This is a genomic window from Arthrobacter sp. HMSC08H08, assembly GCF_001807575.1.
GTDB lineage: Bacteria > Actinomycetota > Actinomycetes > Actinomycetales > Micrococcaceae > Pseudoglutamicibacter > Pseudoglutamicibacter albus.
In genome coordinates this window covers 1-57671 of record NZ_KV789408.1, presented here as the reverse complement: position 1 = coordinate 57671, position 57671 = coordinate 1, and the positions used below count along the sequence as shown (strand labels likewise).

The 57671-nt window shown below is 60.0% G+C and carries 50 protein-coding genes, 1 tRNA gene and 1 pseudogene; 24 read left to right on the top strand and 28 right to left on the bottom strand.

Annotated features, from left to right (window positions below):
* The first annotated feature begins 61 nt into the window (after positions 1-61).
* Entirely contained in the window at positions 62-2068 is a 2007-nt protein-coding gene (gene acs / locus HMPREF3175_RS08660) for an acetate--CoA ligase (RefSeq protein WP_035757826.1), read from the top strand.
* Between the two features lie 185 nt (positions 2069-2253).
* Here the strand turns inward: acs and HMPREF3175_RS08655 are convergent, their stop codons facing one another.
* On the bottom strand, positions 2254-3474 hold the full coding sequence (locus HMPREF3175_RS08655; protein ID WP_052048739.1) for a MarP family serine protease: 1221 nt from the start codon (positions 3472-3474) through the stop codon (positions 2254-2256).
* Between the two features lie 270 nt (positions 3475-3744).
* On the opposite strand from HMPREF3175_RS08655, the gene HMPREF3175_RS08650 reads away from it, so the two are divergent.
* Positions 3745-4422, top strand: coding sequence for a Crp/Fnr family transcriptional regulator (locus HMPREF3175_RS08650; protein ID WP_070491989.1), 678 nt, complete (start codon positions 3745-3747; stop codon positions 4420-4422).
* Positions 4423-4435: 13 nt separating this feature from the next.
* Here the strand turns inward: HMPREF3175_RS08650 and HMPREF3175_RS08645 are convergent, their stop codons facing one another.
* From HMPREF3175_RS08645 to HMPREF3175_RS08635, 3 genes are read right to left on the bottom strand one after another with little or no spacing between them, the layout of a single operon-like run.
* On the bottom strand, positions 4436-5446 hold the full coding sequence (locus tag HMPREF3175_RS08645) for an NUDIX hydrolase (protein ID WP_141742512.1): 1011 nt from the start codon (positions 5444-5446) through the stop codon (positions 4436-4438).
* The gene (locus HMPREF3175_RS08640; protein ID WP_052048736.1) at positions 5443-5937 is read right to left on the bottom strand and encodes a RidA family protein; all 495 of its coding nucleotides are present in this window, start codon (positions 5935-5937) and stop codon (positions 5443-5445) included. The genes HMPREF3175_RS08645 and HMPREF3175_RS08640 overlap by 4 nt, the downstream gene beginning before the upstream one ends.
* Positions 5938-5994: 57 nt before the next feature.
* The gene (locus tag HMPREF3175_RS08635; protein ID WP_070491983.1) at positions 5995-6204 is read right to left on the bottom strand and encodes a DUF4177 domain-containing protein; all 210 of its coding nucleotides are present in this window, start codon (positions 6202-6204) and stop codon (positions 5995-5997) included.
* Positions 6205-6356: 152 nt separating this feature from the next.
* Between HMPREF3175_RS08635 and HMPREF3175_RS08630 the strand changes: the two genes are divergently transcribed.
* Together HMPREF3175_RS08630 and HMPREF3175_RS08625 are read left to right on the top strand one after the other, a co-directional pair.
* A complete protein-coding gene (locus HMPREF3175_RS08630; protein ID WP_176745152.1) occupies positions 6357-8762 on the top strand; it encodes a transglycosylase domain-containing protein in 2406 nt (801 codons plus the stop codon).
* Between the two features lie 4 nt (positions 8763-8766).
* Positions 8767-9786 (top strand): metallophosphoesterase, encoded by a 1020-nt coding sequence (locus tag HMPREF3175_RS08625; protein ID WP_141739830.1) that lies wholly within the window; start codon positions 8767-8769, stop codon positions 9784-9786.
* 9 nt (positions 9787-9795) lie between these two features.
* Here the strand turns inward: HMPREF3175_RS08625 and HMPREF3175_RS08620 are convergent, their stop codons facing one another.
* Together HMPREF3175_RS08620 and purD are read right to left on the bottom strand one after the other, a co-directional pair.
* Positions 9796-10743 carry a phosphoribosylaminoimidazolesuccinocarboxamide synthase gene (locus HMPREF3175_RS08620; RefSeq protein ID WP_070491977.1) on the bottom strand — a complete coding sequence of 316 codons (948 nt, stop codon included), beginning with the start codon at positions 10741-10743 and terminating at the stop codon, positions 9796-9798.
* Complete coding sequence (gene purD / locus HMPREF3175_RS08615; RefSeq protein WP_070491974.1) at positions 10740-12059, bottom strand: phosphoribosylamine--glycine ligase; 1320 nt, start codon at positions 12057-12059, stop codon at positions 10740-10742. The genes HMPREF3175_RS08620 and purD overlap by 4 nt, the downstream gene beginning before the upstream one ends.
* A gap of 131 nt (positions 12060-12190) precedes the next feature.
* Between purD and HMPREF3175_RS08610 the strand changes: the two genes are divergently transcribed.
* From HMPREF3175_RS08610 to purM, 5 genes are all read left to right on the top strand, one after another.
* The gene (locus HMPREF3175_RS08610; RefSeq protein ID WP_070491971.1) at positions 12191-13258 is read left to right on the top strand and encodes an asparaginase; all 1068 of its coding nucleotides are present in this window, start codon (positions 12191-12193) and stop codon (positions 13256-13258) included.
* 128 nt (positions 13259-13386) lie between these two features.
* Complete coding sequence (locus tag HMPREF3175_RS08605) at positions 13387-13767, top strand: sterol carrier family protein (protein WP_070491968.1); 381 nt, start codon at positions 13387-13389, stop codon at positions 13765-13767.
* 76 nt (positions 13768-13843) lie between these two features.
* Positions 13844-14257, top strand: a complete 414-nt coding sequence (locus HMPREF3175_RS08600) for a DUF2207 domain-containing protein (RefSeq protein ID WP_083289525.1) — start codon at positions 13844-13846, stop codon at positions 14255-14257.
* Positions 14258-14262: 5 nt separating this feature from the next.
* Positions 14263-15780 (top strand): amidophosphoribosyltransferase, encoded by a 1518-nt coding sequence (gene purF, locus HMPREF3175_RS08595; RefSeq protein ID WP_070491965.1) that lies wholly within the window; start codon positions 14263-14265, stop codon positions 15778-15780.
* Between the two features lie 63 nt (positions 15781-15843).
* Complete coding sequence (gene purM, locus HMPREF3175_RS08590) at positions 15844-16986, top strand: phosphoribosylformylglycinamidine cyclo-ligase (protein ID WP_070491963.1); 1143 nt, start codon at positions 15844-15846, stop codon at positions 16984-16986.
* 1 nt (position 16987) lies between these two features.
* On the opposite strand, the gene HMPREF3175_RS08585 is transcribed toward purM, so the two are convergent.
* From HMPREF3175_RS08585 to clpB, 3 genes are all read right to left on the bottom strand, one after another.
* Positions 16988-18001, bottom strand: coding sequence for a Sir2 family NAD-dependent protein deacetylase (locus HMPREF3175_RS08585; protein WP_256276348.1), 1014 nt, complete (start codon positions 17999-18001; stop codon positions 16988-16990).
* A gap of 112 nt (positions 18002-18113) precedes the next feature.
* Entirely contained in the window at positions 18114-18344 is a 231-nt protein-coding gene (locus HMPREF3175_RS08580) for a DUF3073 domain-containing protein (protein ID WP_035757799.1), read from the bottom strand.
* A 176-nt stretch (positions 18345-18520) separates the two neighbouring features.
* Complete coding sequence (clpB, locus tag HMPREF3175_RS08575; RefSeq protein ID WP_070491960.1) at positions 18521-21109, bottom strand: ATP-dependent chaperone ClpB; 2589 nt, start codon at positions 21107-21109, stop codon at positions 18521-18523.
* Between the two features lie 212 nt (positions 21110-21321).
* Between clpB and trmB the strand changes: the two genes are divergently transcribed.
* Both trmB and HMPREF3175_RS08565 read left to right on the top strand, forming a co-directional pair.
* The gene (trmB, locus tag HMPREF3175_RS08570; RefSeq protein ID WP_035757793.1) at positions 21322-22170 is read left to right on the top strand and encodes a tRNA (guanosine(46)-N7)-methyltransferase TrmB; all 849 of its coding nucleotides are present in this window, start codon (positions 21322-21324) and stop codon (positions 22168-22170) included.
* An 89-nt stretch (positions 22171-22259) separates the two neighbouring features.
* Entirely contained in the window at positions 22260-24329 is a 2070-nt protein-coding gene (locus HMPREF3175_RS08565) for a BCCT family transporter (RefSeq protein ID WP_070491957.1), read from the top strand.
* Positions 24330-24443: 114 nt separating this feature from the next.
* Here HMPREF3175_RS08565 and HMPREF3175_RS08560 read toward each other — a convergent pair whose 3' ends face one another.
* The 4 genes from HMPREF3175_RS08560 to dnaK form a co-directional block, all read right to left on the bottom strand.
* A complete protein-coding gene (locus HMPREF3175_RS08560; RefSeq protein WP_070491954.1) occupies positions 24444-24941 on the bottom strand; it encodes a heat shock protein transcriptional repressor HspR in 498 nt (165 codons plus the stop codon).
* Between the two features lie 80 nt (positions 24942-25021).
* The gene (locus HMPREF3175_RS08555; RefSeq protein ID WP_070491951.1) at positions 25022-25993 is read right to left on the bottom strand and encodes a DnaJ C-terminal domain-containing protein; all 972 of its coding nucleotides are present in this window, start codon (positions 25991-25993) and stop codon (positions 25022-25024) included.
* A gap of 164 nt (positions 25994-26157) precedes the next feature.
* Positions 26158-26766 (bottom strand): nucleotide exchange factor GrpE, encoded by a 609-nt coding sequence (locus tag HMPREF3175_RS08550; RefSeq protein ID WP_052048725.1) that lies wholly within the window; start codon positions 26764-26766, stop codon positions 26158-26160.
* Positions 26767-26777: 11 nt separating this feature from the next.
* Positions 26778-28631, bottom strand: a complete 1854-nt coding sequence (gene dnaK, locus HMPREF3175_RS08545) for a molecular chaperone DnaK (RefSeq protein ID WP_035757785.1) — start codon at positions 28629-28631, stop codon at positions 26778-26780.
* A gap of 213 nt (positions 28632-28844) precedes the next feature.
* On the opposite strand from dnaK, the gene HMPREF3175_RS08540 reads away from it, so the two are divergent.
* Positions 28845-29405, top strand: coding sequence for a low molecular weight protein-tyrosine-phosphatase (locus HMPREF3175_RS08540; protein WP_083289524.1), 561 nt, complete (start codon positions 28845-28847; stop codon positions 29403-29405).
* Entirely contained in the window at positions 29381-30004 is a 624-nt protein-coding gene (locus HMPREF3175_RS08535; protein WP_070491948.1) for a nucleoside/nucleotide kinase family protein, read from the top strand. Before HMPREF3175_RS08540 ends, HMPREF3175_RS08535 begins: the two co-directional genes overlap by 25 nt.
* Positions 30005-30009: 5 nt before the next feature.
* Here HMPREF3175_RS08535 and cls read toward each other — a convergent pair whose 3' ends face one another.
* Complete coding sequence (gene cls / locus HMPREF3175_RS08530; RefSeq protein ID WP_083289523.1) at positions 30010-31488, bottom strand: cardiolipin synthase; 1479 nt, start codon at positions 31486-31488, stop codon at positions 30010-30012.
* Positions 31489-31650: 162 nt separating this feature from the next.
* Here cls and HMPREF3175_RS08525 point away from each other — a divergent pair, with 162 nt between their 5' ends.
* On the top strand, positions 31651-32658 hold the full coding sequence (locus tag HMPREF3175_RS08525) for an aminotransferase class IV (RefSeq protein WP_070491945.1): 1008 nt from the start codon (positions 31651-31653) through the stop codon (positions 32656-32658).
* 10 nt (positions 32659-32668) lie between these two features.
* Positions 32669-32938 (top strand): DUF4235 domain-containing protein, encoded by a 270-nt coding sequence (locus HMPREF3175_RS08520; protein WP_070491942.1) that lies wholly within the window; start codon positions 32669-32671, stop codon positions 32936-32938.
* A gap of 233 nt (positions 32939-33171) precedes the next feature.
* Here the strand turns inward: HMPREF3175_RS08520 and mnhG are convergent, their stop codons facing one another.
* The 6 genes from mnhG to HMPREF3175_RS08490 are packed head-to-tail and all read right to left on the bottom strand — an operon-like array spanning position 33172 to position 40066.
* Positions 33172-33594, bottom strand: a complete 423-nt coding sequence (gene mnhG, locus HMPREF3175_RS08515) for a monovalent cation/H(+) antiporter subunit G (RefSeq protein ID WP_070492035.1) — start codon at positions 33592-33594, stop codon at positions 33172-33174.
* Between the two features lie 5 nt (positions 33595-33599).
* The gene (locus HMPREF3175_RS10655) at positions 33600-33995 is read right to left on the bottom strand and encodes an MrpF/PhaF family protein (RefSeq protein ID WP_070491939.1); all 396 of its coding nucleotides are present in this window, start codon (positions 33993-33995) and stop codon (positions 33600-33602) included.
* Entirely contained in the window at positions 33992-34645 is a 654-nt protein-coding gene (locus tag HMPREF3175_RS08505) for a Na+/H+ antiporter subunit E (RefSeq protein ID WP_070491936.1), read from the bottom strand. The genes HMPREF3175_RS10655 and HMPREF3175_RS08505 overlap by 4 nt, the downstream gene beginning before the upstream one ends.
* Positions 34642-36390 (bottom strand): Na+/H+ antiporter subunit D, encoded by a 1749-nt coding sequence (locus HMPREF3175_RS08500; protein WP_070491933.1) that lies wholly within the window; start codon positions 36388-36390, stop codon positions 34642-34644. Before HMPREF3175_RS08500 ends, HMPREF3175_RS08505 begins: the two co-directional genes overlap by 4 nt.
* Positions 36390-36977, bottom strand: a complete 588-nt coding sequence (locus HMPREF3175_RS08495) for a Na(+)/H(+) antiporter subunit C (RefSeq protein ID WP_070491930.1) — start codon at positions 36975-36977, stop codon at positions 36390-36392. Before HMPREF3175_RS08495 ends, HMPREF3175_RS08500 begins: the two co-directional genes overlap by 1 nt.
* Positions 36974-40066, bottom strand: coding sequence for a Na+/H+ antiporter subunit A (locus HMPREF3175_RS08490; protein WP_070491927.1), 3093 nt, complete (start codon positions 40064-40066; stop codon positions 36974-36976). The genes HMPREF3175_RS08495 and HMPREF3175_RS08490 overlap by 4 nt, the downstream gene beginning before the upstream one ends.
* Before the next feature lie 102 nt (positions 40067-40168).
* Here HMPREF3175_RS08490 and HMPREF3175_RS08485 point away from each other — a divergent pair, with 102 nt between their 5' ends.
* Entirely contained in the window at positions 40169-41536 is a 1368-nt protein-coding gene (locus tag HMPREF3175_RS08485) for an MFS transporter (RefSeq protein WP_070491924.1), read from the top strand.
* Between the two features lie 63 nt (positions 41537-41599).
* On the opposite strand, the gene dcd is transcribed toward HMPREF3175_RS08485, so the two are convergent.
* Positions 41600-42181: a dCTP deaminase gene (gene dcd, locus HMPREF3175_RS08480; RefSeq protein ID WP_070491920.1), complete on the bottom strand. Its 582-nt coding sequence runs from the start codon at positions 42179-42181 to the stop codon at positions 41600-41602.
* A gap of 218 nt (positions 42182-42399) precedes the next feature.
* On the opposite strand from dcd, the gene HMPREF3175_RS08475 reads away from it, so the two are divergent.
* From HMPREF3175_RS08475 to HMPREF3175_RS08465, 3 genes are all read left to right on the top strand, one after another.
* Positions 42400-43326, top strand: coding sequence for a M15 family metallopeptidase (locus tag HMPREF3175_RS08475; RefSeq protein WP_070491917.1), 927 nt, complete (start codon positions 42400-42402; stop codon positions 43324-43326).
* A gap of 46 nt (positions 43327-43372) precedes the next feature.
* Entirely contained in the window at positions 43373-44116 is a 744-nt protein-coding gene (locus HMPREF3175_RS08470; protein ID WP_070491914.1) for an SseB family protein, read from the top strand.
* A 79-nt stretch (positions 44117-44195) separates the two neighbouring features.
* A tRNA-Gly gene (locus tag HMPREF3175_RS08465) sits at positions 44196-44269 on the top strand.
* Positions 44270-44418: 149 nt separating this feature from the next.
* Here the strand turns inward: HMPREF3175_RS08465 and HMPREF3175_RS08460 are convergent.
* The 7 genes from HMPREF3175_RS08460 to HMPREF3175_RS08430 form a co-directional block, all read right to left on the bottom strand.
* Entirely contained in the window at positions 44419-45810 is a 1392-nt protein-coding gene (locus HMPREF3175_RS08460) for an ABC transporter ATP-binding protein (protein WP_070491911.1), read from the bottom strand.
* Complete coding sequence (locus HMPREF3175_RS08455) at positions 45807-46493, bottom strand: energy-coupling factor transporter transmembrane component T family protein (RefSeq protein WP_035757771.1); 687 nt, start codon at positions 46491-46493, stop codon at positions 45807-45809. Before HMPREF3175_RS08455 ends, HMPREF3175_RS08460 begins: the two co-directional genes overlap by 4 nt.
* A complete protein-coding gene (locus HMPREF3175_RS08450; RefSeq protein WP_035757768.1) occupies positions 46486-47082 on the bottom strand; it encodes an MptD family putative ECF transporter S component in 597 nt (198 codons plus the stop codon). The genes HMPREF3175_RS08455 and HMPREF3175_RS08450 overlap by 8 nt, the downstream gene beginning before the upstream one ends.
* 36 nt (positions 47083-47118) lie before the next feature.
* Positions 47119-48867 (bottom strand): ABC transporter ATP-binding protein, encoded by a 1749-nt coding sequence (locus HMPREF3175_RS08445; protein WP_070491908.1) that lies wholly within the window; start codon positions 48865-48867, stop codon positions 47119-47121.
* Positions 48864-50651 (bottom strand): ABC transporter ATP-binding protein, encoded by a 1788-nt coding sequence (locus HMPREF3175_RS08440; protein ID WP_070491907.1) that lies wholly within the window; start codon positions 50649-50651, stop codon positions 48864-48866. Before HMPREF3175_RS08440 ends, HMPREF3175_RS08445 begins: the two co-directional genes overlap by 4 nt.
* 85 nt (positions 50652-50736) lie before the next feature.
* Positions 50737-52314 (bottom strand): recombinase family protein, encoded by a 1578-nt coding sequence (locus tag HMPREF3175_RS08435; RefSeq protein ID WP_070491904.1) that lies wholly within the window; start codon positions 52312-52314, stop codon positions 50737-50739.
* Positions 52311-52712, bottom strand: a complete 402-nt coding sequence (locus tag HMPREF3175_RS08430) for a recombinase zinc ribbon domain-containing protein (protein WP_256276353.1) — start codon at positions 52710-52712, stop codon at positions 52311-52313. Before HMPREF3175_RS08430 ends, HMPREF3175_RS08435 begins: the two co-directional genes overlap by 4 nt.
* A 10-nt stretch (positions 52713-52722) precedes the next feature.
* Here HMPREF3175_RS08430 and HMPREF3175_RS08425 point away from each other — a divergent pair, with 10 nt between their 5' ends.
* From HMPREF3175_RS08425 to HMPREF3175_RS08410, 5 genes and pseudogenes are all read left to right on the top strand, one after another.
* Positions 52723-52959 carry a hypothetical protein gene (locus HMPREF3175_RS08425; protein ID WP_256276347.1) on the top strand — a complete coding sequence of 79 codons (237 nt, stop codon included), beginning with the start codon at positions 52723-52725 and terminating at the stop codon, positions 52957-52959.
* Positions 52960-52990: 31 nt separating this feature from the next.
* Complete coding sequence (locus HMPREF3175_RS08420; protein WP_035757757.1) at positions 52991-53911, top strand: HamA C-terminal domain-containing protein; 921 nt, start codon at positions 52991-52993, stop codon at positions 53909-53911.
* On the top strand, positions 53904-54293 hold the full coding sequence (locus HMPREF3175_RS10410; RefSeq protein ID WP_218078912.1) for a hypothetical protein: 390 nt from the start codon (positions 53904-53906) through the stop codon (positions 54291-54293). The genes HMPREF3175_RS08420 and HMPREF3175_RS10410 overlap by 8 nt, the downstream gene beginning before the upstream one ends.
* 33 nt (positions 54294-54326) lie before the next feature.
* A complete protein-coding gene (locus HMPREF3175_RS08415; RefSeq protein WP_218078911.1) occupies positions 54327-56546 on the top strand; it encodes a DEAD/DEAH box helicase in 2220 nt (739 codons plus the stop codon).
* A gap of 538 nt (positions 56547-57084) precedes the next feature.
* A pseudogene (locus HMPREF3175_RS08410) lies at positions 57085-57671 on the top strand (NRAMP family divalent metal transporter); the annotation flags it as partial.

The window sequence follows — 57671 nt, the reverse complement described above, 5'->3', positions numbered from 1 at the left end:
TGGAAGCTAAGTGATCCAGATCACCAACTGTCTTATCGCTTACTTGTCCTGAGGAGTCTCCATGTCAGAGAACACGGCAATGGATAACCTGAGCCATGAGGATCGCTCGTTCCCTCCTGGCCCGGATTTCGTGAAGAACGCCGTCGCACACGCAGACCTTTACGAGCGCGCCGCGCAGGACCGCTTGGGCTATTGGGCGGAACGTTCGCGTGAGGCATTGACGTGGGCTGAGGATTTCACCACGGTTCTCAACGATTCTGAGGCGCCTTTCTATAAGTGGTTTGAGGACGGCAAGCTCAACGCTGCGTATAACGCTGTGGACCGTCACGTTGAGGCCGGAAACGGTGATCGTGTAGCGATCTATTTCGAGGACGAGACCGGCGCGACGTCAACCTACACGTACGCCGAGCTCGCTACGGCCGTGAAGAAGGCCGCCAACGCGTTCAGTGAGCTGGGTGTTGGTTCTGGGGACCGCATCGCTGTCTACATGCCGATGATCCCGGAGGCCGTGATTACGATGCTGGCCTCAGCCCGCCTCGGCGCGATCCACTCGGTTGTGTTCGCTGGTTTCTCTGCGGATGCTTTGCGTTCGCGTGTGGATGATGCGGAAGCCAAGCTGGTTGTCACCGCTGACGGGAACTGGCGCCGTGGGAAGCCGAATCCGGTCAAGAAGGTTGTGGACGCCGCTCTTGAGGCTGATGGCCACACGGTGACTAACGTTGTGGTTGTACGTAACAACAAGGAAGAGCCTGAAACATGGGTTGATGGCCGCGATGTGTGGTGGCACGAGGTCGTGGAGAACGCTTCGGATGAGCACACCGCTGAAGCGTTCGAGGCCGAGCATCCGCTGTTCATCCTCTACACCTCGGGAACCACAGGTAAGCCGAAGGGTATTCTGCACACCACCGGCGGCTACCTGACTCAGGCCGCGGTCACCGCGAAAGACACGTTCGATCTGCACCCAGAGACTGACGTTTACTGGTGCACCGCGGACATCGGCTGGATCACCGGCCACTCGTATGTCACCTACGGCCCGCTCATCAATGGCGCCACGATGTTGATGTACGACGGCACGATGGACACCCCGGATAAGGGCCGTTGGTGGGATCTTGTTGAGAAGTACAAGGTCACCATCATGTACACCGCTCCAACCGCTATCCGTACCGCTATGAAGTGGGGCCGCGAGATCCCTGACGCCCGCGACCTCTCGTCGTTGCGCGTGCTCGGTTCCGTGGGTGAACCGATCAACCCGGAAGCGTGGATGTGGTACCGCGAAGTCATTGGCGCGAACAACGGCGCCGGTACGGATGGCGCGCCGGGCCCACGCAAGGAATACCCCGCCCCGATCGTGGATACGTGGTGGCAGACCGAAACCGGCGCCCACATGATCAGCCCGCTACCGGGCGTCACGGCAACCAAGCCTGGCTCCGCGCAGACCCCTGTTGCGGGCGTGACCGTCGATGTTGTGGACGATTTGGGCACCCCGCTCGGCAACGGCGAAGCCGGCCTGCTAGTGATCCGGGAACCGTGGCCGTCCATGTTGCGCGGCATCTGGAACGACCCAGAACGCTATAAGGAAACCTACTGGGACCGCTTTGGCGACATGTACTTTGCAGGCGATGGTGCCAAGAAGGACAAGGACGGCGACCTGTGGCTCATGGGTCGTGTGGATGACGTCATGAACGTTTCCGGGCACCGCCTCTCCACCACCGAAATCGAGTCTTCACTCGTCGCTCACGAAGCGGTCGCTGAAGCCGCGGTGGTCGGTGCCGCGGATGAGACCAAGGGCGAGGCGGTTGTCGCGTTCGTGATCCTCAGCAGAGACGCCGATTCCTGGCCTGAAGACATCACGGAACAGCTGCGCCAGCACGTCGCTACCGACATCGGCGCGATCGCCCGCCCGAAGGCCGTATTCGCAGTACCTGAACTTCCAAAGACCCGCTCCGGCAAGATTATGCGTCGCTTGCTCAAGGACGTCGCTGAAGGACGCCCAGCAGGTGATTCCTCGACGTTGGCGGACACCACGGTGATGAACCAGATTTCCGAATCGATGCGGAATAAGGGCTAATTCCTCACCGGGGTACCCCGACGCGCGTAAACGGCGTGGCTGGAAACTTCCCCGCCAGGCCACATAAAAACGATGCGGTGGACAGACGAACTGTCCACCGCATCGTCCTTTAAAACTTGCTGCCTTGTTACTCGCAGGAATCCGTCGGTTGATACTGGCAGGAACCGGCAGGAACCGGCAGGAACCTACTCGCAGGTGCCTGTTGGCACGGCGGCGGTCCGGTTCGGGGCTTCGGCAACGATGGTTTTGAGTTCATCGTTCGTGATCGCATAGCCAACGTTGTCTTCATCCTTGGACTTAGCGAAGATCATTCCACTGAACTTGCCGTCATCATCCACGAGCGGGCCGCCAGAGTTACCGCGTTTGACGTCAGCGGCGAGCTGGTACACGTCCACAGAAGATGAGCCGTTGCCGTAAATGTTAGGCAACTGGGCCGCCGCGCGTTGCTTCACAGCGGCATGCGAAACCGTGTACGGGCCGCCGGCAGGGAAGCCCATGAACGTAGCGTGATCCCCAGCGCGCAGGGTTGGCCCCATCTCAAGCGGCTGCATTCCGAGCCCATCCACCGCGATCACGGCGATGTCTCTGCGTGGATCGAAGGTGACCGTCCGGCCCGTGAGTGCGCGACCATCCGGGGTCTCGACAACGGGTTGTTCGATGCCGCGCACAACGTGGGCGTTAGTGATCAAACGGTCTGGCGCGATCGCGAATGAGGTGCCTGTCTGGTTCACGCCACACGCGCTCGCGATACCGGAAACACGCGCGATGGAATCTTTCGCGGAGTGCTGCTGCTCAGTAGTCTGGGCGCCTTCCGGGATTGAGGCATGCGGTGACGCTGCAGGCGACGGATCCCCTGGGGCCGGGCCGGAAAGAGAGAGCTTCGGAACGGAGATTTCCGGCAGCTCGAGCGCGGCCACCGCCAAGCGAGCCTCGCCGAATGCGCGCTCCATAACCTCCGGCGTGGTGTCACGCACCGACTGAACCACTTTGGAATTAGCTAGCTGCGGCGAAAGCCACGGCATCCCCAACGCAGACCACGTGAACGCGAGAGCTGAAATAGTGATCCAGGTCGCCACGAAATACAACACGGAACCACCCAAGCGGTCCCACCAACGCGGGCGAGGACGGTCCATCCAACGCCGGATCTGCGCCGCCGTCGCTTCGCCGAGCCCCTGGCCGAGCGCCAACAAGACAGCGAATGTCAAGAATAGGCCGGCGGCACGCCACGCGGGGTCTTGAATCCAGCGGGCCATCAATGGGACGCAGAAAAACGCCGCGGTAGCCCCAGCCAGAAAACCCGCTGTGGCACCTAAAGAAACAAGGAACGCTTTACGCCAACCGGTCCATAACTGGGCGATGATCAGAATGATCAGAATCCAGTCGATGAGGTGCAGACCTAGAAACACCGCACCCCCTCCATGCGTCGCTACGTTCCTACGGCGCCACACGATTTCAGTCGCGGCGCTCAGTAATGTGGCACGGCACGCAGCTTTACACGCACCTGCCGTGCTGAACATCCTAACTAAGCACGCACGGCCAACCTCACCTTCTTTGCAGAACGTTATGTAATTGTTTTCAAAATAGTGAGGCGCGGCCGAAATCTGCTTGCAAGACGTGTCATGCGGCACAATAGTATTGAACGAAGGCCATAAATCTGCAATTTCTGAAGGAGACCCATGGACATCGAGGTCCTTCGCCGGGCGCCGCTGTTCGCGCATCTGAGCGACGAAGCTTTCAACGTTCTGACCGAAGAACTCACCCAGGTCGATCTGACCCGTGGCATGTCCGTCTTCCACGAAGGCGATCAAGGCGATCAGCTCTACGTGATCATTTCCGGCAAGATCAAGCTGGGTCGCACCGCCGCAGACGGCCGTGAGAATCTTCTGGCCCTCCTCGGTCCGGGCGAACTGTTCGGCGAGATGGCGTTGTTTGATCCGCATCCGCGTAACGCGACAGCTACCGCCGTAACCGAGACCCACCTCGCTGGCCTGCGCCACGAAAACCTGCGCCGTGCACTCGCCACCAACCCTGAGGTTTCCGCGCAGCTACTGCAGGCGCTGGCCCGCCGCTTGCGCCGCACCAACGATTCGCTGGCAGACCTCGTGTTCTCCGATGTGCCAGGACGCGTGGCGAAAGCCCTCCTGGACCTCGCGGACCGTTTTGGCCGCCCAACTGCGGACGGGATCCTCGTTCCTCACGAGCTCACCCAGGAAGAGCTCGCCCAGCTGGTTGGCGCCTCCCGCGAGACCGTGAACAAGGCACTGGCTGAGTTTGTGCAGCGCGGCTGGCTACGGCTTGAGGCTCGCGCCGTCGTAATCCTCGATGCCCAGCGCCTCCGCCAGCGTTCACGCTAGGCATCCAGGAGTCCTAGGTGTCCCGGCGCTGTTCAGGCGGATGGTCTGTCACGAGTTTGAGTCCCCACTCGAATCCGCCAACCATCCGGTGAATCAGCTCCATACGCCCGTGCGACCATGCACGCGGTTGTGACATGAACGCCACCAGACCGCGCGCATGGTTCACTTCTTCCATGACGGCCTGGATTGGCGGGGCTACCGCCTCAGACCAGGGTGCCGCGTTCTTCGCAGCCGAGCTCTTCGCCGCCGTGTTCTCCATTGCTGCGCCGCTAGGGTCCGCATTGCCAGGCCATGCCGCGCCAGGCTCGATGCTGGATGCGGGACCGTCCGGATCTGCGATCTGCTTGGCGGCCTCATCGCGGTCTACCGAGACCCACGCACCCCAGCCGTCGCCGCCTGGGGGTAGGGAGACTTCCTGACCTACCGGCAAAGCGATAGCGAATACGGTGCTCTCGACCCTGCGCAGAGCATAATCGGCGCTTTCCCACCGGCACACGAACCTCAACAGATCAGTGCGCAATCCCCATCCGCGATGCTCGATCCATTGAGAGAAACGCGTGCTGTCCGCCTGGATCTCAGACCGTGCCGTGGTCCATTCAGCGCTACCGAGCGAATCCACGATGTCCACATCCGAGACCCCTGCAAGCAGGATCCCTGTCTCGAGGAACAACCCCCGTACCGCGGCCATCACCGAGCGGCGCGCACCTGCAACGTCATCGGTACCGATCCTGGCGGCCCATTCGCGTGCGGAAGGCCCAAACCATCGCACGTTGTCGTCATCGACCGGCTCGACCAGCGCCGATGGCGGCGCGATCGACCCCAACGGCGAGTCCGGTTGCCGCTGCGTAAGCCATGTGACCAGGCCGTGGGATTGCTGATCCAAAACCATGACCTGGCTCGCGTGCCGCACCCTCACCGGATGCGGATGCTCAAGCTCAAACCAGTTCCGGGCCGCGGCCCTCTCCCACCGTGGAACCGGATACACCCGGCGGTTCAGCGCCAAGGGGCGGTACAGACGCTTCAATCGAATGCGACGGTGACTTCGACTTCAACGGGAGAATCCAGCGGCAGAACCGGAACGCCAACCGCTGAGCGCGCGTGAGTGCCCGCTTCCCCGAAGATCTCACCCAACAGTTCGGAAGCGCCATTGACTACACCCGGTTGCCCCGTGAAGTCAGGAGTTGAAGCCACGAACCCGGTGACCTTGACAACGCGAGTCACACGGTCCAAGGAGCCCAGTTCCGAACGGATCGCAGCCAACGCGTTGATCGCCGCGGTACGAGCCAAGCCATACGCCTGCTCCGCGCTGACCTCGCCACCGACCTTGCCGGTTGCCGGCAACTGGCCGTCCACCATCGGCAACTGGCCTGAGGTCTGGACCGTACCGTTGAACGTCACCGCAGGAACATAAGCCGCCAACGGCTTCACAACCTCCGGCAACTCAATCCCTAACTCGCTCAGCCTCTGCTCGAAAGAGCCCTGCTTCCCGCTGCCTTCTTGGCCTGCAGATGCCATCACAATCCCCCACTCAACTCAGCTATATAGCTACGTGTTTATGTCAGTCCCGAGCGCTTACTCAGCTTCGAATGGACGCTTAAAGTAGCCCACCAAGTTCACTGCCGGTGCGGAAACAATCTCAGCGCCGGTCGCCGGAGCCGCGGAACCAGCGGCAGGCATCGAAACGACCTGTACCAGTTCCCAGCCCTGCTTGCCGAAGTTATCCAAAATAGCTTTAGTGTTATGCACCATCAAAGGTGCCGTGAAGTACTCCCACTTAGTCATGCTTCTAAGCCTAACCCGCTCAACACTTGTACGTGAGCGCTTCCGTACGCATGCAAGCTACATCCACAGGCTCTTGTGAATACATCCACAGTCTGACCCGCTTCTAAGGTCCCTCCGGTACGCTAGAGCCTATGTCCCAAGGTAAGTCCCTCATGAGCACGTCTACCTCAACCGTGCGTAGACTCATCGGATTCTTGCTCGCGAGCGTCCTCGCTGGCGCCCTCACGGCAGGCACCCTGGTGCCTCTCGTGGTATTCACTGGCACAGCGACCAACATGGCTTCTGACGCTTACGCATCGATCCCGTCGTTCCCTAAGACGACGTCGGTGCCTGAGTCCTCGGTTGTTTATGACCGCAACGGCAAGGTCGTGGCGAAGTTCTTCGCGCAAGACCGCAAGCCAGTCAAGCTCAAAAATATTTCGCCTTGGATGCAGAAAGCGATCGTCTCCGTTGAAGACGAGCGTTTCTACGAACACGGTGGTGCGGACCCGCGCGGTATTTTGCGTGCAGCTGTAGCTAACTTGGCGGGCGCCGGCGGCCAGCAGGGTGCGTCCACACTGACCCAGCAGTACGTCAACAACCGCAATATCCTTAACCAGATCGCTGACGGCGTTCCAGCTTCCGAGCTGACTATCTCCGGCAACAAGTCCGTTGCCGATAAGGCTCGGGAAATCAAGTGGGCCAACGAGATCGAGCAGACGATGAGCAAGGACGAGATCCTCGAGGGCTACCTCAACCTCGTCTTGTTCTCCGGAACCACCTACGGTGTCGAAGCCGCCGCGCAGCGTTTCTTCTCGATCCCTGCGAAGAAGCTCAGCATTGAGCAGTCCGCGATGCTCGCTGGCATGGTTCAGCGCCCGGGCTACTTCAACCCGCTCACTAACCCTGAAGCGACCAAGCAGCGCCGTGATGCCGTGTTGAGCCGTATGTTGCACAACGAGGCGATCACGAAGGAACAGTACGACAAGGCTGTCAAGAAGGACTTGGGACTGAAGCCTTCTGACACCAAGTCAGGCTGCACGGCCGCGAAAGAAGCCCCATACTTCTGCACGTACGTGTACTGGGAAATCTTGAAGAACCCGGAGTTCGGTAAGACCCAGCAGGACCGCGAATACCTGCTCCTCAACGGTGGTCTTCAGATCCACACAACCTTGGACATGAAGCTGCAGAAGGCAGCGAATAAGCAAGTCCGCGAGGCAGTTCCAGAAGGCGATAAGGGCGGCTTGGGCTCCGCAATCGTCTCGCGTGACAACAAGACCGGCGACATCCTCGCGATGGCTCAGAACACGCGTTTCGGAACCAGCGAGAAGAACCCTGCCGCCTACACCGAATACAACTTCACCACTGACCGCTCCCACGGCGGCTCCGGTGGCTTCCAGGGTGGTTCTACCGCTAAGCCGTGGACTGCGATGGCCTGGATCGAAGCCGGTAAGAGCGTGAAATCCACCGTCAACGCGTCCCGCCGTGACTACAGTGGCACGTCGTGGGATGCCTCATGCCTGCCGGGCAAGCGATACAAGATCTTCAAAGAGTGGGACGTCGGCAACGCGATCGCGAACCAGTACAAGAACATGCCGATGAATAAGGGCCTCTACTGGTCCATCAACTCCGCGACCGTCGCTGAGGCCTACCAGTTGGACTTGTGCGACATCACCTCCGTCGCTGAGCGTATGGGCTTGCTCGAGGGCCAGGTCACAACGCAGGGCGAACCTGCTGACGCTAAATCACTGGCGTCCTCCGGCCCTTCGTTGGTTCTTGGCGCTCAGCCCGTGACACCTCTGGCCCAAGCACGCGGTTTCGGTGCCTTCGCTAACAAGGGCATGATCTGCAACAACCGTGTCTTCACCAAGATCAAGGGTGCTGACGGAACCAAGTACAAGGTTCCTGAGCCTGAGTGCAAGCGCGTCTTCGAAGAAAACGACGTCTCCACTCTCAATAGCATCCTCACTAAGATCGCCCGCGAACGCGTGGTCATGGGCCGGTTCAGCGCCCCTACCGGCGGTAAGACCGGTACTAACGACAACGCGACCTCAACCTGGTTTGCCGGCTACACCGAAGGCATGACGACTGTTGCCTGGATTGGCCGTAAGGACGGCACAACCCAGCTTGGTCTGAACAACGGCATCAAGCTGCGCGGTATCCCTGTTCGCAAGGGTGACTCGATGACACACGCTGGCCCGATGTGGGCTAAGTACATGGCTCAGGTGTACCAGAACTACGATCACGGTCGGATCCCGAACGAGGTCAAGCAACCGCACGCCTCTTCCTCCGATGACTCTGATGAAGAGGTAGACAGCATGCCGGCTCCATCCTCCCCGAGGCCGTCCCTAGGCTCGGCGCAGGGCGAGACGGCTTCGGTTGAGTCCTCCTCATCTTCAGACTCGACGCAGTCCTCGACGACGGCATCGTCGTCCGGCTCCTCTTCCCCTGCTTCCTCGCGCAGTGAGTCACGTGGTGCCTCACGCAGTGAGAGCTCGAACCCTCCTCGTAGGAACGAGCAACCGGCTAGGGAGAACAACAACGGCAACAGGGGTAATTCTGGCCAGGAGGACGACTGATCCTGTGCCACGACTGAAACGTTGTGCCGTCTATGCCGGCGGCTCGGCAGTAGCTTTGAGCTCCGTCATCGCCGCGAAGGCCGCCTGGAATGCGCTGGATTTCCAACTCGAAGAGCACACCGTGCCCGTCCTGGAACCGGGTGCCCAGCCGATCCGTCTGCTACACATTTCGGATATCCACATGGCTCCCGGGCAGAGCGCGAAAGCTATGTGGTTGCGTTCCCTGGCTGACCTGGAACCGGACCTTGTGATCAACACGGGCGATAACCTCGCCCGCCACAACGGCGAGGGCCCGCTCATCGAAGCTCTCGCACCGCTGCTCGAGCGCCCCGGCGCGTTCGTTCCGGGTTCGCACTGCTATCACACCTCGCGGCTGAAGAACCCGCTCTCCTACCTCAACAAGAAGCGCCTAACGGGTGAAAAGATCCGTTATGCACGCAAGGACGAACTCGATTGGCGGCGGATGCATGCCGCATTCGAAGACACCGGCTGGGTCAACGCCGCGAATGCGAATGGTTGGATCAAACTCCCCGCAGCGAATACATCGGGTGTCGCGGGTTCTGAGCCGCGCTCTGGGTCAGGCTTTAGGAATGCTCAGGAGGCCGCGTCGGCTACGCGCTGGGTCGCGGTCTCCGGGGTTGATGACCCGCACATCGGGCTGGATCAGCCCACGGGCTGGCCGGAGCCAACTATGGAACAGACCATCGGGACGGTCGCGTTCCGTTTAGGGCTCACGCACGCCCCCTACCGGAGGGTTCTGAACCAGCTCACGACGGCGGGCGCTGACTTGATCTTGGCTGGCCACACCCACGGCGGTCAGCTTGCCCTACCGGGTTTCGGCGCCGTGGTTTCCAACGCTGATATTCCGGCGGGCCGCGCGGCTGGGCTGGGTGTGTGGATCGCAGGCCGCAAACGCACCTACTTGAATGTTTCCCAAGGTATTGGGGCGAGCCGCTTTGTCCCGTTCCGCACCGGTTTCAAACCGGCCGCCTCCCTCATCACCCTGGTTGCCCGCGAGGTTTGATCTCGCTGCTTACGCGTAGGGCTGTGACAGCGGGGTGAATTCGCGGCCGGTGAGGCGCTCGTACGCTTCGACATAGCGCCGGGAGGTCGCCTCGACGATCTCGTCTGGCAGCGCTGGTGGGGCGGTATCGCTGGCTTTGTCCCAACCGGAGGCTTCAGAAGTCAGCCAATCGCGCACGAACTGTTTATCGAAGGACGGTTGCGACTGACCCGGCTGATATTCCGCGGCGTCCCAGAAACGTGAAGAGTCTGGGGTGAGAACCTCGTCGCCCAAAACCGTGCGGCCTGTGACGGGGTCTTGACCGAATTCGACCTTGGTGTCGGCAAGGATGATGCCGCGTTCGCGCGCGATCTTCTCGGCCCGCGTATAAACATCCAGGGTTAGCTCGGCGAGCTCTTCGGCTGCTTCACGGCCAACTCGGGCAGCCATCTGCTCGAACGTGATGTTCTCATCGTGCTCCCCAACCTCAGCTTTAGCGCTCGGGGTGAAGATCGCTGGCTCCAGCTTGGAGCCGTCAACCAGGCCCTCGGGTAGCTCGATGCCGGTCACGGTCTGGGTCTGCTTGTATTCAGCGAGCCCCGAGCCGGTCAGGTAGCCGCGGGCGATGCACTCGATCGGGTACATATCCAGCCGCTGGCAGATCATGGCGCGATGCGCTACAGGCTCCGGCACGTCCGTGGAGAGTACGTGGTTGGCAACGCCTGTGAGTTGTTCGAACCACCATAGGGACAGCTGGGTCAGCACCTCACCTTTATGGGTGATGGGCGTGCTCAGCACGTGGTCGTATGCGCTGATGCGGTCGGAGGCGACCACCAGGACGCGGTCGGTGATGTCTGGATCTTCCGGGACGTAGAGGTCACGCACCTTACCTGAATAGGTGTGCTTCCACCCTTCCAGCTGGATCGGATTGGTCGTGTACCCGCGCGCTGCTTGATGGTTCGTGCCCGTCTCACTCACTGTGCGTCTCCTTCCGTGGATGCGCCTTGGCCTACGCCGACGCTCGTGACGGTGATCTCGCCGCGGGCGGCTTTCAGCGCGATGTCGCTGCGGTGTTGCGCGCCGTCGAAGCTGATCTTGCCTACGCCTTCGTAGGCAGTTTCGCGGGCTTCGTTGAGGTCTTCGCCGAGCCCTACGACGGCGAGGACGCGCCCGCCTGCGGTGATGAGCTCGCCATCGTTGTTGAGTGCGGTTCCGGCGTGGAGGACGGACACGGCATCGTCAGCTTCAGCGGCCTCAACGCCGGTAATGACATCCCCCTTGGAGGAGGACTCGGGGTAGCCGGCCGAGGCCAACACGACCGCCACCGCGGTGCGTTCATCCCATACGAGCGGCTCGATCGTATCGAGCGTGCCACGCGCCGCAGCGAGCAGGATGCGCCCCAACGGCGAGCGCAGCCGTTGTAGTACCGGTTGGGTTTCTGGGTCGCCGAAGCGGGCGTTGAATTCGATGACACGCAGCCCGCGGCTTGTTACGGCAAGCCCGCAGTAGAGGACTCCGACGAACGGGGTTCCGCGGTTCTTCATTGCCGCCAGCGTCGGTTGAGCGACGCGTTCCATGACCTGGGCGACGAAGTTCTCCGGTAGCCACGGCAGTGGCGTGTAGGCGCCCATCCCGCCGGTGTTGGGGCCTTCGTCGTTGTCGAAGATGCGTTTGAAGTCTTGTGCCGGTTCGAGTGGGACGGCGTTGGTGCCGTCGGAGAGCACGAACAGCGAGACCTCTGGGCCGTCGAGGAATTCTTCGATGACTACGCTTCCGCCGGCTTCAAAGCAGGCTTGGGCGTGGGCGAGCGCTTCGGCGCGGTCGGAGGTCACAACAACGCCCTTGCCTGCCGCGAGACCATCATCCTTGACGACGTAGGGGGCGCCGAAGGTATCGAGCGCATCGGCGGCTTCTTCAGCGTTGACAGCAACCCGCGCCATCGCGGTGGGGACCTCGGCCTCGGCCATGATTTCTTTGGCGAAGGCTTTGGAAGCCTCAAGTTGGGCCGCGGCCTTCGATGGGCCGAACACCGGGATGCCGGCGGCAACGAGCGCGTCGGCGGCACCTGCAGCGAGCGGGGCCTCGGGGCCAACGACCACCAGATCAACCGCGAGCTCACGCGCGAGCGCTACGCACGCATCGGGATCTGTGGTGCTCAGTTCGTGGACGGGCACATCCGCGGCGATTCCGGCGTTACCGGGGGCGGCATGCACCTCGGTAACGGAGTCATCACGCAAAAGCGCACGGACAAGGGCGTGTTCGCGGCCGCCTGGGCCAATTACCAAGACCTTCACAGTTATCCATCCTATAGATTCCGCGCCGCATATTCTCGGAGTAGCGCAGTGCATTACTGCAGTGCACTACCCCGGTTGCCCGGCGGCGCCGCGGCCCCGCCCCGCCGTAGCCGGTGCACTACCCTGGCTGTATGACCTCAGACGCTTTCACTCCTTCGGACCCGCATTACAGCCCAGACCGTTCGATCACTGCCAATGACACCGTTGAGTTGGCGCATGTGACCCGTAACGGTGCGGTGGAATCCAGGCACCTCGGTGTCCTTGCCGTGGTGGGTCCTGATGGCGAGCTTGCGGCTTCGCTCGGCAACCCCGAGGCTCTGATTTTCCCGCGTTCTACGCTCAAGCCGTTCCAGGCTTTCGCTTCCCTGCGTGCCGGCGCTGAGTTGGACGATGAGGAGCTCGCTTTAGCATGTGCGTCTCACCAGGGTGGGGTGCGGCATCAGGAGTTGGCTAAGCGGATGTTGGCTGAAGCCGGGCTGGATGCGGGGGCTTTGAAGTGCCCGGATGCGATGCCTCGCGATAAGGGTGCCCGCCGCGAGAGGATCAAGCAGGATGCCGGCCCGGATAAGCTCGCGTTCAATTGCTCGGGTAAGCACGCCGGGTTTTTGAAGGCAACGGTGGCCAGTGGTGCGGACACGGGGTCCTATCTTGAGCCGGAGCATCCTGTTCAGCAGGATGCGTTGCGACTTCTGGAGGTTCTGGGTGGCGCCCCGTTGGGTGTGGTGGGCGTTGATGGGTGCGGCGCCCCGGCTCCGCAGCTCACGGTCACGGCTTTGGCTCGTGCGGTTTCCCGCTTATCCTCAGGCACGTTGCCTTCGGATGAGGGTTTTACGGATGAGGATGCGGCGTTGTGGTCCCGGATTGCTCCGGCGATGCTCGCCCACCCGTGGGCTGTTCACGGCGAGGGCGAGGAGAACACTGTCACGATGCAACGCACAGGCGTGGTCGCCAAGCTGGGTGCTGAGGCTGTGCTTGTTCTGGGCACCAAGGATGGTTATGGCCTTGCGTTGAAGATGCTCGATGGTAGCGACCGTGCGAACACCCGTGTTGGCTTGGATGCGTTGGTTGCGTTGGGGCTTGCTGATCCCGATGCGGTTGCGACCGCGCTCGCTGAGTTGGATCGGCCTGTTTTGGGTGGCGGTGCCCCGGTGGGTGAGGTCCGTAGTTCTGCCGCGGTGACCCGATTGCGTCGGGCTTGAGCGCCCGGTGACTGGCTTATGTCGTGGATGAGTGCGTTCGGTCACATGAAACGCCTATGCTGGGGTTAAGGTAACTCAGTCCTGGTGGCCGCATACGGCGGTTGCCGGGGAGCCTTGGGGAGGTTCGTGTGGCACAGAAACGTAAGATCTCGGTTGAGCAGGGCGAAGCTGCTGTTGCTGCGTGGCGCAATGGTCGTCAGAGCCTTGATAAGAAGACGGAAGCGATCGCTGTCCGCTATGTGTTGCAGCTTCTCACTGAGAAAGCTCCCGGCGGTTCGGTTGAGGTGCGCGTTCCACCTCATGGGGCTATCCAATGCATCGAGGGCACGTCTCATAAGCGCGGGACTCCACCGAACGTTGTTGAGATGACCCCGGATACGTGGCTTCAGTTGGCAACTGGTTCGCTCGGATGGGCCGATGCCGTGGAGCGCGGGCTCGTGGATGCATCCGGTACCCGCAGCGACTTGAGTGAATTCCTGCCTTTGTGCGAGGTCTCCCTCAGCAACTAGCGGTCTGGGCTGCGGACGTTGCGGTCGCGTGCGCTCCCAACGCCGTCTGCACGCACAACTGGGTAGGCTTGTCTTTATGACTGAAAAGCCGATCGAGAACCACGCACCTTCCGCGCGCCCAGCTGACATCCCAGGTGCCGGCCCAGCTGACGGCACAGCCGACGGTCCAGCTGAGGCAGGCTCCGCTAGTGAGGCTCAGCAACCGGTTGAGTTTGAGGTTCGTGTTGCGCCCAAGCCTGGCGCGTTCATGCTCACCGGCGGTGTGCTCGGTGTGATTCTCGCGTTGATTTCGGCCTGGTTGCGTGGCGGGACCGAGGACCACTCGATGGGGGCTGTTTTCGGTTTCCTCGCTGTTTTGTTCGCGATCATCGGCGTGGGGGTCGGTGCGATCGTCTTCTTGATCTTCGACCGTGTGGGCCGTAAGCGCACTCAACACATCTACGCAGTCAAGGAAACCGACCAAGAAACCGGCAGTGGTGTGACAAAATAGGCCGCATGGCTCGTGGCAACGGAATGCTCAATCATGACCTCCTCCCTGATGAACGCCCCGCACAGGAAGAATGCGGTGTTTTCGGCGTGTGGGCGCCGGGTGAGGACGTAGCGAAACTCACCTATTACGGCCTCTACGCTTTGCAACACCGCGGGCAAGAGTCCGCCGGTATCGCGGTTTCCAACGGCGAGCGCATCAATGTGTATAAAGACATCGGCTTGGTTTCGCATATTTTTGATGAGAACACTCTCAACGCGTTGTCGGGCCACATGGCGGTGGGTCACTGCCGGTATTCGACGACGGGCGCGAATAAGTGGGCTAACGCTCAGCCCACACTCGGGCCGACCCCGTTCGGTACGGTTGCCCTGGCTCACAACGGCAATATCACGAATACGCGTGAGCTCTCCCGCTTGATTGGTGAGCTGCATGGTGAGGAAACACGCGGCGAGGTCCGGGCGGGTAACACGACTGATACCGCGCTGATCACCTCGCTGTTGGATAACAACGCCCACGATTCCCTTGAGGCTACGATCGCTGAGCTTTTGCCTCGCTTGCGTGGCGCGTTCTCTCTTGTGTTCATGGATGAGCACACGCTGTATGCCGCGCGTGACCCGTGGGGTGTTCGCCCACTGGTTTTGGGGCGCCTTGAGCGCGGCTGGGTTGTCGCGAGCGAGCAGGCCGCGCTGGCCACGGTGGGTGCCAGCGTGATCCGGGAGATCGAGCCAGGCGAGATGGTTGCGATCGACGCCAACGGTGTTCGCACGACCCGTTTCGCTCAAGCCGACCGTGCCGGATGCATCTTCGAATACGTGTACCTCGCCCGCCCGGATGCGACCATCCAGGGGCGCAACGTGTATGAGTCCCGTGTTGAGATGGGCCGCGTCTTGGCGCGCGAGAACACCGCTGATGCCGACATCGTGATCCCGGTCCCGGATTCCGGAACCCCTGCCGCGATCGGTTACGCGGAAGCCTCCGGCATCCCGTTCGCACACGGTTTCGTGAAGAACGCGTATGTGGGACGGACCTTCATCCAGCCGACACAGACGCTGCGTCAGCTGGGTATCAAGCTCAAGCTCAACGCGATGGAGTCCGTGATCCGCGGCAAACGCGTAGTGGTTGTGGATGATTCGATCGTGCGCGGCAACACACAGCGCGCAGTGGTGCGTTCGCTACGTGAAGCCGGTGCGGCGGAGGTCCACGTGAAGATCTCTTCCCCGCCGGTCAAATGGCCGTGCTTCTACGGGATCGATTTCGCGACCCGCGCCGAGTTGATCGCCAACGGTGCCGATGAAAAACAGATCGCGCAATCGATCGGCGCTGACTCACTAGCCTATATTTCAGAAGAAGGCATGATCGCCGCGACCGAACAGCCACGCGAACAGTTGTGCACCGCGTGCTTCACGGGCGAGTACCCCATCGCGCTTCCTGACTATAAAGACCTCGGCCCGGAGGTCAGCGAACGTGACCCGGGCCGCCACCCGGAAATCGCAGAGAAACGTGCGCAGGCTCGCGCGCAGGCCTAAGCCCTAGCCCTGAGCCCTAACCCAGAGCCCTAGCCGCCCTTCAAACAAAGGAACTGAAACCCCATGAGCTCCCTTGATCAGCAACCCATTACCTATGCCGATGCTGGTGTGGACGTTGAGGCCGGCGACCGTGCGGTCGAGCTGATGAAGGCCTCCGTCAAAGCGACCCACTCCCCTGCCGTGGTGGGCGGTGTGGGTGGTTTCGCGGGCATGTATGACGCGTCTGCTCTGTTGAAGTACAAGCGTCCACTGTTGGCGTCCTCGACCGACGGTGTGGGCACCAAGGTCGCGATCGCTCAGGCGATGGATAAGCATGACACGATCGGTTTCGACCTGGTCGGGATGGTTGTTGATGACATCGTGGTGGTCGGCGCTGAGCCGCTGGTCATGACTGATTACATCGCGTGCGGCAAGGTGGTTCCTGAGCGGATCGCGGCGATCGTATCCGGTATCGCGGAAGGCTGCCGCCTGGCTGGCACCTCGCTCGTTGGCGGCGAGACCGCTGAACATCCTGGCCTGCTGGGCCCGGATGAGTACGATGTGGCAGGTGCCGCAACCGGTGTTGTTGAGGCTGATGCGATGCTCGGCCCGGAACGGGTCAAGGCTGGCGACCGCGTGATCGCGATGGCTTCCTCCGGTATCCACTCCAACGGCTATTCGCTGGTACGCCGCGTGATCCACGCCGCCGGGTGGGACCTGAACCGTGAGGTCACCGAGCTCGGCCGCACCTTGGGCGAGGAGTTACTCGAGCCGACCCGTATCTATGCCGGGGACTGCCTCTCGCTCATGCGTGCTCTCAACACCGAACCAGACTCCGCGGAAGCGCCGTTGCGTGGCTTCTCCCACGTGACCGGCGGCGGGCTGGCAGCGAACCTCGCCCGTGTTCTACCAGCCGGGCTCGCTGCGACTGTGGACCGCGGGACGTGGGAGCTTCCGCCGATCTTCTCGCTCATCAGCGAGCTCGGCAAGGTTCCACAAGATGACCTCGAACGCACCCTCAACGTCGGCGTCGGCATGGTCGCGATCGTCGCCCCCGACGCTGCGGCGGATGCGATCGCGCACCTCAACGCTCGCGGTGCGCAAGCGTGGGACATGGGTGAAGTCACCGAACTCACTGACGAGATCCGCGCGGATGAAGCCACCGTCCAGGGTGCTAAGGGCGTTGACGGCGGCGCAGTACGGCTCGTCGGCAACTACGCGGCCTGACTCACTCTTGTGAACGCAGCAGCTGAGCCTCGACCTCAAGCAAAGCCGGGGTGGCAAGCGTTCGCCACAGCACATCGACCTTGTCGTCGGCGCGGCCTGGGCCCGCGGTGATCGTTGCCGTCGGCTGGCCGCGCTTGAGCGCATCAAGCACAAAACGGTATCCCGACATCACAGCCAGCGAGCTACCGACCACCAGCAGCGTATCCGAGTCCGCTTTGAGCTCTTCAACCCGCTCGCGGCGCTCCTTCGGCACGTTCTCACCGAAATACACGACCAAAGGCTTCATCCTCTCCGAGCCGCACACAGCGCACGCAACCGTGGTGAAGCGAGCCACATCCGCATCGGACAACGTCACGTCACCGTCCGGGTTCACGTGCGCATCACGTACCGTGACCGTCTCCCGGTACCCAGGATTAGCCGCCTCCAAACGAACCTCATAGAGTTCGCGCGGCTCGGTGGCGCCACAGTCGAGGCATTCGACCTCGCTCATATCGCCGTGCAAAGCGATCACATCCGCGGCACCGGCTTGTTCGTGCAAGCCATCCACGTTCTGCGTCACGATCCCGGAGAGCAGACCGCGGCGCTGCCATTCGGCTAGAACACGATGGCCCAGGTTCGGGCGGGCCTGATTCATCAAACGATGCCCAATGAAAGCCCTCGCCCAGTACCGCTTCCGGGCCGCCGGGTCAGCACGGAACTCCTGGACCGTCATAGGGCGGGTGCGGCGCAACGAACCCTGCGGGCCACGGTAATCCGGGATACCTGAATCAGTAGAGACACCCGCACCCGTCAAAATCAGGACCTTGCCGCCGCGGACCATGCGCGTCACGGCCTCGCGGGCTTCAGCGTCCGGGGTCGGCTCGGCGCTATGCCCCACGGCACGCTCAAGGGAACGCAACGCAGCCTTATGCGCATCGACAACGCGAGGATTATCCGTAAACACCGTCTGCTCCTCGCTCCAGCGAGGCAACGGCGTCACACCCTGACGGCCAGCATGACCAGCGTTATCAGGCACTCAACCCTCCCTGCCTTTCAAACACGAAACGGGAACGCGAAAGGCCGCTGAACCCAACGGGTTCCAGCGGCCTCTCACACGACGTGTACCCACTCACGAGCGGGAGCAACGATCAATATCGGCGATCGTCCTCGTCTTCGTCATCATCATCAAAGGCGCCATAGCGGGCTGCAAGATCCGCGTATGGGTCATCCTCGTACTGCTCTTCAAGCTCGTCCCGAGAGTTCTGAGAACCCCCGATACCTAGCTCGCGCTCGAGAGCACTCAAATCGGTGCCCGGGGTGAAGTACTTCATCTCCCGGGCCTGACGTGTTGCCTTAGCCTTCTGACGGCCGCGCCCCATGGCGTGACCCCCTCTTCCGCTCTTCACCTGGGGAAGTCCCGATAACTGGAAATCCAGCACACGAGAGGCCCCAGTGGATGATCTACAAATGTTTCGTGAGACTGATTCTACACGTTCACCCCTATGCACGGCGAAGCGAGCCGCAGTGCATAGGGAGCGGGACGAAACAGTGCGGTTTAGCGTTCAGCCTCAACCGTGAGGCCATCGGCATCCTCAGCTGCACGATCCACGCGGACCGTCTCGCCATCGAGCACCTCACCGGCAAGGATCTTACGAGCCAACTGGTCGCCGATCTCCCGCTGAACCAAGCGGCGCAACGGGCGGGCACCATAAGCCGGGTCATAGCCCGTCAATGCAAGCCACTCACGAGCCGCAGGCGTGACATCGAGCGTCAAAAGACGATCAGCCAACCGCTCATCCAACTGCCGCACCTGAAGATCAACAATCTTCGACAGATCCTCAAGCGAGAGCGGATCAAACATGATGACCTCATCAAGCCGGTTCAAGAACTCCGGCTTGAAGGAGGCCTCAACCACATCCATGACCGCCTTCTTCTGAGCCTCAGCCTCCATGGTCTGATCAACCAAGAACTGCGAACCCAGATTCGAGGTCATCACCAAGATCACGTTCCGGAAATCAACCGTGCGACCCTGGCCATCCGTGAGCCGGCCATCATCGAGGACCTGCAGCAAGATATCGAAAACCTCAGGGTGAGCCTTCTCAACCTCATCCAGCAAAACAACCGAATAAGGCCTACGGCGCACAGCCTCAGTCAGCTGGCCGCCCTCGTCATAGCCGACATAGCCAGGAGGAGCACCGACCAGGCGGGACACCGCATGCTTCTCGGAATACTCCGACATGTCGATGCGCACCATCGAACGCTCATCATCGAAGAGGAACTGAGCCAAAGACTTAGCAAGCTCAGTCTTACCCACACCCGTAGGCCCGAGGAACAAGAACGAACCCGTTGGACGGTTAGGGTCAGACAAGCCAGCACGGCTACGACGCACCGCATCAGAGACCACCGCGACAGCCTGCTTCTGGCCGATCAAACGCTTCCCAACGTTCTCTTCCATATGCAGCAGCTTCTGCGATTCACCCTCAAGCATGCGCCCGGCAGGAATACCGGTCCACGAAGAGATCACCTCAGCGACGTCATCGGCGGTAACCTCCTCAGAAACCATGCGGTCCTGACGGTCATGCTCAGCCTTCTCTTCGGCCTTGGCGAGCTTTGCCTCCAGTTGCGGGATCTCGCCGTAGAGAATCCGGGAGGCCTCCCCCAGATCCCCCTTACGTTGAGCTACGTCAGCCTGGCTGCGCAGATCATCGATCTGAGCGCGAATATCGCCCGCCTCGTTCAGGGAGGTCTTCTCCTCTTCCCATCGCAGAGTCAGCGCTTCGAGCTCTTCCTTCTGATCAGCCATCTCCTCACGCAGAGCAGCCAATCGTTCAACCGAGGCTGGGTCAGTCTCATCCTTGAGCGCCAGCTCCTCCATCGTCAAACGGTCAACCGAACGGCGCAGCACGTCGATCTCCTCCGGCGCGGAATCGATCTCCATACGCAGACGCGATGCCGCCTCATCCACAAGGTCGATCGCCTTATCAGGAAGGCGACGGCCCGTCAGATACCGGTCCGAAAGCGTTGCCGCGGCAACCAGCGCGGAGTCAGCGATCGCGACCTTATGGTGCGCCTCGTAGCGTTCCTTCAAGCCACGCAGGATCGCAATCGAATCATCAACCGACGGCTCACCCACGAAAACCTGCTGGAAGCGACGCTCCAGAGCAGCGTCCTTTTCGATGTTCTCGCGGTACTCATCCAGGGTCGTCGCACCGATCAAGCGCAACTCACCGCGGGCGAGCATCGGCTTGAGCATGTTGCCGGCGTCCATCGAGCCTTCGGAGGCACCAGCGCCGACCATCGTGTGAATCTCGTCGATGAACGTCACGATGCCGCCCTCAGCCTGCTTGATCTCCTCAAGCACAGCCTTGAGCCGCTCCTCGAACTCGCCACGGTACTTAGCGCCGGCGACCATCGCCCCAAGATCCAGGGAGATGAGCTTCTTGCCGCGCAAAGACTCCGGAACATCCCCGGCAACCATACGCAACGCAAGGCCTTCGACCACCGCGGTCTTACCCACGCCCGGTTCACCGATCAGAACCGGGTTGTTCTTGGTGCGGCGTGAAAGCACCTGAATCACGCGGCGGATCTCCTGGTCACGGCCAATCACCGGGTCAAGGTCACCCTTGCGGGCAACCTCCGTGAGGTCCGTACCGTACTTCTCAAGCGCCTGGAAGCTACCTTCCGGATCTTGGGAATCAACCTTCCGATCCCCGCGCACGCTCACCATCGCGGCCTTGAGCGCCTCAGTGGACGCGCCGTTATCACGCAACGCGACACCGGCCTCGCCAGCGTCCGCCGCCAAACCGAGCAACAGGTGCTCAGTCGAAACAAACTGATCCCCATTAGCCTGAGCCGCCTGCTGCGCCGCAGAAATAACCTGCAGCATCTGCCGCGAAGCCTGCGCCTGAGCAACCGAGGTGCCCGAGGCCTTCGGCAGCTTGCGGATCGCCGTCGATGCGGCAACCGAGACCGCATCAGGATCCGCCCCGGCCGACTTCAAAACGGCAACAGCCACCGAATCCCGCTGATCCATCAGCGCCTTCAAAAGGTGCACCGGCTCAAGATTCGGGTTACCGGCAGTCGCAGCGTTCATGCTCGCCGCAGAGACAGCCTCCTGGCTTTTAGTCGTCAAATTCGTGTCCATGCCCTACCCCTTTCCTACTCCTATAAGAGCCATTGAACTTAAAGTTGAGTCTACCTAACTCAACTTCTGTTGGGTAGAAATTATTCCCAGGGATGAACTCTTTTCTTGAATCTCTTGCTGTCCCCCAAGCAACAACCGGCCAGCGGGCCATTGCAACTGGCGCCCCCACTTGGTTTCGCACCTAACAGCGGCCGCAGATTAGGGTTAAAGACATGAGCCCCAAACCTCAGCCCCGCCCGGGCCTTGCAGAAACCGACCCAACGTACTTCCGCGCCGAACCCGTCTCATTCGTCCGCCGCGGAGAACGCATGACGAACGCCCAACAACGGGTTTGGGACACACTGCGCGAAACCATCCTGATTGACGTACCTCGCCACCACGCGGCAACCTCGATCCACCCGGACGCGACCATCGACGTCCCATCCCACTTCCCGCACCCTGAGCGCCCCCTCATCGTGGAGATCGGAACCGGGCTCGGCGAAGCCATCGCGCACGCGGCACACAACAACCCCGAGACGAACTTCCTCGCCGTAGAGGTCTACACCCCCGGGCTAGCCAAACTCATGGAACGGATCGAAAAACTCGAACTCACCAACGTTCGCGCAATCCAAGCGAACGCACCCGAAGTCCTCGATGTAGCGCTCACCCCGGAATCCGTGGACGAACTCTGGATCTTCTTCTCCGACCCGTGGCATAAAACCAAACACCACAAACGCCGCCTCATCACCGATGCTTTCGCCGAACGCGCCGCCCGCGTCCTCAAGCCAGGCGGAACCTGGCGGTTAGCGACCGACTGGTCCAACTACGCCGAACAAATGCGCGAGGTCATCGACAACAGCCCGCAGTTTGAAAACCTGCACGCCGGCGAGCGCAGCGGCGAAGAATCCCCGCTGACCGCGATCCGCCGCATCGATGCGGAAAAACACGAGGCAGATCCGGAGTTCACTGACACTCGCGGCGGGTGGGCTCCGCGTTTCGAAGGACGCACACTGACGAGCTTCGAAGCTAAAGCCCACAAGGTCGGACGCAAGATTTTCGACCTCGCCGCGCGCAAGATTTGATGACATTAACCACACATAGCGTCAGAATCGGGTAGCCTGTGAGGTTGCACATACGCAACCTAACTGAGGAACCGTTTTACGGATTTGGCATGAGTAATAAACCCAGCCCCGAAAATAACCAGCGTCCGAGTGAGGAAGCTTCCCCAGCGGACACTACCCAAACGGCCACCAAGAAAGCCCCGCAGAAACGAGGAAACCCCCTCACCCGCGGACGCTCCTCACACGTAGGCCTCTACCCTCACAACATCCACCCGGGGCTGGTTCCCGGAATCGGCGTTGACGAACAGCGTCACGTCTTCAAACTCGACAAGCTCGTCTTCGGCATCACCGCGGCCCTCATTGTCGCGTTCGTCGCGTGGGGCGTCATCAACCCGGCATCCGTTGGCGAGGTCTCCTCGGTAGCGTTCGCGTGGACCATGAAGAACATGGGCTGGCTGCTCAACATCACCGTCATGGTTTCGATCGGTGCGATGCTGTTCATCGCGTTCTCCCGCTACGGCCGCATTCGCCTCGGTAAAGACGGCGAAAAACCAGAGTTCAGCCGCTTCGCATGGGTCGCCATGATGTTCGGTGCCGGAATTGGCGTTGGTATCTTCTTCTTCGGTCCATCCGAGCCGCTCTACTACTTTGTGTCCCCGCCGCCGCAAACCGGTGTTGAAGCAGAAACCCCGGGCGCGATCCACATGGCCGTAGCCCAGTCCTCCTATCACTGGGGGCTCTCCGCGTGGGCGATGTACGCGCTCGTCGGCGGCGCTATGGCCTACTCGAGCTACCGCCGCGGCCGCGTAACCCTCATCTCGAGCGTGTTCCGTTCCCTGTTCGGCAAGCAGACTGACGGCTTCGCAGGACGCCTCGTGGACATGTTCGCGATCATCGCGACCCTCTTCGGTACCGCCGCTTCCCTCGGCCTTGCCGCGATCCAGCTCGGCAAGGGCGTGGAAATCGTATCCGGTGCTGGGCCCATCGCCAACAACGGTCTGATCATCATCCTCGCGATCCTGACCGCCGCGTTCATCATCTCCGCGGTCTCCGGTGTCTCCCGAGGCATCCGCTACCTCTCCACGACCAACATCGTGCTGACACTCAGCCTCGTATTGTTCGTGTTCTTCGCAGGACCAACCCTGTTCCTGCTGAACCTGTTGCCATCCGGTGTCACCGAATACGCCAACGAGTTCCTCGCTATGATGGGCAAGTCGCTGTCCTGGGGCGCTGACGTGGTTGAGTTCCAGGCCGCATGGACCGCGTTCTACTTCGCATGGTGGGTCGCCTGGACCCCATTCGTTGGTGCGTTCATCGCCCGCATCTCCCGCGGCCGCACCCTGCGTGAATTCTCGCTCGTGGTGATCGCTGTTCCTACCGCGATTCTGATCTTCGCGTTCACGATCTTCGGCGGCGCCGCGATGTGGATGAAGCGCGCTGGCGTGGAAGGCATCAGCGCCGATGACTCTCCACAGACGATTCTGTTCCACCTCTTCGACAAGTTACCGCTTGCTAACGTCACCCCGTTCCTCATCATGATCGCGCTCGCGATCTTCTTCGTGACCTCCGCGGATTCGGCATCCGTGATCATGGGTACGTTCTCCTCCCGCGGTAACCCGGCCCCAAGCAAGCTCATCGTGATCTTCTGGGGCCTGGCGATGATGGGCATCGCAACCGTGATGCTGCTCTCCGGCGGTGAGTCCTCGCTGACAGGCCTACAGAACCTCACGATCCTGATTGCGATCCCGTTCTGCATCATCCTGCTACTCATGATTGTCGCGTTCATCATGGACTTGCGAACCGACCCAGCCTCGATCCGCAGCGACTATGAGTCCACGATGCTCTCCAACGCTGTGGTTCGCGGTATCGAGAAATACGGTGATGACTTCGAGCTGACAGTGCGCCACTCCGGCGACGGGCGCGGCGCAGGTGCGGACTTCGACTCCACATCAGAGAAGGTCACTGAGTGGTATCAGCGCCACGACGAGACCGGCGCGGAAGTCGGCTACGACTACGAAACCGATACGTGGGACGACGGCTACGAGCCAGAAACCCCGGGCCCTATCACCGAGCCGAAGGTCGGCGAGCCAGGCGCTGGCGACAAAAAGCCTGCCGCCGATGCTGGCAAGAACACTGACGGCGACGCCGAAGCCGGCAAAGACTCGGCGCCTAAGGAATAGGAGCCTTTAGCAAGTGCGATTAAACGGTCGTGGGCCGGAGAAATGCTCTCCGGCCCACGACCGTTTAATCTCTCTGAAGCGGCTAGCCCCCAGTTGCACTAGCTCTCAGTTGGTCTAGTCCTCGGGTGGCATGAGCTGGAACTGCGCCCACGCCTGCATCGTGCGTTGCTGCAGACGGTCGGTGTCGCGCCCCGTTCGGGTGATCGCAACCTCACCTGAGGCACCGGCTGCGAAAATCCGTTGCGCAGCTATCGCCACACCTTCGGCACGGCCACGCCACCGCTCAACATCCTGCTCCAACTCAGCGACGCGTTCCATGAGCGTTTCTACACGCTTCTCCAAACCGATCATCCGGCGGATCCCCTCAAGTGAGACCCCCTCGGAAGACAGTTCCTGCACTCGACGCAAACGGTCGATGTCCCGCTGCGAATAACGGCGATGCTTTCCCGCCTGACGCTTGGGCACAACCAAACCTAAACGGTCGTATTGCCTCAACGTCTGCGGATGCATCTGGGCAAGCTCAGCGGCAACGGAAATCACGAAAACAGGCGCGTCCCACTCGCCGTCCCGCCCGGAACCACGATCGAATCGTTTACTTGCTGATGCGTTCATCCACGCCTCCTTCCGTTACCTCGAAACATTCAGCACAGCGCCGTGTTCAAAGCTGTGCCGTATCCAGGGCTTCGCAGTGTCTACAGTTTTGCTTGGGAAGCAATGCTAGCCCGAGGGTCCTCGCCGGCTGTAGCCTGCGCATAATCCTCGACGGCTTTCTTCGCTTCCTCCGAGAGTTCCTTAGGGACCACCACGTTGAGCACAACGTACATATCGCCTGTGCGTTTGGACGTCTTCACGCCACGGCCACGCAAACGCATCCGCTTGCCTGATGGGCTACCGGCTGGAACCTTCATCCGCACGTTCTCGCCGGAGATAGTTGGAACCGAGATCGTTGCACCCAAAGCGGCCTCGTTGAAGCTCACAGGGATCTCAACCGTGATGTCGTTGCCCTCACGCTTGAAGAACGGGTGTTCATTCACGCGCACCGTGACCATCAGGTCGCCGTTGCCGGCCGGGCCTGGTTCGCCTTTGCCTTTCGCGCGGATCGTCTGACCATCACGCACACCGGCAGGTACGCGGATCTCAACCACTTCACCACCGCGGGTACGCAAACCGATCGTGGTGCCCTCAATGGATCCTTTGAAAGAAATCGTGGTTTCAGCCTTACGGTCGGCACCACGCTGCGGACGTTGCTGGAAGCCACCAAAGCCTCCGCCGCCGCCTCCGAACATGCCGCCGAGCAGATCCTCAAATCCGCCTGCGCCACCACCGCCGGAGGAGTAACGGACTCGCTGCCCGCCGCCACCACCGAACACGTCCCCGAAGATGTCCTCGAATCCGCCACCGGAGCCACCGGCGCTAAATCGGGCGCCTGAACCCATAGCGCGGATCGCATCGTACTCTTTACGCTGCTGCTCATCACTGAGCACCGCATAGGCTTCCGAGATGTCCTTGAACTTCTTCTCAGCCTCAGGGTTGTCCTTATTCGTATCCGGATGATACTTGCGGGCCAACTTCCGGTAGGCCTTCTTAATATCGGCCTCACTGGCGTCCTTGGAGACGCCCAGCGCCGCGTAAAAGTCTTTTTCGACCCAGTCTTGACTGGCCATCGTGACGCCTCCTAGCCTCACTCAAAATCTATAAAAATCTATACCTACAACTATCGAAAACAGGCGACGGCGGGCTCAATAGACCTACCGTCTAGACCCGCCGCCGCACTGAATCATTTCCCGCGACCATTTCACGCGTTCACGTCACGCGTTCACGTCACGTTTTATTCGCCGGTGGAAACCATGACCTGCGCTGCACGCAGAACACGGTCACCGCGTTTGAAGCCGATCCTGAAGACCTGCCCCACGTGATCCTCCGGAACACCCTCAACGGGTTGGCGGAGCATCGCCTCGTGGATGGTTGGGTCAAACTCGACACCGGTTTGATCGATCCGTTCAAACCCGATGCTGGCCAGGGAACGCTCCAACTTATCGGCGATCGCCGCAAACGGTCCCTCCTCCAGATCACCGTGAGCACGAGCCGCATCGATATCATCCAGAACCGGAATCAAGCTAGCCACGGCCTTGTTGAGCCCCTCGTCGTGAGCATTCTTCTTATCCCGCTCTACACGGCGGCGGTAGTTCGTGAATTCCGCCTGCAACCGCTGGAGGTCCTCTTTGTATTCGGCCGCGAGGCCCTCCGCATCCATGTCGCCGGATGCGGAGGCCTCTTCGGCTCGTGCGGCGTCGTCGAGGATCTGCTGGGCTTGGCCCAGTGCATCGGTGTCAGCTCCGCCCTCTACTGGGGTTTCAGGGGCCTGCTCTTCGCGAGCCGCTTCCGCACCCGTCTCTTCAGGCTGCTGATCGCCTAGGTTCTTCTCCTCGTTCGACATATGCCACTACCTCACTTCTGGTCTTCGTCTTCGTCAACGACCTCGGCATCTACAACGTCGTCATCATCCGAGCCGCCGGCGTCAGCCGCCCCTTCAGCGCCAGCCTCAGACTGGGCCTGTGCGTAGAGGGCCTCGCCCAGCTTGGTCTGGGACTGCTGCAGCTTCTCGAACTTGGCCTTGACCTCGTCATCGTTGCCCTCAGGGGTTTCAAGTTCCTTCTTGAGCGCATCGACGTCGGCCTGGACCTCGTTCTTGACGTCCTCTGGCAGCTTGTCAGCGTTGTCCTTGATGAGCTTGTCCACCGAGTAAGCAGCGGACTCTGCAGCGTTGCGGGTCTCGGCCGCCTCGCGGCGTGCCTTGTCCTCTGCGGCGTGCTCTTCAGCTTCCTTGACCATGCGGTCGATGTCCGACTGATCCAGCGAGGTGCCGCCGGTGATGGTCATGGACTGCTCGGTTCCGGTGCCTTTGTCCTTAGCGGAGACGTGCACGATGCCGTTGGCGTCGATGTCGAAGGTCACCTCGATCTGTGGCAGGCCGCGTGGTGCCGGGGCGATGCCGGTGAGTTCGAAGGTGCCCAGTGGCTTGTTGTCGCGAGTGAATTCGCGTTCGCCCTGGAAGACCTGAATCGACACGGATGGCTGGTTGTCTTCCGCGGTTGTGAAGGTTTCGGAACGCTTGGTTGGGATAGCGGTGTTGCGTTCGATCAGCTTGGTCATGACGCCGCCCTTGGTCTCGATACCGAGGGAGAGTGGGGTCACGTCGATCAGCAGAACGTCCTTACGTTCACCTGCGAGCACACCTGCCTGCAGTGCCGCGCCCATCGCGACAACCTCGTCTGGGTTGACGCCCTTGTTCGGCTCCTTGCCTGCCATTTCCTTCACGAGCTCTGCAACAGCTGGCATGCGGGTCGAGCCACCCACGAGAACGACGTGGGAGATGTCGCTGACCTTCACGCCGGCTTCCGCGATGACGTCATTGAATGGCTTGCGGGTCCGCTCAAGCAGATCTGCAGTCAGTTCCTGGAACTTAGCGCGGGAGAGGTGCTCGTCCAAGTGGACCGGACCCTCTGGGGTCACCGAGAGGTACTGCAGCGAGATATTGGTGCTGGTTGCCGAGGACAGCTCGCGCTTTGCCTGCTCTGCGGCTTCACGCAGACGCTGGAGAGCGATCTTGTCGTTGGACAGGTCAGCACCCTTGCTCTTGGCGGATTCGAGCAGCCAGTCGACGATGCGCTGGTCCCAGTCGTCACCACCGAGACGGTTGTCACCTGCGGTTGCGCGAACCTGAATGGTTGCGAAGCCGTCTTCATCCTTGCCAACTTCGAGCAGTGAGACGTCGAACGTACCGCCACCGAGGTCGTACACCAGAATGAGTTCGTCTTCCTTGCCCTTATCCAGGCCGTAAGCCAGGGCTGCCGCGGTTGGCTCGTTGACGATGCGGGACACCTTGAGGCCCGCGATCTCGCCGGCTTCCTTGGTTGCCTGACGCTCGGCGTCATTGAAGTATGCAGGGACCGTAATCACGGCGTCGGTGACCTTTTCACCGAGGTAATCTTCCGCATCGTGCTTGAGCTTCATCAAGATGCGTGCAGAGATTTCCTGCGCGGTGTACTTCTTGTCATCGATGTCGATGGTCCAGTCAGTGCCCATGTGGCGCTTGACGGAGAAGATGGTGCGGTCAACGTTGTTGACGGCCTGGCGCTTAGCGATGTCACCCACCAGGACCTCGCCACCCTTCGAGAAGGCAACCACAGATGGGGTGGTACGCGAACCTTCAGCGTTAGCGATCACGGTTGGCTCGCCAGCTTCAAGGATGGAGAGCACCGAGTTGGTAGTACCGAGGTCAATACCTACAGAACGTGCCATTGAATTCCTCTTTTCCGGCCGCTTGATCAACGGCCTTCATTTGTCTATTCGACTCAACGCTTGGGCTTCGTCCTTGATAGTTCACCGTCCGATGATTCACCAACCGAAGCTCCAAACCTGAGCCATCTGTACTCAAGTATGTAACATGAGCCGACTCTTGTCAACTTATCCTGAGTCACCTCAGCTCAACTTTGCTTTAGCTAGTCTGGACTCATGTTGGAAAACGACTCAACCACCGCCGGCCAGCCCGGCACCGCAACGGAAAAGAACACCGCAGACCATGCCCCGTTCACAGTCCTTGTGGTGTGCACCGGCAACATCTGCCGCTCCGCGATGGCCCACTACATGCTCCAAGACGCACTCGCCAACGCGGGCATCACCAACGTTCGCGTGGACTCTTGCGGCACATCGGATGAAGAAGCCGGCAACCCAGCCGACCCGCGCACCGAACAGATGCTCAACGAACTCGGCCTCACAGCGCAAGGGCACGTAGCCCGCCAACTCAACGAGAACGACTGGGCGACAACCGACCTGTTCCTCGCAGCCGACGTCCGCCACATCGAAACCCTGCGCGCACTCGCCCCGGCGGAAATCAACCGCTCCCGCATCCGCATGTTGCGCTCCTTCGAACCAGGCGCCACCCACCAAGACGAAACCAGCCTGCGCATGGCAGACCCCTGGTACGGCGACATCAGCGACTTCGAAATCACGCGCGAGCAAATCACCGCCGCGATCCCGGGAATCATCGAATGGGTACGCGAAGCAAGCCACTGATCCTCGCCCTCGACGGCCGCTCAGGGACAGGGAAAACACACCTGAGCTTGCAGCTGGCCGCATGGGTGCGGGACGGAGGGCTCCACGGCGAGCTCTACAGCGTCGATGTGCTCCACCTCGACGAGCTCTACCCCGGCTGGACAGGCCTCGCCGCAGGCCTTGAAACCTACACGCAACAGGTCCTGCCCGCTCTCGTGCGCGACGGCAGCGCCACCTGGACGCCTTGGAACTGGCACACCTCGCGCCATGATGCACCCCGCGCCCTCGGGCCCGCGGACATCATCATCATCGAAGGAGTCGGCGCCGGGCACCCCGCCGCACGCCCCTTCCTCGCCGGAACACTCACACTCACACTCGAGACCGCAACCCGCAAAGAACGCGCACTCGCCCGCGACGGCGCAACCTACGCACCCCACTGGGACACCTGGGCCGCACAAGAAGATCAGCTACCCGCCGCAAGCGACGGCCCCAACGACATCAGCATCAGCGTCAATGAAGGCGACAACGTCGATGTCAGGCACAACGGCAAAGCAGGCGCCAGCGACGTGCTCGCCCAGGCCCGCACCTGGCTCACCGCGCTACTGCACGACTTTAGCTAGCGCGCTTACTGCACGACTGCAGTGAGGCGGGCGACGTTATCCAGCCAGCGTTCGATGCGTGAACGCGAAGCCCACGCTTCTTTCGTGAGTAGCTCCGATTCGGCTTTATACGAATCCATGATCTCGTTGAGAGAGGCCACACATTCACTGCCCAGCGTCAACACGGTGATCTCGTTGTTGAGACTGAAGGAGCGCATGTCCATGTTGGAGGAACCGAACACACCCACCGTGTCATCGACCGTGACGCACTTGGAGTGCAGGACATCCGGTGACGGGTACCGGTAAATCTCCACGCCCGCCTCCAACAGGGTGTCGTAGTAGGACTGTTGCGCGTGGTTGGTGATCCTGTTATCGCCCTCGCGGCACAGATACAGTTCCACATCCACCCCGGCTTGTGCGGCAGTCGTCAACGCATATAGCAGCGAATCGTCCGGAACCAGGTACGGGGTAGTGATGCGCACCTGCCGTCTGGCGTTATAGATGAGCGTGTTGAACATGCGCAGATTGTTCTCCTGCGGATAGCCCGGCCCAGAAGGGATCATCTGCGCGAGCGTGTCCGCGGGACGGTCGTGTTCGGCGAACTGGAGCTGATCGAACACTTTCTTACCGGATTCGAGATACCAGTCTGTAGCAAAGATGAGGTCGAGGTGGTCCACCATCGGGCCTTCGATGCGGGCCATCATGTCGATCCATTCGCGCCCCTTGCGGTGGGCGGAACGCCGCAGATAGCTTGGCTCGATCAGGTTGATCGAACCGGTCATGCCCACCCGGCCATCGACCACCAGGATCTTGCGGTGGTTACGCAGGTCCGGGCGGCGCCAACGCCACTTGAACGGCGCGATAGGCAGCATGCGGTACCACTCGATACCCGCCTCAGTGAGGCGTTCCTTCATCTTCCGGTATCCGGGCAAACGCCAGCTGCCGATCTGATCGAAGAGGAAACGCACCTTGACCCCGCGAGCGGCAGCCCGCTCGAGCGCTTGGAACACCGGCTCGGTGTATTCCTGATCAATACCGGCGATATAGAACTCGACGTGCACGTAGTCGTTGGCGGAGTCGATGTCCTCGGCCATCGTCTTCAGGATGTTCTTATAGTCGGCGTCGAAGCGGAACCGGTTACCGCCAGCCAGCGGGTAGCCGGTCAGGTTCTGGTTAAGTTCGGAAACACTCGTGACCCAGCGCGGGAAATGGCCGGGAACTCTATCGAGCGGGTCCGGGCCGACCGCCGTCATGATCTCCCGGTTGACGGCCTCTTGGCGTTCACGCCGCGGCCTGTTGAGCCGGTGCGAACCGAACAGCAAGAAAACAATCAGGCCGACGTAGGGCAACAGGAAGATCGCAAGCAGCCACGCCATCGCGGTGGTGGGGCGGCGGCCCCCAGGCACAATACCGAGCATCGCGATACGGATCAGCAAGTCCACCGTGAGCAACGTGTACGTGAGCCACTCAGGCCAATTCGCTGGCAAAAGCCAGATATCGCCCATCCGGGAGTCCTCTCGCGTTCGTTCCCTGTCGTCGCCGCATCAACCGGCCCGCATGTGAGCCGCCTCAATAAATACCGATACGTGTAACTCTATCTGTGAACGCGCTGTACACCGGTACGCTGAGACAATAATCCTTTGTGGCGGCCTACACGCGGAGGGCTCATGAGCCAGCAGAAGAAGCCGAATTCGATGGTCGCGGTGTGGATCGAGCCCTGTACCGCAACTGTGCCAGAGCCAGCAGCCTCCGATGCGCCGGCGGCTATCGATGCGGGCGCGGGTTGGTCTGTTCGTTGCGTTGATCCTGCGGCGGGCTGGCTGCGGCTTGACGATGCGGGCGTGACCCGCGGTGACGGCGTATTCGAGACATTGCTGTACCGGCGCGGCAGGATCCGGTCTGTGATCGAACATTTGGCGCGGATGGAGCGCTCGGCAGCGGCGCTTGCTCTCGAGATTCCGCCGGCCGCAGTGTGGGAGCGCGCAATCGCGTTGGGCCTGGATGCGTTCTTAGGTCAGGATGCGGATGGCAAACCCGAGGCGTCCATCCGTTGCGTCGCAACCCGCGGAGCTCCTGGCACAGGCCCCGCGTGTTTTGTGACTCTCTCCCCCGTCCCTGCGAGGGATCCGGACCCGAAACCGATCAAGGTTCTGACCCTTGATCGCGGATACGATTCGGGCGCGGCACAGCGCGCCCCGTGGCTGCTGTTGGGCGCTAAGACGCTGTCTTATGCGGTCAACGTCGCCGCGTTGACGTACGCGAAGAAGCACGGCGCCGATGACGCGATCTTCGTGACCAGCGACGGTCTCATCCTCGACGGCTTGACCGCCTCCGTGGTCGCCGCGTATCGCACCGACAACAGCAACGCTGGCCACACCATCGGCGGCAGCGGCAACAGCAACGATGGGGGCTCCGTAGTTCTCCGTACACCGAGCGTCGAGGCTGGTGGCCTCGCTGGCACAACGGTCGCGGCGGTTTCTGAGGCCGCCCGCGCCCTCGACTGGGAGGTCGAGGCGGTTCCGATGCGGCCTGCCGACCTGCTCACGGCGGATGCGTTGTGGCTTGCGAGCTCGGTCAAGATGCTACGCCCGGTCTCGCATGTGGATGGGGTTGAAGTCGGTGTGGATGCGCAATTACATCGGATTCTTTCCCACGCGCTCGAACAAACGCTGTAGTGTGGAACCCGTGAATGCTTTGAACAAGATTTTCGCGTCCATCTTTTCGCTCGTTGCGGGAATCGTGGGTTCCCGTGTTCTGGAGAACGTATGGGCCCAGGTCACTGGTGCCGACGCTCCAACGAAGAAGAACAAGGAAGCCCGCGAAGAAGCCTCCGCTACCCGCGTTGCCCTGTTTGCGGCGATCTCCGCTGGCATGATGGCTTTGATCCAGACCTCGATCGAGCAGGGCTCTAAGAAGGCCGCCAAGCGCTCTAAAGACAACCCGGAAGAAATCTAGACTCTCCCGGACAAACATAAACTGCTCCCCATGAGTTGGGCTGTCTCAACAGCGCCCAACTCATGGGGAGCAGTGCTCGTATCAGCGAAACCGCCGAGGCCCCAATACGTGTACGGAACGCCTAATTCGTCAGCAGTGACATCGACGCGAGGCCACTCAATATTGCTCTAGCGCTGTCAGTTGTGGCGGTCATATCCGCCTCGTGATCACTGCTCAACTCACTGATCACTGCCCTAGTTATGGCCGTCGACTTCCGCCTGGACAGCCGTCGGGTGATGCAACGCTTCACCCCGCGGCGTGCGGTGGTCTTCCGCGTCCTCGGCGGCCTTCACCACGGCCTCAAGGTCGTCCTCGATCAGCGTCGCCCGCTTCAGATGCTTAGAACGGTACGCGGCACGCCCCACCATGTGAGCCGAGACCGGGTTGGTCAGAAGCATCATGAGCCAGATCAACGCCAAAACCGGGATCCACTGCCACACCGTGGTTTTGATCGCTACCGCAAGCAGCATCATCAACAGCCCTAAAACCTGCGGTTTAGCCGCCGAGTGCATGCGGGAGAGCACATCCGGGAACGTGAGCATACCGATCGCCGCAGACAAGCTCATGAGGCTGCCGCCGATCATCAAGACCGCGGCGACGATGTCCCAAAACAGCATCCAGTTCACGCCGAATCACCCCGCTCAGCCGGCGCCTGCGCTGCCGGAGCCTGCGCTGCGTCCGGCGTCGCGTCCCCGGCGGCGTCCGTGCCCGTTCCTTCCACGGGCATCTGAGTCGCAGCAGAAGAGGCCGTGACGCGGGCGACCGTCACCGAACCTAAGAAGCCGATCACCGATGCCAAGAAGACCATCGGCAACGAAGAGAAATCACTCGATACTGCCATCCAAATCAACAGGCCGCACGAGATAATCACCAGCAAAACATCCGAGGCGATAATCCGGTCCAGAAGCGAAGGCCCCCGCACAATACGCACCACCGTCAAGATGGCGGCCAAACCCAATATGACCGCAGCCACCATCGCGGCCCAGCCGAACCAACCGTATTCAGTCCACCACATCATCGGGCGTCACCTCCCTTACCGCGCTGAGCATCGACCGCGGCATCAACCGAATGCCAGCCATCAGCTTCACGACGCGCAGCGACCAGCTCACGCGCCACACGTAGCTCCTCTTTGCGCAACAGATCCAGCTCCGCGCGCGAACCCATCACATAGATCAGCCGTCGCTCGATCTCCAGGACATCGGCCCGGAACCTGTTCGCGTCTTCCGTGTTCCTGATCCCCAGAACATGCAGGTACAGCGTCCCGTGGCGGCGATCAACATCCACCACGAGTGAGCCCGGGATCAGCGAAGCCACATGTCCCACCGCGGTCATCAGCAAGTCGTCACGGGTACGCAACGGAACCTCAACCACGGCGTTCGTGACGTCCTTGCCCTGCCTCCAGGAAACCCACGTGACCTGGAGCGAACCAGAGACAATCTGTCCCACAAACCAGCCGAGGAACGCCAACCCACGCACCGGCGAGAAACGGCCCGAAAGCACCACCGGCGGCAAACGGAAAACCCGGACGATCAGCATCGAGAGCGCCAACCCGAACAGTATGTTCGCCAACGCGAAGGACTGCCACAGGATGCACCACACCCCCACGAGCCACACCAGCAGGGGTAGCTCAACCAGCAAGCGGCGCGTCATTGTCCCGAAACGCTTCACTTGCCCGCACCCCCTTCACCAGATGGGTTAGATACCCCGGATGACTTGGATACCCCACTCGGGTTCTCCAACGTGCGGCGTCCACCATCCGCTGGGCCGCCCCGCTCCGGTACAGCCCGGTTCGAGGCCTCATAAACGGCCACGCGGTATTCCTTGCCCTCGACCATCGCGGCTGATGCTTTATCAGTCAGCTGGAACAGTGGGCCCGCGAAGATCGTCAAAGACAACGATGCGCACACCAGCGCCGCCGTCGAACCCACCATGATGCCCGGTAGGACCTTGACGTCGCCGCGGTCCGAATAGCGCGAATCCGGGAACTGGGCTACCGCCTCGTAGGTGCGTACGCGGCGGAACTTCTTATTCATCGCCTCAAGCAGCATCGGGTCCGCGTCCTCGGCATCCTCGGCACGCCGCCAGAACGCACGGTTCCATACACGAGCCACCGCGACCAGCGTCAGCAAGCTCGTCAGCAGCGAGGCCGCGATGTTGACCCAAGCCATAGCCGAGCCGTCCTCGACACCGCCGATGACCAGACCGACCTTGCCGATGAAGCCCGAGAACGGCGGGATACCGGCAAGGTTCATAGCTGGGATGAAATATAGGACCGCCAAGAACGGGGCGAGCTTAGCAAGCGAACCAAGCCTCTCAATATTCGAGGTGCCGCCGCGCCGCTCAATCAACCCCACGACCATAAACAGCGAGGTCTGAACCAAAATATGGTGCGCCACATAATAGATTGCCGCCGCATAGCCGGTTTGTGTGCCCAGCGCGATACCGAAAACCATGTAGCCGATGTGGCTTGTGAGCGTAAACGAAAGCATACGTTTGATCTCGGTCTGGACCAGCGCACCCAGAATACCGACGATCATCGTCAGTACCGCGACCCACATCAGAAGAGCCGAAAGATCGTTGTCCCGGAACAGCAGCGTCTCGGTACGAACAATCGCGTACACGCCCACCTTGGTGAGCAAACCCGCGAACACCGCCGTGACCGGCGCCGGAGCGGTCGGATACGAGTCCGGCAGCCAGAAACTCAACGGGAACACGGCCGCCTTGACGCCGAACGCGATCAGAACCATCAGATGCAGCAACGTCTGCGTCGTCGGGCCAAGCTGAGCGATCTTATCCGAAACATCCGCCATCGAAACCGTGCCCGTCGCGGCATAGATCACGCCGATCGAAATCAGGAACAGCATCGAAGACACAACCGAAACAACAACATAGGTTGTACCGGCGCGGACACGCTCAGCGGAACCACCCAGCGTGATCAACACGTAGGAGGCTGTCAGGAAAATCTCGAAGCCCACATACAGGTTGAACAAGTCACCGGCGACAAACGCGTTAGAGACGCCCGCGACCAAGAACATGTAGGTCGGATAGAAAACCGAGATCGGTCCATCACCGTTCTGGTCCGTATAGCCCTGTCCCGTCGCATAAATCAGCACCGCCAGCGAAACCACATTCGAGACCACCAGCATCAGGGCCGCGAACTCGTCCACCACCAGCGTGATGCCAAACGGTGGAGCCCAGCCACCCATAGTGACCGCGGCAGCACCCAACGAATAAGACCGCAACAGCAACACGAAACCGATCAGCAACGCAAGCGACAGCGTTGTGATCGAAACGAACCGTTGAGCACGCGGGGAACGCTGGAACACGAACGTCAACGCAGCGCCCAGGATCGGCAGCACAACCACCAGCGGAGTCAGCGAAACAACATCGAAAGGCAACGCTTCCCAATTCATCAGCGCTCACCCTTCTCTTGCTCTTCGCGTTCAGCTTCCCGCGCCTTCTCGGTCATGTATTCATCAACAACCCTGCGCGCCTCCGCACGTGTCCGCGCAGCCTGCGCCGGTGTGCAGTTCTCAGGGTCCTCACCCAGGCCGCCATCGTCATCGGAATCAACTTCATCCTGGGTCGCGAACTCCGAATCCTCAACGGGCATCTCGCCGTCCTCTTCAGGGTCGTGCACAATGCCTTCCTGCGAAACACGCACGTCTTCGGCGTCGGCCTGGATCTCATCGGCACGCGAAAGCCACCACGAACGGTAGATCATGCCCAGCAAGAAAGCCGTGACGGCGAAGGAAATCACGATCGCGGTGAGGATCATCGCTTGCGGGAGTGGATCCGAATAATCCTCCGCAGGCACTTCTCCACCCACAATCGGGGCCAAGCCTCCCGGCCCGCCGGCCGTCAGAATCAAAACATTGACGCCATTGCCCAACAAGAGCGTGCCCAACAAAACCCGGGTCAGGGTGCGCTCAAGCATCAGATAGATGCCCGCGGAGACCAACACCGCGACCATCAACAGCATCGTCACATCGATCGTCATCGGGTCACCTCCGAACCTGCACCGGTACCCTCAGCTGAACCGTCGCCCAGCCCGCCTCGCATCATATTCTGGCCGCGGACCGCTTGCCCCTCGAAACCAACCAACGCTTGTTTCGCCTCACGTACGTGATGGATTTCGGCGTCCAAGCGCACATCGAGCTCCGAACCGAGGGATTCCACCACATCCAAAACCAAGCCCACCACGATGAGGTACACGCCGATATCGAAGACCGTTGAGGTCACAAAGTGGTGTTCACCGAAGAACGTGAAGTCGATGACCGCGGATTGGAAGATCTGCCCGCCGAAGAACAGCGGCACAACGCCTGAGATGACCGCGAGCGTCAAACCCGTACCGAGCAGCGCGCCCGGACCCACACGGATCGCTTCTGCGAGCTCAACGCGGCCTCCGGCGAGGTAACGCAGCACGAGCGCAAGACCTGCGAGCAACCCGCCTGCGAAGCCACCGCCTGGCGAATTGTGGCCCGCGAACAGCAGATAGATCGAAAACAGAACGAACGCGTGGAAGATCAGGCGGGTGATGACCTCGATGATGATCGAGCGGCGCTCCGGCGCCAGCGTCCGGCCGGCCACGAGCCACGCCGAGGAGGATCCCGAGCGGTCATCGTCGAGGAACACGCTCGCCACACGCTGACGCACCGGCGAGGCGTACACCGTGCCGATCGAACCGGTGTCCACGCTGCCGACCCTCGTCCTATCCGCGCCGCGAGCCACCACGAAGATCAGCGAGGCGACACCGGTTGCCGCGATCGCGAGCACCGTGATCTCACCAAAGGTATCCCACGCGCGAATGTCAACGAGCGTCACGTTCACGATGTTGTGGCCGTGCCCGCCACCGACTGCCAGCTGTGGATACTTCAACGAGATCGGGTCCGCGGTCCGAGCCGCCATCGCGAGCCCGCCGGCAACCGCAGTGAACACGCCGAACGCGACCGCAACCAGAAGCTGCATGCTGCGGCGTCTCCGCGGGCGAGCCTGCCACACCGAAGCCGGCAAAACACGCAAAGCGAGCAGGAACACGATCAACACGATCGTCTCAACCAAAAGCTGAGTCACAGCCAGGTCCGGTGCGCCGTGGAACGCGAACAAAGCAACCATGCCCGAGCCGGTCAGCGAAACCATGAGCACACCCATGAAACGCCGGCGAGACCGCATCGCAGCGACCGCGCCGACCGCCATCACAACAAGAATCAAAACGTTGACGAGCTTGGTTGTGAACACCAGGGTTGTGCTCTGTTCGCCGCGGTCGAAGGAGACGCCCCCGCCGATCAGGACCCCGACGGTCGGCACCAGTAGCGCAGTCGCGATGATCACGGTGAGGTAGTAGGAAAGCTGGCCGCGCTGCAGTGCGGCGGTCACGCGGTGAGCGGTCCAGTCGATCCCGCTGATGATGTAGCGGTAGGTGCGTTCACCGTCGATGAGCGCCGGTACGCGTGCCTGTAGCTTGGATACAGGTTCCCGGGCGAAGAACATGATCAAACCGAGCGCGACGATCCCTGCGGTGATCGCAAGCTCGATCGTGAACCCGTGCCATAGCTCAAGCGGCGCGGTGTGCGGTTCCGCTTCCGGGAAGACGTTGGCGGCTGGGCTCAGCAGCGCATCGGCAGGCCCTGGGAGGAACCCGAGTGCCGCGCTCGCAAGCGTCAAGACAGCGATGGGCACCGCCATGGTCGGTAGTGTCCAGCTGATCGGGGTTGGCTCAACCCCTGGCTTGGTAGCGAAGGAACCCCACACGAAGCGGGCGGCGTATGCGAAGGTGATGACCGCGCCAATCGCGAACACGAGGGTCACGAAAGTACTCGCGCTGGTTGGCGCATCGATGAGTGCGGCGAGCGCGGTTTCTTTAGCGATGAACCCGAACGTGACAGGAAGCCCAGCCATCGACCCCGCGGAGATCACGGCGCACACGAACAGGACGGGGCGTGCCTTCCACAGCCCGGAGAGGTTCCGTAGATCGCGGGTACCGGTTCCGTGGTCGATCGCACCGACAATGAGGAAGAGCGCGGATTTGAACAGACCGTGCCCGAGCATGAGGGCGAGCCCACCGAGCATCGCTGATGGGGTACCCATCCCGATGACCGCGATGATGAGGCCAAGCTGGGACACGGTCCCGTAGGCAAGGACGAGCTTGATGTCAGTTTGACGCAGTGCGCGCCAGCCACCCAGCAGCAACGTATAGAGACCGAAGCCGACGGTGAGCAGCGTCCAGCCCGGAACGTCCGAGAACCCGGGCGCCAATCGAGCCACTATATAGACGCCGGCTTTGACCATTGCGGCCGCGTGCAGGTAGGCAGAAACCGGGGTTGGAGCGGCCATAGCGCCCGGAAGCCAGAAGTGGAACGGGAACAGTGCGGACTTAGAGATCGCACCAACCAGGATCAGGATGATCGCCGCGGTGACTACAGCGTTGGATGGGGTGATGGGGTTGGGGCCGGTGAGGTCCCCGGTCATCATGAGGATCTCAGAGAGCCGGAAGGTTCCGGCCGTTACTCCGAGCATCACGAGCCCACCGAACATCGCAAGCCCACCAGCGGTGGTCACGATGAGCGCGGTGAGTGCGGAACGGCGTGCTGAGAGCCTCGAACGGGCGTAACCGATCAGCAGATAGGACAAGATGGTGGTCATCTCCCAGAAAATAAAGAGGGAGATCAAGTCATCTGAGGTCACAAGGCCGAACATCGCGGCCGCGAACGCAGTCAGTTGGGCTGCGAACGGGCCGATCGAGGCGTCTTCAGATTTGAAATAGCGGGCGCAATACAACAACACGAGCGCGCCCACGCCGAGGATCAAAAAGCTCAGAACCGCAGCCAGCGGATCCAAGCGGAAAGCGAATTCCACATCGAACGTAGGAATCCACGTATATTCCTCTTGAGGAATAAGATCTTGCCCGACGGTTCCCGGGGCCAGCACCCCCAGTTTTCCGGGCATTCCACGCACAGCCACCACAGCGAGCCACACGAGGCCCGCTGCCGGCACGAGAGCCAAAAGATAGAAGGCATTCCTACCGATCCAGCGCACTAAAAACGGGGCTACAAACGCCGCTAGGAACAGTGCAAGCAGGACCGGAAGCACGGTGTCACCTTACATATAGAAGTGCGTTACACGCCGGGACTGCCCAACCAAACAGTCCACAATGCTCTTTCATTCTACGGAACACCGCCATAGGCTCTTCACATGAACACAAGACCGGCTGCCCCATACACGTATGGCCAGGGGACTAAAAAACAGGTTTTCACGTGGTCCTTATGGGACTGGGGCGAGGGCGTCACCAACGCCATCATGCTCACGTTTGTGTTCACCGTTTACCTGACATCTTCGGCGTTTGGCGACCCGGATGCCAACGCATCCTCACTTGCGCTCGCGGTCGCGCTCACGGGCGCGGTGATCGCTCTCACGGCACCAGTCTTGGGGCAACGGGCCGACCGCAGCGGTAAACGCAAACACTGGCTTGGCTTCCACACTGCGGTAATTGTGCTCGCGACCGCCGCGTGTTTCTTCATCAAGCCAGACCCTGCATACCTATGGCCGGGTATCTTCCTGATCTGTGTCGCGACGTTCTTCAGCGAGATCGCGAGCGTGAACTATTACGCAATCCTCCCCCAGATCGCACCGAAGGAAAAGATCGGCCGGATCTCCGGCATCGGCTGGGCTTTCGGTTACCTGGGCGGGATCGTATCCCTCGCCGTGGTCTTGTTCGTGTTCGTCCAGCCTGCGACCCCGTGGTTCGGTTCAAACCCCGACGAGGGCTTCAACATCCGCCTGGTCGCTGTATTTTGTGCCGTGTGGATGGCGGTGTTTTGCGCACCGATGTTCTTCACCGTCCCGGAGATCCCCGCAACGCCGGGACCTAAAACGAGCTGGCGTGAGTCTTATGTATTACTGTGGCGCAGCATCAAGGGCTTGTGGCATAGGGACCGACCGACGTTGTGGTTCCTGTTGGCTTCTGCGGTGTACCGGGATGGTTTGGCGACTGTTTTCACGTTCGGCGGGATCATCGCGGGAACGGTGTTCGGGATGAGCACGGCCGAGGTGATCATGTTCGCGCTGGTTGGCAACATGGTCGCGGCAGCTGGCGCGTTCATTGGCGGTTGGCTCGACGACGTTGTGGGCCCGCGCGCGGTGATCATGACTGCGCTGTTCGGGCTGATCGGCGCCGGTCTGGGCGTGTTGTTCGCTCAGCACAGCTGGCAGTTCTGGATTTTCGGGCTCGTCCTGTGCCTCTTGGTAGGCCCGGCACAGTCCTCTTCCCGCGCGTTGCTCGCCCGCCGTACCACCGAACACACCGCGGGCGAACTCTTTGGTCTCTACGCGACCACGGGCCGCGCCGTCACTTTCCTCGGCCCGGCACTGTTCGGACTCTCAAGCTTCGTTGCGTCGAACATCATGGACAGCGCAGGTGTGACCGGTAGCGCTACCCGCTACGGCATCGTAGGCATCCTTGTGATTTTCGTGGTCGGGATCGTGTTGTTCTCGCTCGTGCCTGGCATCAAACGTGAAGACACCACTGTCCATGAGGACGCAACCGCGCGCGTTGCGAAATAGCCAACGCTAGGCGGCCGGCAACCGGCGTGGAAACGCGGCGGGGCGCCTAGTCTTCGATGCTTCCTAGTCTTCGATGCGGGTGCGGTGGAAGTTCAGGTGTGAACGCGAGGCTGTCGGACCGCGCTGGCCCTGGTAACGGTTGAGGTATGGGCCGGTTCCGTATGCATGTTCGGCGGGTGAGGAGAGCTGGAAGAAGCACAGCTGCCCCACTTTGGAGCCGGGCCACAGCATGATCGGCAGGGTCGACATGTTGGATAGTTCCAAGGTGACGTGCCCGGAGAAGCCTGGGTCGATGAACCCTGCGGTCGAGTGGGTCAGCAGACCGAGCCTGCCGAGTGAGGATTTACCTTCGAGACGGGCAGCGATATCGCCGGGGAGGGTCACTTTTTCGTACGTGGCGCCCAGCACGAATTCACCGGGGTGCAAGATGAACGGCTCGTCCGCATCAACTTCAACCAGGCGGGTCAGTTCCGCTTGCTCTGTTGAAGGGTCGATGTAGGGGTACTTGTGGTTGTCGAACAACCGGAAGTAGCGGTCCAGGCGCACATCCACGCTGGAAGGCTGGACCATGTCCTCGCCTCGTGGTTCGAGCGCGATCTTACCGGAATCTAGGGCCTTACGAATATCACCATCTGAGAGCAACACAGGCCCAGAATATCGCGTGTGCACGCTCGCCGGCGTGAGGGTTGCATTCCCGCAAGGAATTTCGGAACCTCGGCAGCTGCATCGGCGGCATTAACCGGCGCCCTTTAATCTGACATAGTAAAGAGGTGCGTAGCGGGTGCGGCGTTTCCGACCGAACGCGTTCACGTTGCCCCCATTCAACCGGCACTAAACCAGCACTTAACCAGGAGGATCAGCTCGTGGTAGGCAGGCATGCTGCGGCGTCGACACAGCGCATCCCGCGCTGGGTTATTCCTGCGGGTGCGATGCTGGCTGTTCTCGCGCTGGTCTTGGTGTTCGTTCTCCCCCGCTTCACATCTGGCCCTACCAACGATGCTTCGGGCACCTCAACCGGGGCGTTCAGCGACACGAAGCAGCGGGCCGGAGCGAACGCATCGGGCACTGATAGTGATGGGCGTGGCGCTGACGATGATCGCGGCAGTATCGCAGGGCCGGAGGTCACCGCCCCGGCTTCAGAATCTGAGTCAAAAGAGCGCGAGAAGAAACAGAAGCGTTCAAAGAAGCCGAACGATAAGGACTCGAAAGACTCCGCGGGAGGCAGCCCCGAGATCCCGAGTGACCCCAAGAACATCGAGGTTCTGGCGAATAAGAAGCGCCCCATAGAGCCGTTGACGTACGCGCCGACCGACCTCGTGAGTATCGGTAGCGGGCAGAGCCTGCGTAGCGAGGCGGCGAAGGCGTATAAGAAGATGCGGGACGCCGCGGCGGCCACGGGCGTGAGGTTCCATCCCATCAGCGGTTACAGGTCATACAGCCAGCAGGCGGCCACATATAACCATTGGAAAGCGACATACGGGCAGCAACACGCGGATTCGGTTTCCGCAGCGCCCGGCACGAGCGAGCACCAACTAGGGCTGGCCGTGGACGTGACCGATGGGATCTGTAAACTGCGGCGATGCTTCGGCAACACGGAGGCCGGCCAGTGGGTCGCCAAAAACGCGCACAAATATGGTTTCGTGATCCGATACCCGGAAGGTAAAAGCGACATCACCGGCTACTGGCCCGAGCCGTGGCATCTGCGCTACGTAGGGGTGGACCTCGCTAAAGAGCTCACAACGAAAGGGCTAACACTCGAGGAACACTACAAATGGAAGCCTGATAAATAGTGCGTCGTTTGCTCACGGTGGGGTTGAGCTCCGGTAGGTTGGAACTATGAGCACACATGAGCCAGACTCACACGAGAACCAACAGCCTGAGCAGGTAGAACAGCCTGAACAGCTGGATCAGGTGACCCCGGCTGAACAGCCAGTGCAGGAAGAAGCCGAGCACGCTGAGGTAGCGGCGCAGACGGAAGAGTCTGTGCCAGCTGGAGCGTCCACGCAGGTTGAAGATCTTGAGCCGGCTGAGGATGCTGGGCTTGCTGAGGACACTGGGCTTGCTAAGGATGAGGAGCCGGCGGAGCAGCTCGAGGATACTGAGTCTGCCGAGCAGGCCGAACAGTTCCAGGGTGATGAGCACGCTGAGGATGCGGAAGCTGCTGAGCCTGAAGACGGTGAGCGTGTTCTGGATGCGAGCGAGCTTGAGCCGTTCAATGACATTGAGCGTGTGATTCTCGAGGGTTCTGAGGGCAAGCTGGCTAGCAACGAGGTGCTCTCCAAGATCGCCGCGGCGAACCTGTTCTTCCTCACCGAGGAAGAGGTTACGGATGAGCAGCAGGAAGTTCAGCCGCTGCTGTTGCAGGGCCCCGACGAGAAGACCGTGCTTGCGGTGTTCACTCACCCTGCCCGTGTTGCCCAGCAGTTTGTTGACATGGCGCCGTACGCGGTCCGCATGCCGGGTTTGCAGGCGTTTCAGCAGGCTGTGGGCGTGGGTATCGCGATCAACCCTGGCCACCCCATCGGGCTCGTGCTGGATGCGGAGTCTGTCGAGAATATCCGCGAGGTCCTCAACAGCTAAGCGGCTACCGCAACACGTTTTGGAAAAACGACGTGTGGCGTGCCAGAATCGGAGAGTTCACCCAGCTGGGGTGAACCACGCGGGTGTAGCTTAATGGTAAAGCTCTTGCTTCCCAAGCAAGCGACGCGGGTTCGATTCCCGTCACCCGCTCCACTTAGACGTCGGATTTGATAAGTACCCTTTTGCGTTAGCGAGTATCGCTTAGGGGGGTGTGAAAAATCGCTTGCGTTAGCGAGTGTATAGCGCGTTTGCCCTGACCTGCGGAAATGCTTTCCTCTCTTTCGACCGAGCGAGCGTTTGCGTTAGCAGGCGTTGATTTGGTCGAGGTGGATAGCGTGGTCGGCGACCTCGGTAACGAGTTCAGCGTCGTGGGTGATGACGATGACGACGGCACCAGTGTCAGCGAGTTTACGCATTACTCGGGAAATCGCGACAAGGTGCTTGTAGCCAACACCTGATGTCGGCTCGTCGAAGATGTAGACCTTCTTGTTCGCGGCAAGCGCTGTAGCAATAACCAGACGTTGACGTTGCCCACCAGAGAGTGCTTGGGGATGATCAGCCTCATGGTCGGTGAGGTCGAGTTCTTTAAGGATCGCCTGGGCGTCGATGTGTTGTTTTTCGGCTCTCGTTATCCCGAGCGTGACTTCGTCAATAGCGGTGTCTGAGAATAGCTGCCGGGTGGGGTCTTGCATTACGAGGTATGCGTCCCGGTTGGTGAATTTTTGCCTATTGAGTGTGATGGATGCACCTTTGGCTTTTTCGAGTCCGCAGATGATGCGTGCCAGTGTTGATTTGCCTGACCCGCACGGGCCGAGGAGCGCTGTGATTTTCCCTGCCGGAAAGAGCAGATGGCCGATGTTGAGAACCGTGTTTCCGTGGCGGTAGGCGAAGGTGAGGTTGTCAATCTCAAGCCCATCTCCTGCCGGTTGCGGAAGTTGTGGCATAGGCACAGTCACTAGGGATCGCAGCCCAAGCTGTTTGCGCTCCTCATCCGAGGTAGCGTAGAACTCTTCGCCGGTTGCGGTGAGGGCGATGTTACCTTTATCGAAGCAGTAGACACGGTCAGCGATCCCGGAAAGGAAACTTAGCCGGTGTTCAGCAATGATGATGGTGTGTCCATCAGCTTTGAGCCTGGCGATGAGTGTGGCGAGTTGGTCGATAACGTCAGCTGAGAGGTTCGCGGTCGGCTCGTCAAAGACAATCAGCGACGTGTTGTTGCACATGGCGACGGCGCAGGCCACGCGTTGCATCTGTCCGCCTGATAGTTGTGTGACGCGGGATTCCAACAGGTCGGCGATACCTAACTCGGCTGCAACCTCGTCAATGCGGGCACAGATCTCCTGCGGGTCGCGGCCGAGATTTTCTGGGCCGAAGGCGAGTTCTTGACGCACGTGAGTGGTGTAGAACTGGGTGCGCGGGTTTTGAAACACTGTCGAACAGTGGTGGGCAAGCTCTGATAAATCTACTCGTGCCACGTCAATGTCGTCGACTGTGACGCTTCCGGTAAGGTCGCCGTCGTGGAAGTGCGGGATGAGCCCGTTAAACAGCCGCAACGCGGTGGTTTTCCCCGACCCTGACGCACCACACAGCAAGGTGACGGTTCCAGGTGTGATGGTGACGGTTACGTCATTGATTGAGGGGTGGTCTGCTCCCCGATAGGTGAAGGTGACCCCAGTTGCTTGGGCTGTTGTCATAGGACGATTCTCCATATCGCGAAGCTGATAACGATGAGCAGAATGACCGCGTCGATCACACGGAATTTCACGACCGTGACTGAGGTGGGCTTTGCGGTTCCGCCCAGTCCGCGTACAAGGGCAGCAGATGCCAGTTCGTCTCCGCTGCGTACCACGGTCGATAGCAGCGGGATTGTGAAGTACTGGGCCGCACGCAGGGAAAGCGCGGACATGCCGCGTAGTTTCATGGCATCTGAGATCGCTTTAACCTCGTGGCCGATCACGGGCAGCACACGTAACGCGACTGAGATCGGGATCGTGAAACAGGTCGGGATTCGTGAGCTGGCGAGTGCTTTTTGCAAGGTGGCAGGTCGGATCACACCGATCGCGTAGGCTCCCATTCCTGCGCTGACACTGAATCGCCACATCCACTGCAAAAACAGCACGAGGAACGCGCTGGCCGTTGACTTCCACACCAGTGGTATCACGAAGACGAGTGTGCCGAGAGCCGCAAACGTGGCCAGGTAGACGGCAACCCAGCTCGGGCGCACGAGCGTGTTGGGGTTGATCGTAGCGCTCGCCAGCATCACGGCGGCGAATCCGCCCAGAGCACACACGAACCACGGCGAGTAGGCACTGTAGATCGTGGTGGAGACGATGACGAGCGCTACGATAATCGTGCGCGGGTCGGGAAGTTTAGACAAGACCGGCCCGTTCAAAGTGTTTGCGCGCCACCCGGGTTCCCAACAGACCAGCAAGCCAGCCAACGATGAGCATCACGACGAAGAAGCCCAACAGAATCGGAATCGTGACAACCTGCGCCATCTTCGCGGCATACTCGGCACCCATTTGTTCGGCGATCTGCGACATATATGCGTCTTGGTTCATAAATAGCGGAATCCACGGGGAAACATAGATCGGCAGGATAAACAGTGCATATGCCAGCGGGACACGAACTTTCACGCTCTTCGGCCCCTTGGTGATCACCAAGTCAGCGAGCAGGCCGAACACAGCGGCGATCGCAATTCCTCCCACCCAGTGACCCGTTACGAAGAAGAGGACTTCGATGAGGATCAGCATGATTGTCAATGCCCCCATCTTCGGAGTGCGGGCAGTAAACAGCGCGAACACGGTGCCGTTGACGAGAATGGAGAGTAAGAAACCGGCATACATGGCAGCCGGAATGAACCCGAGCATTCCGAATGCAAACACGATGACAAACATCAAAGCGGTGAAGACGCCGATATTGATGAAGTCGCGCGTGTTTAGGCGCGAGGACGTGGGTGTGGACATAGTTATTCCTTTCATGATTGTGAACAGTGCTGTGTTTTAGACGAGTTGCCATCCGGCGGCGTTGATGCGCTCTTGCCAGAAATCGCGGTATTGACCTGGCTGGTTGACCAGCTCGTCGTGGCACCCGCGCTGGGCGATACGCCCACTGTGGGAGAGCACAATGATTTGGTCAGCTTGGCGAATGGTTTCAAGTTTGTGGGCGATCACGATCAGTGTGGAGTGCTTGCGTAGCTCGTTCATCGCCGCAACAATGTTGGCTTCATTTTCCGCATCCAACGCGCTGGTGGCCTCGTCAAACAGCACGATCGGGGCCTTCTTCACCAAGGCGCGGGCGATAGAGACGCGTTGGCGTTCCCCACCTGACAGTGCGCGCCCGCCGGCACCCGCCAATGAATTCCAGCCGTCTGGGAGCCGGTTGACGATTTCGGTCACGCCCGACAGGTCAGCGGCCCACCTGATTTCTTCAACGGTAGCTTCGGGGTTGCCAAGGCGAATGTTGGCCTCGAGCGTGTCATTGAATAAATAGACGTCTTGGAAGACCAGGGATATCTGGCGCATCAAATCTTCGGTGGTCTGCTCGCGCACATCAACCCCGCCAACGCGTACGCTGCCGGACTGCACATCCCAGAAACGTGCAACCAACCTCGCGATTGTGGTTTTTCCGCAGCCGGAAGGGCCAACCAGGGCACACATGCCGCCTTGCGGGACATGGAAGGTAATATCACGGAGAACCGGGGTGTCCGGATCGTAGCCGAAGGCGACGTCCTCGAACCGAACATCACCAGGAGCACTCACCGGTGTGGAGACATCGGGTTCGGACAGTTCGGGAGCGTCCATGATCTTGTCGACGTGATTCATCTGCTGGCGGCGTTCTTCCAGCCCGGTCATGCAGCCACCGATGTCTTGGAGCATGGTGGTGAACCGCAGGCACATGCCGATGGTGACCACAGCGTTCAACGCATTCATCTGCCCGCCGAGGGCGAGTTGGGCGGTCAGCCAAATCATTACCACGACAAGGGCTTGGACGAACATTCCGTTTATCAGGTTCGCTAATGTTTCGATCCACAATGCTTTGCGGCTTTTGCGGTCAGCCTGTTTGAATGCCCGATCAAGGGCCGGGTAGTCGTCGGCGACGTGACAGGAGCGCAGCGCGCCTTGGCAGGTGGCGAATTCGACCATGCGAGCCGCCAACTCTGACTCGGCTGGTTCGGAAACCTGCTTACCTTTATCAAGAAGCACACGGGAAATATGAAGGAAGGCGAGCATGATCGGGAACGCGATCGTCAAGGTTAGACCCAGTCGCCAATCCCAGAACCACGTGCCCACAGTGACTACGAGCACGGCCGAGAGTTTTTGGACGAGGGCGAAAATGAAATGTGCCGCCGACTCGCCCAAGTTCATCATTTCCTGGGTGACCATGCGCGACAGCCGTCCAGAACTACCCGAATCAAACACTCCCAACGGTAGGCGGGCTACCTTGTTGCCGACCGCTTGGTGGACGTCGTGAATGAACCCGAGGGCCCCGATATAGCCGGTGCGCATGCCATAAAACTCCGTGCCCACGCCCAGCACCGCGATTACCGCCAAGGCGATGAGCCATCCCCAAAACGATAACCCCCACACCGGCATTCCGGTCGCTAGGGCACTTGCTGCGGGAAGCAGAGTCAGCAGGGCAAAGCCGTGACACAGTCCTGAGACCGCACCCCACGCTTGACCGACCGAGAGGTCTCGCCACGAGGCGGGTTCCATCAAACGCTTAAAGCGTGGCAGCAATAGTTGATTCATCGTGTCATCTCCTCGCATGCACCTTGGGCAAGAAGTGCCTGATAGTGCGCATTACCCAACAGCTCGTCGTGTTTACCGACCACAGCAATGCGCCCGCGTTCCATGACGACGATTTGCTCTGCCCCTCTGACCGAGGCCAGTCGGTGGGCGATCACAATCACGGTTCTGCCTTTGGCAAGAGTCGAGAGAGCTTGTTGGATTTTCGATTCCGATTCCGGGTCCGCCATCGCCGTCGCCTCGTCCAAGACCAACACTGGGGCATCAACCATGAGCGCCCGGGCGATCGCGATACGGGCTGCCTGCCCGCCCGAAACGTGGGTATCCTCACCCAACACAGTGTCGTAACCATCTGGCAGGCTCATGATGAACTCGTCGATCTGCGCCGCCCGCGCCGCCTGCCGCACCTGATCCAAGGTTGCGTCTGGCGCGCCAAGAGCGATGTTGTTTCGAATGGTGTCGCGAATAAGCTGTGCATCTTGCAGGACGAATGCGACCGTCGAATACAACACATCCTGGGAAATGCTCTTTAGATCAACCCCGCCGATGGTGATCGTGCCAGCATCCGGGTCATCGAAGCGGGCAATCAAACTCGCCAACGTCGACTTCCCCGCGCCCGAAGGCCCAACCAGCGCGGTCACCGTGCCTGCCGGAATTCTCAGGCTCACTTCGTCTAACGCTTGGGTCTCGTCATAGGCATACGACACACCCCGAATCTCGATATCATGACCGTGTGGTGTCTGCGGCGCATCGGGCTGACTTAACGCCGGTAGCTCCATGACGTTCACCAGCCGTACTGCCGCAGACCCTGCGAGCTGGTACGACCAGGCGATGGTTGCGACTGCCATCAACGCTCCCGGCAACACCAAGGCGATCAACGTCGTCGTTATCACCTCGTAGATGCTCACCCAACCGGCGTTCATCATCAACGCGCCACCGCCAAGGTTCACGATCAACAACACCGGGATCGACACCCACGAAAATGAGGCGACCGACATCGACACCAGCGGCATGCACCACGCCCGGTAGAACTTAGAAAACTCGTTAGCTGCATCTAAATAGGCTTTATGTGCTTGGCCGACCTTGCCGAACGCTTTCACCACTGAGATACCGGCAACGAACTCGGCCATCGTTGCCGAAACCTGAGCGAGCTTGGTGTCCATTTGTGCGGTCTTCTCATTCATCCCACGCATCGACATGCCATACATGCCCACATAGATCGGAATCGTCGCGATCGACAGCAGAGCGAGTCGCCAATCCACCACGAACGCATAGGCCAACAAGGCGAGCGGGGATACGATCGCGTTCAGTTTCTCAATCGGCCCGTGCGCGATCACTGTGTGCACCGTGGCCGTATCATCCTGAATGGTCTTGCGGATCTTCCCCTCACCCTCGCGGGTAAACCACGACAACGGAGCAGTCGACATGCGGGCGGCAATCTGGCGGCGCATCTGGTTACGAAACGACAGGTCAATAAAATGCGTCACGCCCAACGCAACAAAATACAAAGTCAACCGGGCCATGTAAGCAGAAACAAGGAGCATCACGATCCAGTTCACCCGCGCCGGGTCCACCCGGTCTTGCATCAGCGCAGCTCCCAGCTCCACCAAAGCCACATAGGGTGCGATAGCCAACACACCAGAGGCGAACGCTAAGACCTGCGCGACAAACAGCTTGCCTTTCACCGGCTGCGATAGCTGACGAATCGCGTTCTGGCCAGCGACAGATTTTTCCTTCGCCGACCCATACTCGCCTTCAACAACCTGATCAATTACACTATCGTCCACGCAAACACCATCCTTATTAGGTAAGGGTAACCTTACTTTATTTCTGGGAGGTGTACCTAACCGTGCACGTCAACTGATATGAGCATCACCCTTTCAGGGCAATCCTCACCTGTTCACCGGTGCGGAACACGAACCGGATCCCGTCCTCGTCTACGATGGCGTGGTCGATGAGAGCGCTCCACTGTGAGGGGCGGAACTCGCTCACAGGTTCGCCCGTCAAATCGCCTAGGGCTGTGGTGATGGCGGCGTGCTTGGCGGTGTTCGCTGCGATATCTGCTTCCAGGCTTGTTTTACGTGCGAGCGTCTTACGGTAGATAGTATCGAGTTCGGTGTAGCGGGCTTGGTAGGCGTCCTGGTTGAGCGCACACCGCTGGTTTTCCGCAATCAGCGCCTCGATCTGCTCGGTCAGCTCCACGATTTTTGTTTGGCAGGCAGCGGCCTGTTCTTCCAAACGGCTCGTACCGAACATGTCGCCAAGCACCTGCGGTAGCTGGCTTTGCTGCGGACGGCGGGCGATCAGTTGATTGAGCGCTTGCACGAAAGAATCCTTGATCTGCTCGTCTTTCACCGTCGCGCTGCTGCAGGGATGTTCGTCTGTGTATTTGTGGTTGCATTGCCAGACTGTGTACTTGTATTTCGTGTTCGACGCCCACGTCTTACGCCCATACCACACCCCACACCGAGCACATTTGAGCCGGGTGGAGAACAAGCCGACTTTCGCTGACGATATGTTGCCATGCCTGGTGGCGAGCTCGTATTGCACTTGATCCCAGATGCGTGGAGCAATAATCGGCTCGTGGTTGCCTGTTACGTAGTATTGGGGTACTTCGCCTTCGTTGACCTTCATCTTTTTAGTAAGGAAATCGGTGGTGAACGTCTTTTGCAGCAGGGCGTCGCCTTTGTATTTCTCGTTCGACAGGATGGAGCGCACTGTCGATGTCGACCACACTTCTTTCCCGCGTGGGGTGAGGATCTTGCGGGCAGCGAGTTCGGTTTTGATTTCGCTGATGGCCATCCCGTCAAGGAACAGCTGGTAGATCAGCCTGACGGTCGGAGCTTGGGTTTCGTCGATGACGAGGCTGCCGTCTGCTCCTTTCTTGTATCCGAGTAGGGATTTGTAGGGCACCATGACTTTCCCATCTTGAAAACGCTTCCTGTGCCCCCAGGTGACGTTCTCGGAGATCGAGCGGGATTCTTCTTGCGCCAGTGAGCTCATGATCGTGATCAATAGCTCGCCTTTGGCGTCAAAGGTGTAAATATTTTCTTTCTGAAAATAAACCTCGACGCCTGCGTCTTTGAGCTTGCGCACGGTAGTGAGCGAGTCGACGGTGTTGCGTGCGAACCGGGACACACTCTTGGTGAGGATCAGGTCGATTTTGCCTGCCAGGGCGTCATCGATCATGGTTTGGAAACCTTCGCGACGTTTCATGGAGGTGCCAGAGATGCCCTCATCGCAGTACATGCCCGCGAACTGCCAATCATTACGGGAATGAATGTAGGTGGTGTAGTAGTCGATTTGAGCCTCGTAGGAGGAGGTTTGCTCTTCCATCTCGGTGGAAACTCGCGCATACGCGGCCACCCGCCTGTGTGCTGGTACACCAGATGAGGCTGCGGCAGATCGAAGCTTCTTTGTTGCGGGTATCGCAGTGACCGTGCGACTCATGCCAACCTCCCCTCACTGGTTAACCCCACCGGCGTCATGGTTCCATCCGCGAGGTGGAATGTGAGCTGATGCTCGAAGGCCTCGATCATCACGACCTGCTCAGCAACATGGACAGGATCGAAACCCTGGGTGCCGAGCATGTCTGCGCAGGCGTGTTCGAGGAGTGTTTCGCGCAGGTTGTGCCCCCTACAGGGGTTGCCGTTCCCGGTGCAGGCACTCCAGCACCGCCAAAACTTATACGAGGTTCCAGACTTGTAGGTGCGGGTTTTGCGTTGATAGTTCTTCCCGCACGCGCCGCAGCAGATCCGTCCGGTGAATACGCCCGTGTTCTTTGACGGGGTCGCCGCCGGACCCACCTCACGCCTGTGCGCGATTTCTGCCTGCACCGCGTCAAACATCACCTCATCAATGATCGCTGGGAGGGCTTGCTCAACCCAATATCGCGGCAGCTCCATCGTGGTTATCGAGACCAAGGGCGAGCATTTGAAGAACGACGATTCTAACCGCAAGATCAGGCTCGGGAGGGCGTGGGCGAACATGTCCGGCAATGGCTACCGCTACTACATGGTCTTCGAGGACGGCGTCACTCCGCCTGACGGGGCGGTCACTTTGTCGGAGCTCGTGCGTATCCTCGAAAAGCTGTAGGCGGGAAGGACACCTCTTGGGAGAAGACGAGATGGCACATGCGACAATCGCGCCAACGCTGCGCGGTGACACGTTTGCGTCCACGTTCACCGAGGTGAAGCATTCGAACACGTTAGGTCTTCGAAACGACGAACAGTTACGCCTGTTCCATCTGTCTGTCCAAAACAACCGCTTCGACCACACAGCCCTCGTCAAGTTCCTCAAACGCAACGTTGGACGCTACGTCTTCTCCCGCGCCGAATACGAAGGCTATAAGCAACGAGACGATCTCGAAGAGGTCGCTCTCGACGCGGTGAACCGGATGCGTTCACAACAAGACGGCATGGGGCTGGGCGAAATCTTGCTCTACGTCCTGCTCGAACAAATCCTCGAAGCACCCAAAGTGCTGAGCAAGATCGAGCTCAACCAAGCGCAAGGCCAGATCCACAGCCGCTGTGACGCCATCCACCTGCTCACACCAGACGGTCAGCGAACCACCAGCAGTATCGTGTTTGGAACCTCCAGCGTGGTCGGCAACATTGGGGATGCTATCACTGCAGCATTCGACCGCGTTGTAGATATAGAACAGAATCGCTCAGACGAGGTTCAGCTCGCTGAGAATACCGTGTTCACCAAGACCCTCGACGAAACGACCGCAGGATACGTGAAAGATCTGTTGATCCCGAAGCCGGGTGGGGCACCCGTGTTCGATACTGCCTATTCGATGTTCCTGGGCTACGACATCGGTTTAGATCCAAAGAACTATGGCAACCAGCAGTATCGGGCTGCGCTCGATCAGAAAATGCAGGGTGATATCGCAGCACACGCCCAAATGATCGCCAACGAGATCAACACACGAAACCTCGATAACTACTCCTTCTACATCTACGTTTTGCCCCTCAATGAAGTAGACGTTGACGCGGTCGCAATCATGGATGGGCTCGTGGGCGGGCAAGGTGGTAGCCATGTCTGACAAGCAAGTAACCGTCGGTGATCTCGTATTTGCCGATATCGATTCCAACGAATTTCTCAAACAGCTGTACGCCAACCTGCTCTACAACTACGGCTTACATCGATTGGGGCTGGTGGATCGTCAACCATACGATGTGGATCTTGAAGCCGCCCTGCGGTTCGCTGACCTGCTGTCGAAATCAACCCACCCCACCAATCGTGACCAGCACAGGGTGTGGGCGCAAGAAATCGCGCTCCTCTGCCACATCCTCTACTCAGAAGACGTGCGAACGAAAGCGTACGTTCCTGCAATCTTCACCACGCTAGGTAACTACCCAGGCCTGAAGCAGTTGGGCGTGACTTCCGATGCGGGCATCCTCGACGTCGCATTCAACGCCTATTAAGCCGAGTACCTCACCGTGCCCGGTGACAAATCAATGAAGTTTTTCGCGCCGCAAAAGGAGATCTACGACCGCCTTACCGACGGCAAGTTTTCCTTCTCAGCCCCAACGTCGCTGGGCAAGTCCTTCATCATGCGCACCTTCATCACCAACCAGATCAAATCCGGGGTGAAGGCCAACTTTGCGATCATCGTGCCGTCAAAAGCGCTGATTAACGAGACCCGCTCGAAACTGATCGCTGACCTTGGCGAAGACCTGGAACGGCACAACTACCGAATCGTCAGTGCTGCCGGTGACATCGTGCTCGAAGGCGATCACAACTTCATCTTCGTACTCACCCCAGAACGCCTGCTTTACCTTCTGATCGGCAAACCTGCGATCGAATTCGAGTACGTCTTTTTCGACGAATCGCACAAGCTTTCTGGCAAGAACAGCCGCGCCCCGTTCTACTACCAAACCGTGACAATCCCTCAACACCGCCACAGGCCACCACACTTCGTCTTCGCTTCACCCAGCATTCCCAACCCAGAGGTATTCCTGAGGCTGGTTGATCCAAACTCTGACGAGAATGAGACCAACGCGGTCGCAACCCAGTATTCGCCAGTGGCGCAGTTCAAATACCTCGTCAACCTGCACGAGAACAGCATTTCCAGCTACAACGACCACACCCAAGAATTCACGCACCTAGCCTCGCTTCAAGCTCAGGACGCTACTACACAGGGCGTAACCCGATTTGTTAGTGAATCATCACGAGGTTCAGATCACCGTGGGCAAACCATCGTGTTTCATTCTGCCCGGCATCACGCAGTGCAAGCGGCGCGTGACTATGCCCAGGGTTTGGCAGACCTCAACGATAAAGACTTGGACGCTCTCGCAAAAGACATCGAACGCGACGTCCACGAGGACTACTACCTCAGCGGTCTCATCCGTAGAGGCGTCAGCTACCACATCGGCTACCTTCCACCAGCAATCCGCGAACGCATCGAAGGTCTGTTCCGCGAAGGTAAAATCTCGACACTATTTTGTACCAGCACGCTTCTAGAAGGAGTCAACCTTCCCGCCGACAACCTTGTCATCACGACCAACAAAATCGGCAGAGCAGGAATGACAGCAGTCGACTTTAAGAACCTGATCGGCCGAGTCGGGCGTATCGAGTTCAACCTCTACGGCAACGTATTCATCATCGTGGGCGACCAACTTGCATCCGAGCGACAGGCCAAGGAACTCCTGCAAGCGAATGTTCCTGAACAGAAGCTATCTGTGCAAACTGACTCACAAATTATCAGCAAGAAAATGAAGCAAGGAGTCGTTGCTGATCTTCAAGAAGGACAGATCGAGTTCGCCAAGGGAGATGAAAGCTACGAGCGCTACAACATGAAGCGCAAATTCGGCCTCATGCTCTTGCGCGACATCACCACAGGACGTCAAAGCCTAGTGCGTGAAGAATTCTCCGACTACCTCGACGACCAAACCGTCAGCCAAATCCGCGAATCCTTCGCGCACCGAGAAGGGCAACAAGACGACGACATCAACGTATCCGTCGACCAAGCAGAATCCTTAACTCAAGCTGTCCGAGCCGGACTCAAATACCCACACATCTCCCCGGACGGGAAGTTCAACTACGACGAAACTCTCGCGTTTCTCCAAAGGCTCGCCTCAATCTTCAAATGGCGCGTCTACGACCCCGAAACACTCGGAAAAACAGATAAGTACAGCAACCAACTCACGATGCTGCGCTGGTACACCGTATTACTCACACAATGGATGGAAGGTCACGGACTCCGTTCGATCATGAACCGTGCCCTCCAGTACCGCCTGCAACAAGGAACGCTCTACATCAAAGGGCAAGGAGAGATCCGTTACGAGAACACGCTCCAGCACCGCAACATCGTTATCAGTGAAATCCTGAAAGTTCTTGAAGATGTCATCCTCTTCAGTCTGTCGAACTACTTCCTCAAATTCTCCAACGAATACAAGAAGGTCCACGGAGTAGAGCAGTTCGACAATGACTGGTACGAGTACATCGAGTACGGCACAACAAAGCAGGAAACTATCCTTCTCCAACGGCTAGGATTCACCCGCGAGAGCGCCACCTACATTCGAACCAACGTCTCCAATGCAATCTTCCTTCACGAAGAAAAGCCTTACCTGAACCCGATTCTCCTCGAAAGCTCGAACATCAACGTCCGCAAAGAAGCCAACGAAATCAGATACAACGTGCCAGAAGCCTTCTCGATGCCAGATTTTATGTTCTAACCCCCGCACTAGGTACCCGCTAACGCAACCCCACCAGCAGACCCCCTCAACCAGAAATATGCACCAAACCAACGAACCGAACGGCGATGAGTACCCTATAGCTGAACCTCCAGCACGCCAGCGAACAGCCCCAGAAGCAACAAACTCCCTGGTCAAAAGGGGTTCAGGAACTCACGCGGCTTTTATCATTTTCGACGTCTAAGTATCTAGAAAAACGCCGGCTTTTCAAAGCCGGCGTTTGCGTTAACGGATACTTCCTGCGGGAGGTAGTGTGTAGGTAATCGTTCAGCCCGCCTCGACTCCGGTCGAGAGTGGGCTGGATGTTTTCTACCGAAAAGTCATCCCGGGACACGGTGGCGCGTTCCTTTAGGTCAGCTGTGTTTCTCCTCACGGTTTACTGCTAGCATTCTCGAAATACTCGTTCTTTTTCTTCTAGCCTCGAGGACGCGCCATGGCTACACATCATGAGAATAGCGGCGACGCAGTTGCCACCCCGGCGGGCAAGCCGCACCTGACAAAGGGCAACCGTACCGCGCTGATGGGTGCCATGTTCTTGATGGCGACCTCCGCCATCGGGCCTGGTTTCATCACCCAGACCACTAACTTCACGGTCCAGCTGGGCGCTGCGTTCGCGTTCGCGACCTCGTGTCCATCCTCGTGGACATCGCGGTGCAGCTGAACGTGTGGCGCATCATCGGCGTATCCGGCCTGCGCGCGCAAGAGATCGGCAACAAGGTCCTGCCCGGCGTGGGCTGGGTCCTCGCGATCCTCGTGTTCATCGGTGGGCTCGTGTTCAACATCGGCAACATCGGTGGCACCGGCCTGGGCGTCAACGCGATGTTCGGGTGGGATCCGCGCATCGGCGGCGGGATCTCCGCGGCGATCGCGATCCTCATCTTCCTCTCCAAGCGGGCAGGTATGGCCCTGGACCGCATCGTGGTTCTGCTCGGCGCGATCATGATCCTGCTGATGCTCTACGTCGCGATCGTCTCCGCCCCTCCCGTTGGCGAGGCCCTCAAGAACACCGTGATGCCTGAGCAAGTCGATTTCCTGGTCATCACCACTCTGATCGGCGGGACGGTGGGCGGCTACATCAGGGTTAAGGGTCAAAATGTGTGTCTGGTT

Excerpts from the sequence above, each read along its gene's own strand:
- acs (WP_035757826.1), top strand. The coding sequence starts at position 62 with ATGTCAGAGAACACGGCAATGGATAACCTGAGCCATGAGGATCGCTCG.
- HMPREF3175_RS08650 (WP_070491989.1), top strand. The coding sequence starts at position 3,745 with ATGGACATCGAGGTCCTTCGCCGGGCGCCGCTGTTCGCGCATCTGAGC.
- HMPREF3175_RS08640 (WP_052048736.1), bottom strand. The coding sequence starts at position 5,937 with ATGGCATCTGCAGGCCAAGAAGGCAGCGGGAAGCAGGGCTCTTTCGAG.
- HMPREF3175_RS08635 (WP_070491983.1), bottom strand. The coding sequence starts at position 6,204 with ATGACTAAGTGGGAGTACTTCACGGCACCTTTGATGGTGCATAACACT.
- HMPREF3175_RS08630 (WP_176745152.1), top strand. The coding sequence starts at position 6,357 with ATGAGCACGTCTACCTCAACCGTGCGTAGACTCATCGGATTCTTGCTC.
- HMPREF3175_RS08610 (WP_070491971.1), top strand. The coding sequence starts at position 12,191 with ATGACCTCAGACGCTTTCACTCCTTCGGACCCGCATTACAGCCCAGAC.
- HMPREF3175_RS08600 (WP_083289525.1), top strand. The coding sequence starts at position 13,844 with ATGACTGAAAAGCCGATCGAGAACCACGCACCTTCCGCGCGCCCAGCT.
- purF (WP_070491965.1), top strand. The coding sequence starts at position 14,263 with ATGGCTCGTGGCAACGGAATGCTCAATCATGACCTCCTCCCTGATGAA.
- purM (WP_070491963.1), top strand. The coding sequence starts at position 15,844 with ATGAGCTCCCTTGATCAGCAACCCATTACCTATGCCGATGCTGGTGTG.
- HMPREF3175_RS08580 (WP_035757799.1), bottom strand. The coding sequence starts at position 18,344 with ATGGGGCGCGGCCGTCAGAAGGCTAAGGCAACACGTCAGGCCCGGGAG.
- clpB (WP_070491960.1), bottom strand. The coding sequence starts at position 21,109 with ATGGACACGAATTTGACGACTAAAAGCCAGGAGGCTGTCTCTGCGGCG.
- trmB (WP_035757793.1), top strand. The coding sequence starts at position 21,322 with ATGAGCCCCAAACCTCAGCCCCGCCCGGGCCTTGCAGAAACCGACCCA.
- HMPREF3175_RS08565 (WP_070491957.1), top strand. The coding sequence starts at position 22,260 with ATGAGTAATAAACCCAGCCCCGAAAATAACCAGCGTCCGAGTGAGGAA.
- HMPREF3175_RS08560 (WP_070491954.1), bottom strand. The coding sequence starts at position 24,941 with ATGAACGCATCAGCAAGTAAACGATTCGATCGTGGTTCCGGGCGGGAC.
- HMPREF3175_RS08555 (WP_070491951.1), bottom strand. The coding sequence starts at position 25,993 with ATGGCCAGTCAAGACTGGGTCGAAAAAGACTTTTACGCGGCGCTGGGC.
- HMPREF3175_RS08550 (WP_052048725.1), bottom strand. The coding sequence starts at position 26,766 with ATGTCGAACGAGGAGAAGAACCTAGGCGATCAGCAGCCTGAAGAGACG.
- dnaK (WP_035757785.1), bottom strand. The coding sequence starts at position 28,631 with ATGGCACGTTCTGTAGGTATTGACCTCGGTACTACCAACTCGGTGCTC.
- HMPREF3175_RS08540 (WP_083289524.1), top strand. The coding sequence starts at position 28,845 with ATGTTGGAAAACGACTCAACCACCGCCGGCCAGCCCGGCACCGCAACG.
- HMPREF3175_RS08535 (WP_070491948.1), top strand. The coding sequence starts at position 29,381 with ATGGGTACGCGAAGCAAGCCACTGATCCTCGCCCTCGACGGCCGCTCA.
- cls (WP_083289523.1), bottom strand. The coding sequence starts at position 31,488 with ATGGGCGATATCTGGCTTTTGCCAGCGAATTGGCCTGAGTGGCTCACG.
- HMPREF3175_RS08525 (WP_070491945.1), top strand. The coding sequence starts at position 31,651 with ATGAGCCAGCAGAAGAAGCCGAATTCGATGGTCGCGGTGTGGATCGAG.
- mnhG (WP_070492035.1), bottom strand. The coding sequence starts at position 33,594 with ATGCTGTTTTGGGACATCGTCGCCGCGGTCTTGATGATCGGCGGCAGC.
- HMPREF3175_RS10655 (WP_070491939.1), bottom strand. The coding sequence starts at position 33,995 with ATGATGTGGTGGACTGAATACGGTTGGTTCGGCTGGGCCGCGATGGTG.
- HMPREF3175_RS08500 (WP_070491933.1), bottom strand. The coding sequence starts at position 36,390 with ATGAATTGGGAAGCGTTGCCTTTCGATGTTGTTTCGCTGACTCCGCTG.
- HMPREF3175_RS08495 (WP_070491930.1), bottom strand. The coding sequence starts at position 36,977 with ATGACGATCGATGTGACGATGCTGTTGATGGTCGCGGTGTTGGTCTCC.
- HMPREF3175_RS08485 (WP_070491924.1), top strand. The coding sequence starts at position 40,169 with ATGAACACAAGACCGGCTGCCCCATACACGTATGGCCAGGGGACTAAA.
- HMPREF3175_RS08470 (WP_070491914.1), top strand. The coding sequence starts at position 43,373 with ATGAGCACACATGAGCCAGACTCACACGAGAACCAACAGCCTGAGCAG.
- HMPREF3175_RS08460 (WP_070491911.1), bottom strand. The coding sequence starts at position 45,810 with ATGACAACAGCCCAAGCAACTGGGGTCACCTTCACCTATCGGGGAGCA.
- HMPREF3175_RS08450 (WP_035757768.1), bottom strand. The coding sequence starts at position 47,082 with ATGTCCACACCCACGTCCTCGCGCCTAAACACGCGCGACTTCATCAAT.
- HMPREF3175_RS08445 (WP_070491908.1), bottom strand. The coding sequence starts at position 48,867 with ATGAATCAACTATTGCTGCCACGCTTTAAGCGTTTGATGGAACCCGCC.
- HMPREF3175_RS08435 (WP_070491904.1), bottom strand. The coding sequence starts at position 52,314 with ATGAGTCGCACGGTCACTGCGATACCCGCAACAAAGAAGCTTCGATCT.
- HMPREF3175_RS08430 (WP_256276353.1), bottom strand. The coding sequence starts at position 52,712 with ATGTTTGACGCGGTGCAGGCAGAAATCGCGCACAGGCGTGAGGTGGGT.
- HMPREF3175_RS08425 (WP_256276347.1), top strand. The coding sequence starts at position 52,723 with ATGATCGCTGGGAGGGCTTGCTCAACCCAATATCGCGGCAGCTCCATC.
- HMPREF3175_RS08420 (WP_035757757.1), top strand. The coding sequence starts at position 52,991 with ATGGCACATGCGACAATCGCGCCAACGCTGCGCGGTGACACGTTTGCG.
- HMPREF3175_RS10410 (WP_218078912.1), top strand. The coding sequence starts at position 53,904 with ATGTCTGACAAGCAAGTAACCGTCGGTGATCTCGTATTTGCCGATATC.
- HMPREF3175_RS08415 (WP_218078911.1), top strand. The coding sequence starts at position 54,327 with ATGAAGTTTTTCGCGCCGCAAAAGGAGATCTACGACCGCCTTACCGAC.